The sequence below is a fragment of the Actinoplanes hulinensis genome (genome assembly GCF_019429605.1).
GTDB lineage: Bacteria > Actinomycetota > Actinomycetes > Mycobacteriales > Micromonosporaceae > Actinoplanes > Actinoplanes campanulatus.
Window position 1 is genome coordinate 267,909 of record NZ_JAHXZI010000004.1, and the last position, 57,671, is coordinate 325,579.

Annotated in this window: 50 protein-coding genes and 1 tRNA gene (2 of these 51 cut by a window edge); 12 read left to right on the plus strand and 39 right to left on the minus strand. The window is 70.2% G+C overall.

Annotated elements, in window-relative coordinates; genetic code table 11:
• The 3 genes in view from KZ829_RS09670 to KZ829_RS09680 are tightly spaced (at most 47 nt apart) and all read right to left on the minus strand, a layout consistent with a single transcriptional unit that may run on beyond the window.
• Nucleotides 1-24: the start of a hypothetical protein gene (locus KZ829_RS09670; RefSeq protein ID WP_220143499.1), read on the minus strand. It extends 444 nt beyond the left edge of the window; the window shows 24 of its 468 coding nt (coding positions 1-24); it begins with the start codon at nucleotides 22-24; its stop codon lies off the left edge, out of view.
• Complete coding sequence (locus tag KZ829_RS09675) at nucleotides 21-596, minus strand: RNA polymerase sigma factor (RefSeq protein ID WP_308285412.1); 576 nt, start codon at nucleotides 594-596, stop codon at nucleotides 21-23. The genes KZ829_RS09670 and KZ829_RS09675 overlap by 4 nt, the downstream gene beginning before the upstream one ends.
• Nucleotides 597-643: 47 nt before the next feature.
• The gene (locus KZ829_RS09680; protein ID WP_220143500.1) at nucleotides 644-1,117 is read right to left on the minus strand and encodes a hypothetical protein; all 474 of its coding nucleotides are present in this window, start codon (nucleotides 1,115-1,117) and stop codon (nucleotides 644-646) included.
• Between the two features lie 106 nt (nucleotides 1,118-1,223).
• On the opposite strand from KZ829_RS09680, the gene KZ829_RS09685 reads away from it, so the two are divergent.
• On the plus strand, nucleotides 1,224-1,829 hold the full coding sequence (locus tag KZ829_RS09685; protein WP_220143501.1) for a GNAT family N-acetyltransferase: 606 nt from the start codon (nucleotides 1,224-1,226) through the stop codon (nucleotides 1,827-1,829).
• 88 nt (nucleotides 1,830-1,917) lie between these two features.
• On the opposite strand, the gene KZ829_RS09690 is transcribed toward KZ829_RS09685, so the two are convergent.
• The 13 genes from KZ829_RS09690 to rsgA all read right to left on the minus strand — a co-directional run bounded on the left by KZ829_RS09690 (nucleotide 1,918) and on the right by rsgA (nucleotide 18,448).
• Nucleotides 1,918-2,259, minus strand: coding sequence for an RNA polymerase-binding protein RbpA (locus tag KZ829_RS09690; RefSeq protein WP_220143502.1), 342 nt, complete (start codon nucleotides 2,257-2,259; stop codon nucleotides 1,918-1,920).
• A gap of 141 nt (nucleotides 2,260-2,400) precedes the next feature.
• Complete coding sequence (secG, locus tag KZ829_RS09695; protein WP_220143503.1) at nucleotides 2,401-2,655, minus strand: preprotein translocase subunit SecG; 255 nt, start codon at nucleotides 2,653-2,655, stop codon at nucleotides 2,401-2,403.
• Between the two features lie 183 nt (nucleotides 2,656-2,838).
• Nucleotides 2,839-3,624, minus strand: coding sequence for a triose-phosphate isomerase (gene tpiA / locus KZ829_RS09700; RefSeq protein WP_183217564.1), 786 nt, complete (start codon nucleotides 3,622-3,624; stop codon nucleotides 2,839-2,841).
• The gene (locus tag KZ829_RS09705; RefSeq protein WP_220143504.1) at nucleotides 3,624-4,820 is read right to left on the minus strand and encodes a phosphoglycerate kinase; all 1,197 of its coding nucleotides are present in this window, start codon (nucleotides 4,818-4,820) and stop codon (nucleotides 3,624-3,626) included. The genes tpiA and KZ829_RS09705 overlap by 1 nt, the downstream gene beginning before the upstream one ends.
• Nucleotides 4,821-4,828: 8 nt before the next feature.
• Nucleotides 4,829-5,830, minus strand: a complete 1,002-nt coding sequence (gap, locus tag KZ829_RS09710) for a type I glyceraldehyde-3-phosphate dehydrogenase (RefSeq protein WP_220143505.1) — start codon at nucleotides 5,828-5,830, stop codon at nucleotides 4,829-4,831.
• A gap of 318 nt (nucleotides 5,831-6,148) precedes the next feature.
• Entirely contained in the window at nucleotides 6,149-7,129 is a 981-nt protein-coding gene (gene whiA, locus KZ829_RS09715; RefSeq protein ID WP_183217560.1) for a DNA-binding protein WhiA, read from the minus strand.
• A gap of 57 nt (nucleotides 7,130-7,186) precedes the next feature.
• Nucleotides 7,187-8,203, minus strand: coding sequence for a gluconeogenesis factor YvcK family protein (locus KZ829_RS09720; RefSeq protein ID WP_220143506.1), 1,017 nt, complete (start codon nucleotides 8,201-8,203; stop codon nucleotides 7,187-7,189).
• On the minus strand, nucleotides 8,200-9,102 hold the full coding sequence (gene rapZ, locus KZ829_RS09725) for an RNase adapter RapZ (RefSeq protein WP_183218345.1): 903 nt from the start codon (nucleotides 9,100-9,102) through the stop codon (nucleotides 8,200-8,202). The genes KZ829_RS09720 and rapZ overlap by 4 nt, the downstream gene beginning before the upstream one ends.
• A gap of 63 nt (nucleotides 9,103-9,165) precedes the next feature.
• Nucleotides 9,166-11,097 (minus strand): excinuclease ABC subunit UvrC, encoded by a 1,932-nt coding sequence (gene uvrC, locus KZ829_RS09730; RefSeq protein WP_220143507.1) that lies wholly within the window; start codon nucleotides 11,095-11,097, stop codon nucleotides 9,166-9,168.
• Between the two features lie 99 nt (nucleotides 11,098-11,196).
• On the minus strand, nucleotides 11,197-11,727 hold the full coding sequence (locus tag KZ829_RS09735; RefSeq protein ID WP_220143508.1) for a Rieske (2Fe-2S) protein: 531 nt from the start codon (nucleotides 11,725-11,727) through the stop codon (nucleotides 11,197-11,199).
• 224 nt (nucleotides 11,728-11,951) lie between these two features.
• A complete protein-coding gene (gene uvrA / locus KZ829_RS09740) occupies nucleotides 11,952-14,906 on the minus strand; it encodes an excinuclease ABC subunit UvrA (RefSeq protein ID WP_220143509.1) in 2,955 nt (984 codons plus the stop codon).
• Between the two features lie 97 nt (nucleotides 14,907-15,003).
• Nucleotides 15,004-16,806 (minus strand): glycosyltransferase family 87 protein, encoded by a 1,803-nt coding sequence (locus KZ829_RS09745; RefSeq protein ID WP_308285413.1) that lies wholly within the window; start codon nucleotides 16,804-16,806, stop codon nucleotides 15,004-15,006.
• Between the two features lie 592 nt (nucleotides 16,807-17,398).
• Complete coding sequence (gene rsgA, locus KZ829_RS09750) at nucleotides 17,399-18,448, minus strand: ribosome small subunit-dependent GTPase A (protein WP_220143510.1); 1,050 nt, start codon at nucleotides 18,446-18,448, stop codon at nucleotides 17,399-17,401.
• Nucleotides 18,449-18,657: 209 nt separating this feature from the next.
• Here rsgA and KZ829_RS09755 point away from each other — a divergent pair, with 209 nt between their 5' ends.
• Nucleotides 18,658-19,356 (plus strand): maleylpyruvate isomerase family mycothiol-dependent enzyme, encoded by a 699-nt coding sequence (locus KZ829_RS09755; protein WP_220143511.1) that lies wholly within the window; start codon nucleotides 18,658-18,660, stop codon nucleotides 19,354-19,356.
• A complete protein-coding gene (locus KZ829_RS09760; RefSeq protein WP_220143512.1) occupies nucleotides 19,353-19,997 on the plus strand; it encodes an MBL fold metallo-hydrolase in 645 nt (214 codons plus the stop codon). The genes KZ829_RS09755 and KZ829_RS09760 overlap by 4 nt, the downstream gene beginning before the upstream one ends.
• Nucleotides 19,998-20,018: 21 nt before the next feature.
• On the opposite strand, the gene KZ829_RS09765 is transcribed toward KZ829_RS09760, so the two are convergent.
• From KZ829_RS09765 to KZ829_RS09775, 3 genes are read right to left on the minus strand one after another with little or no spacing between them, the layout of a single operon-like run.
• Nucleotides 20,019-20,720: a hypothetical protein gene (locus KZ829_RS09765; RefSeq protein WP_220143513.1), complete on the minus strand. Its 702-nt coding sequence runs from the start codon at nucleotides 20,718-20,720 to the stop codon at nucleotides 20,019-20,021.
• 15 nt (nucleotides 20,721-20,735) lie between these two features.
• Nucleotides 20,736-21,245: a SigE family RNA polymerase sigma factor gene (locus KZ829_RS09770; protein WP_183217550.1), complete on the minus strand. Its 510-nt coding sequence runs from the start codon at nucleotides 21,243-21,245 to the stop codon at nucleotides 20,736-20,738.
• Nucleotides 21,242-26,032: a sensor histidine kinase gene (locus tag KZ829_RS09775; RefSeq protein ID WP_308285414.1), complete on the minus strand. Its 4,791-nt coding sequence runs from the start codon at nucleotides 26,030-26,032 to the stop codon at nucleotides 21,242-21,244. The genes KZ829_RS09770 and KZ829_RS09775 overlap by 4 nt, the downstream gene beginning before the upstream one ends.
• Before the next feature lie 141 nt (nucleotides 26,033-26,173).
• Between KZ829_RS09775 and KZ829_RS09780 the strand changes: the two genes are divergently transcribed.
• Nucleotides 26,174-26,776, plus strand: a complete 603-nt coding sequence (locus KZ829_RS09780; RefSeq protein ID WP_220143515.1) for a ClpP family protease — start codon at nucleotides 26,174-26,176, stop codon at nucleotides 26,774-26,776.
• Between the two features lie 30 nt (nucleotides 26,777-26,806).
• Here the strand turns inward: KZ829_RS09780 and KZ829_RS09785 are convergent, their stop codons facing one another.
• Nucleotides 26,807-27,232, minus strand: coding sequence for an uL11 family ribosomal protein (locus KZ829_RS09785; protein ID WP_183217545.1), 426 nt, complete (start codon nucleotides 27,230-27,232; stop codon nucleotides 26,807-26,809).
• A gap of 154 nt (nucleotides 27,233-27,386) precedes the next feature.
• Nucleotides 27,387-28,184: a lytic transglycosylase domain-containing protein gene (locus KZ829_RS09790; protein WP_220143516.1), complete on the minus strand. Its 798-nt coding sequence runs from the start codon at nucleotides 28,182-28,184 to the stop codon at nucleotides 27,387-27,389.
• Nucleotides 28,185-28,334: 150 nt separating this feature from the next.
• Between KZ829_RS09790 and typA the strand changes: the two genes are divergently transcribed.
• On the plus strand, nucleotides 28,335-30,197 hold the full coding sequence (gene typA / locus KZ829_RS09795) for a translational GTPase TypA (protein ID WP_220143517.1): 1,863 nt from the start codon (nucleotides 28,335-28,337) through the stop codon (nucleotides 30,195-30,197).
• A 109-nt stretch (nucleotides 30,198-30,306) separates the two neighbouring features.
• Here typA and KZ829_RS09800 read toward each other — a convergent pair whose 3' ends face one another.
• The gene (locus tag KZ829_RS09800) at nucleotides 30,307-31,308 is read right to left on the minus strand and encodes a TerC family protein (RefSeq protein ID WP_220143518.1); all 1,002 of its coding nucleotides are present in this window, start codon (nucleotides 31,306-31,308) and stop codon (nucleotides 30,307-30,309) included.
• A 532-nt stretch (nucleotides 31,309-31,840) separates the two neighbouring features.
• Between KZ829_RS09800 and KZ829_RS44845 the strand changes: the two genes are divergently transcribed.
• Nucleotides 31,841-32,050, plus strand: coding sequence for a hypothetical protein (locus KZ829_RS44845; RefSeq protein ID WP_372453849.1), 210 nt, complete (start codon nucleotides 31,841-31,843; stop codon nucleotides 32,048-32,050).
• A 194-nt stretch (nucleotides 32,051-32,244) separates the two neighbouring features.
• Here KZ829_RS44845 and KZ829_RS09810 read toward each other — a convergent pair whose 3' ends face one another.
• From KZ829_RS09810 to rpsA, 4 genes are all read right to left on the minus strand, one after another.
• Nucleotides 32,245-33,393, minus strand: a complete 1,149-nt coding sequence (locus KZ829_RS09810; protein WP_220143519.1) for a GNAT family N-acetyltransferase — start codon at nucleotides 33,391-33,393, stop codon at nucleotides 32,245-32,247.
• Nucleotides 33,394-33,465: 72 nt separating this feature from the next.
• A complete protein-coding gene (uvrB, locus tag KZ829_RS09815; protein WP_220143520.1) occupies nucleotides 33,466-35,583 on the minus strand; it encodes an excinuclease ABC subunit UvrB in 2,118 nt (705 codons plus the stop codon).
• 307 nt (nucleotides 35,584-35,890) lie between these two features.
• Nucleotides 35,891-37,048 (minus strand): dephospho-CoA kinase, encoded by a 1,158-nt coding sequence (gene coaE, locus KZ829_RS09820; protein WP_220143521.1) that lies wholly within the window; start codon nucleotides 37,046-37,048, stop codon nucleotides 35,891-35,893.
• Nucleotides 37,049-37,178: 130 nt separating this feature from the next.
• Nucleotides 37,179-38,678, minus strand: a complete 1,500-nt coding sequence (gene rpsA, locus KZ829_RS09825; RefSeq protein WP_183217533.1) for a 30S ribosomal protein S1 — start codon at nucleotides 38,676-38,678, stop codon at nucleotides 37,179-37,181.
• 325 nt (nucleotides 38,679-39,003) lie between these two features.
• Between rpsA and KZ829_RS09830 the strand changes: the two genes are divergently transcribed.
• From KZ829_RS09830 to KZ829_RS09840, 3 genes are all read left to right on the plus strand, one after another.
• Nucleotides 39,004-39,804, plus strand: a complete 801-nt coding sequence (locus KZ829_RS09830; protein ID WP_220143522.1) for a class I SAM-dependent methyltransferase — start codon at nucleotides 39,004-39,006, stop codon at nucleotides 39,802-39,804.
• A gap of 80 nt (nucleotides 39,805-39,884) precedes the next feature.
• A complete protein-coding gene (locus tag KZ829_RS09835; RefSeq protein ID WP_220143523.1) occupies nucleotides 39,885-40,103 on the plus strand; it encodes a hypervirulence associated TUDOR domain-containing protein in 219 nt (72 codons plus the stop codon).
• Nucleotides 40,096-40,425, plus strand: a complete 330-nt coding sequence (locus KZ829_RS09840) for a DUF3140 domain-containing protein (RefSeq protein ID WP_220143524.1) — start codon at nucleotides 40,096-40,098, stop codon at nucleotides 40,423-40,425. Before KZ829_RS09835 ends, KZ829_RS09840 begins: the two co-directional genes overlap by 8 nt.
• Nucleotides 40,426-40,521: 96 nt before the next feature.
• On the opposite strand, the gene KZ829_RS09845 is transcribed toward KZ829_RS09840, so the two are convergent.
• The 9 genes from KZ829_RS09845 to KZ829_RS09885 form a co-directional block, all read right to left on the minus strand.
• The gene (locus tag KZ829_RS09845; RefSeq protein WP_308285415.1) at nucleotides 40,522-40,908 is read right to left on the minus strand and encodes an ArsR/SmtB family transcription factor; all 387 of its coding nucleotides are present in this window, start codon (nucleotides 40,906-40,908) and stop codon (nucleotides 40,522-40,524) included.
• Nucleotides 40,909-41,100: 192 nt separating this feature from the next.
• The gene (gene polA, locus KZ829_RS09850; protein WP_220143525.1) at nucleotides 41,101-43,794 is read right to left on the minus strand and encodes a DNA polymerase I; all 2,694 of its coding nucleotides are present in this window, start codon (nucleotides 43,792-43,794) and stop codon (nucleotides 41,101-41,103) included.
• A 93-nt stretch (nucleotides 43,795-43,887) separates the two neighbouring features.
• Nucleotides 43,888-44,598 carry an ABC transporter ATP-binding protein gene (locus KZ829_RS09855; protein WP_183217521.1) on the minus strand — a complete coding sequence of 237 codons (711 nt, stop codon included), beginning with the start codon at nucleotides 44,596-44,598 and terminating at the stop codon, nucleotides 43,888-43,890.
• The gene (locus tag KZ829_RS09860) at nucleotides 44,588-45,481 is read right to left on the minus strand and encodes an ABC transporter ATP-binding protein (RefSeq protein ID WP_220143526.1); all 894 of its coding nucleotides are present in this window, start codon (nucleotides 45,479-45,481) and stop codon (nucleotides 44,588-44,590) included. Before KZ829_RS09860 ends, KZ829_RS09855 begins: the two co-directional genes overlap by 11 nt.
• Nucleotides 45,474-46,619, minus strand: a complete 1,146-nt coding sequence (locus KZ829_RS09865; protein WP_220143527.1) for a branched-chain amino acid ABC transporter permease — start codon at nucleotides 46,617-46,619, stop codon at nucleotides 45,474-45,476. The genes KZ829_RS09860 and KZ829_RS09865 overlap by 8 nt, the downstream gene beginning before the upstream one ends.
• Nucleotides 46,616-47,557, minus strand: coding sequence for a branched-chain amino acid ABC transporter permease (locus KZ829_RS09870; protein ID WP_220143528.1), 942 nt, complete (start codon nucleotides 47,555-47,557; stop codon nucleotides 46,616-46,618). Before KZ829_RS09870 ends, KZ829_RS09865 begins: the two co-directional genes overlap by 4 nt.
• A gap of 61 nt (nucleotides 47,558-47,618) precedes the next feature.
• Entirely contained in the window at nucleotides 47,619-48,776 is a 1,158-nt protein-coding gene (locus KZ829_RS09875; RefSeq protein ID WP_220143529.1) for a branched-chain amino acid ABC transporter substrate-binding protein, read from the minus strand.
• Between the two features lie 244 nt (nucleotides 48,777-49,020).
• The gene (locus tag KZ829_RS09880) at nucleotides 49,021-50,160 is read right to left on the minus strand and encodes a hypothetical protein (protein ID WP_220143530.1); all 1,140 of its coding nucleotides are present in this window, start codon (nucleotides 50,158-50,160) and stop codon (nucleotides 49,021-49,023) included.
• 5 nt (nucleotides 50,161-50,165) lie between these two features.
• Nucleotides 50,166-50,780 carry an ANTAR domain-containing response regulator gene (locus tag KZ829_RS09885; protein ID WP_220143531.1) on the minus strand — a complete coding sequence of 205 codons (615 nt, stop codon included), beginning with the start codon at nucleotides 50,778-50,780 and terminating at the stop codon, nucleotides 50,166-50,168.
• 131 nt (nucleotides 50,781-50,911) lie between these two features.
• On the opposite strand from KZ829_RS09885, the gene KZ829_RS09890 reads away from it, so the two are divergent.
• From KZ829_RS09890 to KZ829_RS09900, 3 genes are all read left to right on the plus strand, one after another.
• A tRNA-Leu gene (locus KZ829_RS09890) sits at nucleotides 50,912-50,987 on the plus strand.
• Between the two features lie 425 nt (nucleotides 50,988-51,412).
• Nucleotides 51,413-51,766 carry a hypothetical protein gene (locus KZ829_RS42830; protein WP_246635328.1) on the plus strand — a complete coding sequence of 118 codons (354 nt, stop codon included), beginning with the start codon at nucleotides 51,413-51,415 and terminating at the stop codon, nucleotides 51,764-51,766.
• Between the two features lie 115 nt (nucleotides 51,767-51,881).
• Nucleotides 51,882-52,724, plus strand: a complete 843-nt coding sequence (locus KZ829_RS09900) for an HdeD family acid-resistance protein (protein WP_220143532.1) — start codon at nucleotides 51,882-51,884, stop codon at nucleotides 52,722-52,724.
• Nucleotides 52,725-52,767: 43 nt separating this feature from the next.
• Here KZ829_RS09900 and KZ829_RS09905 read toward each other — a convergent pair whose 3' ends face one another.
• The 4 genes from KZ829_RS09905 to gltB all read right to left on the minus strand — a co-directional run.
• A complete protein-coding gene (locus KZ829_RS09905) occupies nucleotides 52,768-53,637 on the minus strand; it encodes an acyl-CoA thioesterase (protein WP_220143533.1) in 870 nt (289 codons plus the stop codon).
• Between the two features lie 2 nt (nucleotides 53,638-53,639).
• Nucleotides 53,640-55,076, minus strand: a complete 1,437-nt coding sequence (gene pyk / locus KZ829_RS09910; RefSeq protein WP_220143534.1) for a pyruvate kinase — start codon at nucleotides 55,074-55,076, stop codon at nucleotides 53,640-53,642.
• Nucleotides 55,077-55,534: 458 nt separating this feature from the next.
• The gene (locus KZ829_RS09915; protein ID WP_220143535.1) at nucleotides 55,535-57,019 is read right to left on the minus strand and encodes a glutamate synthase subunit beta; all 1,485 of its coding nucleotides are present in this window, start codon (nucleotides 57,017-57,019) and stop codon (nucleotides 55,535-55,537) included.
• A protein-coding gene (gene gltB, locus KZ829_RS09920; protein WP_220143536.1) for a glutamate synthase large subunit crosses the window boundary here: on the minus strand, nucleotides 57,012-57,671 show its end. The gene runs 3,924 nt beyond the window's last position; the window shows 660 of its 4,584 coding nt (coding positions 3,925-4,584); its start codon lies off the right edge, out of view; its stop codon occupies nucleotides 57,012-57,014. The genes KZ829_RS09915 and gltB overlap by 8 nt, the downstream gene beginning before the upstream one ends.

Consider the following 57,671-nt stretch of genomic DNA (forward strand, 5'->3'; position numbering starts at 1 on the left):
CCTGCGCTCCACCTCGTCGGTCACCGCTCCCCCAGTCGCTCGCGCAGGATCGACAGCGCCCGGTGCGCCGTCGACTTGACCGTGCCGCGGGAGACCCGCAACGTATCGGCGATCTCCCCCTCGGAGAGCTCCGACCAGTAGCGCAGCACCAGCACCTGCCGCTGCCGGGCGGTCAGGCCGCGCAGCGCCCGCATCATCTCGCGGTCGCTCTCCCCGAGCAGCGCCTCGTCCTCCGCGGCCGGGATCGCCTTCGGCGGCGGAGCGACGTAGGCGCGGGCGGTGCGGCGGCGGCGCAGCGCCGAGCGGGCCGCGTTCGTCACCCCGGTCACGAGGTACGCGTTCGGGTCCGTCACCCCGCGCAGATCCGGCCCGTGCCGCCGGTAGAGCGCTGTGAACACGTCCTGCACGACGTCCTCCGCCGTCGGCAGGTCGTCGACCATCAGCACCGCCAGCCGGACCAGGCTGAGCCGCCGGCTGTGGTACAGCTCGTTGATCGCCGGGGCCCCGCCCGGGTCGCCGCGGCCGGCCGCGCGCACCTCGGCGGACAGGCCCCGCAGCCAGGCGAACAGGGCGGGGAAGGGCAGAACGGAGAGCACAGGCGAACCTCGGGGTCAGGCGGCGGGAACGAACGGTACCCGCTGGTTCAGCGTGACCGCGACGGCGTGACGGCCGGCTTCTGCGGCGACCGGGTGGCAGCCGGCGTCTCCGGCGCCCGGGTGACGGACGGCTTTCCCGGCGTGACGGCCGGCTTCGGGGGCGCCTTGGTCACGGTGACCTTCGCGGACGGCGCCGGCGTCGGGTCCTTGTGGCCGGTGCCCGGCGCCGGGGACGCCGTCGGCTCCTGCCCGGTGACCGGCGCGGGGGACGCTGCCGGGTCGCCGGGCTCGGGCGTCGTCGCCGCGCCGCTGGGGCTCGGGGCGGGCTCCGTCGTCGCCTCGCCGCTGGGGCTCGGGACCGGCTCCGCCGTCGCCTCGGTGGCGGTCGGCGCGGTGACCGCCGGGGACGGCTTCGGGGTGGGCGCGGCGTCGTCGGCGAACGCGGCGGCCGACAGCCCGCCGATCCCCAGCACGGCCGCCGCGCCGAGGGTGAGGCTCAGGCCACGGGTCGAGATACGCATCGGGACTCTCCTGATCATCGGTGCCTTGTCGCAGGAGTAGACGCGTGGCCCAGCGAAAGGTTGGCGCTCCGACTGTGATCGCCGCCACAGTCCTAGACTCGCCGGGATGCAGCCGATGATCCGCGCCTACCGGCCCAGCGACCTCGACGCGATCTACGACATCTGTGTGCGCACCGCCGCGTCCGGTGGCGACGCACGCGGCAGGCACAGCTCCGACCGCCTGCTCGGCGACGTCTGGGCCGTCCCCTACGTGATCCGGGAGCCGGAGCACGCGCACGTGCTCGACGACGGGACCGGCGCGGCGGTCGGCTACATCCTGGGCACGGCGGACACCCCGGCGTTCGTCGAGTGGTACCGCTCGGAGTGGTTACCCGCCACCGTCGACAGGTTCGCGGCGGACGATCCGCGCGACACCGGCCTTCTCGCGGTGCACCGCGACCCGGACCGGATGCTACGGCCGGAGTTCGGACCCTATCCGGCGCATCTGCACATCGACCTGCTGCCGGAATGGCAGGGCCGCGGCCTGGGCCGTGGGCTGATGGGGGCCTTCCTGGACGGTCTGCGCGCGGCCGGGGTCGCGGGGGTGCATCTCGGCATGGCCGCGGAGAATCACGGCGCCTACGCCTTCTACCGCCGGCTGGGCTTCGAGGACCTGACGATCGCCGACGCCGGCGCCCGGTTCGTGGCCCGCGACACCAGCCCGCTGGCCTGAGCGGACACCCCGGCCCGGTAAGAAGAACCGGCCTGGCGTGAACGGTGAGGAGCGCACCGGCCGCCCCGCTCGGCCGGTGCGCTTTCGATCATTCGCCGCGCCGCTGGCGGACCTTGGCGAGCGCCTCGGCGAGAATCGCCGCGGCATCCTCCTCGGAGCGCCGTTCCTTCACATATGCCAGATGCGATTTGTACGGCTCGGTGCGCGCCCGCCCCGGCGGGTTGGAACTGTCGAGCCCGGCGGGCTGACCGCAGCGCGGACAGTCCCAGGTCTCGGGGATCGCGGCCTCGGCCGCGAACCAGATGATGCTGTCGTGTCCGGCCGAGCAGAAATAGGTCACCTGCCGGCGCGGAGCGGGTTCGGTGCGCTCGTCGGGTCGCATCGGGCTGGACCCGATACGGCTGCCGCGGATAGCGCTGCCACTGGACACGGACGTCACTCCTGTCTCGAGGGGCCTCGAAGGTCCGTCCGGCTCGAAGCGGAGATGAGGAGCAAACCGGACGGTGATGACAAAAAACCGCGCGGCCGGAGAAACCGGCCGCGCGGCAGATTCTACGACTACGAGCCGCCGTCAGGCAGCCAGCTCCAATTTGAGCCAGAAGCCCAGCCCGACGATGCAGGCGAACCAGATGATTCCCACCAGAACGGTGTACCGGTCCAGGTTCTTCTCGGCGACCGAGGAGCCCGCCAGACTGGAGCTGACGCCACCACCGAACATGCTGGACATACCGCCGCCCTTGCCCCGGTGGAGAAGGATCAGCAGAGTCAGCAAAAAGCTGGTGATGATCAGCAACACGATCAACGTGTAAGCGAACGCGATCGGCATCGTCGGGTTCATTCCTCTCGAAGGGCACAGCAGCGGTCCCACAATAGCGGGTGCCCGGCCGATTCATACGGCCGGGCACGCGCTATTTACAGCGAACCATTTTCAACCTGGCATCGGGCCGCCCGGCGCAAGGCCATCGACCGCTCACGGTGAGTCCGGCCTCGCCAGGTTGAAAAAAGTTCGTCAGCGTGCGACGTGCTCCGGGAAACGCACGATGGAGACGAACTCCTCGGCGTCCAGGCTCGCGCCGCCGACCAGCGCGCCGTCCACGTCCGGCTGCGCCATGATCTGGGCGATGTTCGCCGCCTTGACCGAGCCGCCGTACTGGATACGGACGACATCGGCCACCTCGGCGCCGAACTTCTCCACCAGCCGCGCCCGGATCGCGCCACAGACCTCCTGCGCGTCGTCCGGGGTCGCCGTCTTGCCGGTGCCGATCGCCCACACCGGCTCGTACGCGATCACGATCTGCTGGAGCTGCTCAGTCTTGAGCCCCTCCAGCCCCGCGTCGACCTGGGCGAGCACGTGCTCGACCTGGTTGCCGGCCTCACGGATGTCGAGTCCCTCGCCGACGCAGAAGATCGGAACGAGACCGGCCGCGAAGGCCGCCTTGTTCTTCGCGTTGATCAGCTCGTCGCTCTCGTTGTGGTACTCGCGGCGCTCGGAGTGCCCGATAACCGCGTACGAGCAGCCCAGCTTCGCGAGGAAGGCGCCGGCGATCTCACCGGTGTACGCCCCACCGGCGTGCGGCGACACGTCCTGCGCGCCGTACTTGATCTTCAGCTTGCCGTCCGCGATCACCGACTCGACGGTGCGCAGGTCGGTGAACGGCGGCAGGACGACCGTCTCGACGGCCTCCAACTGCTCGGCGGTCAGGCTCGCGGCCAGCTTCTGCACCAGGAGATTCGCCTCGAAGTGGTTGAGGTTCATCTTCCAGTTGCCGGCGATGATCGGCTTACGGGTCGTCATCACTTCTCCAGTGCGGCGACGCCCGGCAGCGTCTTGCCTTCGAGGTACTCCAGGGACGCGCCCCCGCCGGTGGAGATGTGGCCGAACGCGGACTCGTCCAGGCCGAGGGTGCGGACCGCCGCCGCCGAGTCACCGCCGCCGACGACCGAGAAGCCGTCGATCTTGGTGATCGCCTCCGCCACGCCACGGGTGCCCGCGGCGAACGGGGCGAGCTCGAAGACGCCCATCGGGCCGTTCCAGAACACGGTCTTCGCTCCCGCGACCGCCTCAGCGAACAGCGAGGTGGACTCGGGGCCGATGTCCAGGCCGAGCCGGTCCGCCGGGATCTCCGACACGGAGACCACATCGTGCGCCGCGTCAGCCGAGAACTCGGCGGCCGCGACGACGTCGACGGGCAGGACGATCCGGCCCTGCGCCTGCTCCAGCAGATCGGCGCACACGGAGATCATCTCGGCCTCGAGCAGCGACTTACCGACCTCGTGGCCCTGGGCCTTGAGGAAGGTGAAGCACATGCCGCCGCCGACCAGCAGCTTGTCGACCTTGGGCAGGAGCGCCTGGATGACGGCCAGCTTGTCGGAGACCTTGGAGCCGCCGAGCACGACCACGTAGGGCTGCTCGGGCGTCTCCGACACCTTGCGCAGGACCTCGACCTCCTTGAGGACGAGACCACCGGCGTAGTGCGGCAGGCGAGCCGGAACGTCGTACACCGAAGCGTGCTTGCGGTGCACGGCGCCGAAGGCGTCATCGACGTAGGAGTCCGCGAACGCCGCCAGCTCGTCGGCGAAAGCGCCCCGGACCGCGTCGTCCTTCGAGGTCTCACCCTCGTTGAACCGCAGATTCTCCAGCAGCAGCACCTGGCCGTCCTGGAGGGACTCCACCGCCTGCTTCGCCTCCGGGCCGACGGTGTCGTCAGCGAAGACCACCGACGAACCGAGCAGCTCGGCGAGCCGCGTCGCGACCGGCCGCAGGGTGAACTTGGGGTCCGGCGCGCCCTTCGGGCGGCCCAGGTGGGACGCCACGATCACGCGAGCGCCCGCGTCACGCAGGGCGATCAGCGTCGGCAGCACCGCGCGGGCGCGTCCGTCGTCGCTGATTACACCCGGGTTGGCTTTGTCGAACGGGACGTTCAGGTCGGCGCGCACGAACACGCGCCGACCCGAGACACCCTCGCCGAGCAGGTCGTCGAGAGTCTTCATGATGAGAATCAGGCTCCGACGAGCTTGACCAGGTCGACGAGGCGGTTCGAGTAGCCCCACTCGTTGTCGTACCAGCCGACGACCTTGACCTGGTTGCCGCCGATGACCTTGGTGAGGCCGGCGTCGAAGATGCAGGAACCCGGGTCGGTGACGATGTCGGCCGACACGATCGCGTCCTCGGTGTAGACCAGGATGCCCTTGAGCGGGCCCTCGGCGGCGGCCTTGATCGCGGCGTTGACCTCCTCGACCGTGGTGTCACGGGCGGCGGTGAAGGTCAGGTCGGTGGCCGAGCCGGTGGGGATCGGCACCCGGAGCGCGAAGCCGTCCAGCTTGCCCTTCAGCTCCGGCAGCACCAGGCTGACGGCCTTGGCGGCACCGGTCGAGGTGGGGACGATGTTCAGCGCGGCGGCGCGGGCGCGACGGAGGTCGCTGTGCGGGCCGTCCTGCAGGTTCTGGTCCTGGGTGTACGCGTGGATCGTGGTCATCAGACCCTTTTCGATCCCGATCGTGTCGTTCAGGACCTTCGCCATCGGGGCGAGGCAGTTGGTGGTGCAGGAGGCGTTCGAGATGATGGTGTGCTTCGCACCGTCGTAGAGGCCGTCGTTGACGCCCATCACGATGGTGATGTCCTCGTTCTTGGCCGGAGCCGAGATGATGACCTTCTTGGCACCCTTGTCGATGTGCGCCTTGGCCTTGGTGGCGTCGGTGAAGAAGCCGGTCGACTCGATCACGACGTCGGCACCGAGGTCGCCCCAGGGCAGGTTGTTCGGGTCGCGCTCGGCGAACGCCTTGATGGTCTTGCCACCGACGGTGATCTCGTCCGCCGACGCCTTGACCTCCTGGCCCAGGCGGCCCAGGATGCTGTCGTACTTCAGCAGGTGAGCCAGCGTGGCGTTGTCGGTCAGGTCGTTCACGCCGACGATCTCGATGTCGGCGCCGGAGGCGAGAACCGCCCGGAAGAAGTTACGACCGATACGGCCGAAGCCGTTGATGCCAACCCGGATGGTCACAGGTGGTCTCCTCGTTTCGGTCCGCCGGATTCTGCGACCGGCGGAGGGGTCTGCATGCCGACCGTATGAGCGGCCGACATAGGCGTCCGGCCGCCACACCCAGACTTTCGATGACGGGGGCTCGGCCGAACTGCCGGCAGCGTCGCCGTCATCCGCGACACTATCCGAGTCCGCACGCCCCCGAAGCGGCGGGGCGCGACCTGAACGTTACCTAAACGGATCACCGCGACGTTGCCTAACGACGTCATCAGCCTCGCCCCTCCGGCCATACCCGATAAGGACCGAAGGTCCCTCGATGGGCGTGATCGGCATCACCTGTCAGCAGGCCATCATCTCTGGTGTGACAGCGGCCTCAGTGTCCGGAATACCGAGATCCCGGGCGCGCTTGTCGGCCAGCGCCAGCAGCCGCCGGATCCGGCCGGCGATCGCGTCCTTGGTCAGCGGGGGATCGGCCAGGGCGCCCAGCTCCTCCAGGGAGGCCTGACGGTGCTCCAGGCGCAGCCGGCCCGCCGAGGTGAGGTGGTTCGGCGCGTCGTCGGCGAGGATCTCCAGCGCCCGGGTGACCCGGGCCGCGGCCGCGACCGCCGCGCGGGCCGAGCGGCGCAGGTTCGCGTCGTCGAAGTTGGCCAGCCGGTTCGCGGTGGCGCGCACCTCACGGCGGACCCGGCGCTCCTCCCAGGCCAGCACGCTGGAGTGGGCGCCGACCCGGGTGAGCAGCGCGGCGATCGCGTCGCCGTCCTTGATCACGACCCGGTCGACACCGCGCACCTCACGGTCCTTGGCGGTGATGCCGATCCGGCGGGCCGCGCCACGCAGCGCGAGCGCCGCCTCCGGCCCCGGGCAGGTGATCTCCAGGGCGCTGGAGCGGCCCGGCTCGGTGAGCGAGCCGTGCGCCATGAACGCGCCCCGCCAGGCCGCCACCGAGCAGCACACGTTGCCGCTGACCACGTGCTGCGGCAGGCCCCGCACCGGGCGGCCGCGCACGTCGAGCAGGCCGGTCTGGCGGGCCAGCACCTCGCCGTCCTTGACGATCCGCACGATGTAGTGGCTGCCCTTGCGCAGGCCGCCGGACGCCAGGACATGCACCTCGCTGGGGTAGCCGTACACGTCGGCGATCTCCCGCCGCAGCCGCCGGGCCACCGCGCCGGTGTCCAGCTCCGCCTCCACGACCACCCGGCCGGAGACGATGTGCAAACCTCCGGCGAAGCGCAGCAAAGCCGCCATCTCCGCCCGGCGGCAGCAGGGCTTGGGCACGTCGACCCGGCTCAGCTCGTCCTTGACCGCTGCCGTCATCGCCATCGTGTTGTCACCTCATGCGCCGGATCTTGAACAGTGTGTGCCCCACTACGTCAGTTATCAACGAGTGGCGCCCAATACTGGCACCAGGGCGGCGCCCAATGCCTCAGGATCATGCCGTGGGCTTCCGTCGGCAACGGCCACCGGCACCAGAACCAGCTCGGCACCGAGCTCCTGAGCGGCCGCGCGGACCGGTTCCGGTTCCCCGGCCCACTTGACGTCGGCCAGCACGGTGTCCACCCGGAGCGAGGGAAGGTACCAGTGCAGGGCGGCCAGGTGATCGGCGGTGGAGAGCCCGATCGTCTCCTTGTCCGGGCTGAGGTTCAGCGTGACCAGCCGGCGGGCCGGGCTCGCCACGATCGCCTCGGCGAGCCGTGGCACCAGCAGGTGCGGCAGGACGCTCGTATACCAGCTACCGGGGCCGAAGATCAGCCAGTCGGCCTCCCGGACCGCGGTGATCGCCTCGGGGCAGGCCGGCGGATCCGCCGGGTCCAGCCGCACCGCCTCCACCCGGCCCTCGGCCACGGCCACCGAGTGCTGCCCGCGGACCGTCTCGCGGGAGCCGTCGGCGTGCACCACATCGGCCTCTATCCCGACCGCGTGCAGCGCCATCGGGAGCACCCGGCCCTGCGCGCCGACCATCTCGGCGGCGTGGTCCAGTGCGGCGACCGGGTCGCCGAGCATCTCGATCAGACCGAGCAGCAGCAGGTTGCCCACCGTGTGCCCGGCCAGGGTGTCCTTGCTGCGGTCGGCGCGCCGCTCGAGCCGCGGGCCGCGGCCGACCACGGACTCCCGCGCCGCGGTCGTCATCGCCGCGAAGCGGTGCTGCATCAGGGTCGCGGTGAGCCGGTGCGCGGGATGGTCGGCGGCCAGCGCGGCGAGCGCCTGGCGCAGGTCGCCCGGGGGCAGCAGCGCGTCCCGTTCGACGCGCAGGCGGCCACTGGAGCCGCCGTCGTCGCCGACCGTCACGATCGCGGTGATCTCCAGATCCAGGTCCCGGGCGCTGTGCCGCAGTGCGCGCAGCGAGGCGCTCAGCCCATGTCCGCCGCCGAAGGCGACCACCCGGATCGCCGTCACTCGCGCCCCAGGTCACGATGCGACGTGTGGGCGGACAGTCGCATCGCGCTGAGCCGGGAGGTGAGCTCCTCGGCGATCGCGACGCTGCGGTGCTTGCCCCCGGTGCACCCGATGGCGACGGTCAGATAGCGCTTGCCCTCGCGCTCGAAGCCCGGGGCGGTGGCGGCGATCAGCCCGGCGTACGTCGCGACGAAGTCGGTCGCGCCCTCCTGACCCAGGACGTAGCCGCTCACCCCCTCCTCCAGGCCGGTGTGCTCACGCAGCTCGGGCACCCAGAACGGGTTGGGCAGGAACCGCGCGTCCAGCACGTAGTCGGCGTCCGGCGGCAGGCCGTACTTGAAGCCGAAGGAGAGCACGGTGATCCGCAGCTTGCGCGAGTCCTCACCGCCGAACAGCTCCTCGACCCGGCGGCGGAGCTGGTTCACGTTCAGGTGACTGGTGTCGATGATCACATCGGACTGCTCGCGGGCCTCCTCGAGCAGTTTGCGCTCGGCCGCGATGCCGTCGGCCAGCCGCCCGTCGCCCTGTAGCGGGTGCGAGCGCCGCACCGACTCGAAGCGCCGGATCAGCACCTCGTCGTCGGCGTCCACGAACACGACGCGGGGCGAGAAGCCCCGCTCCTTGAGCGCGCGGACCGCGCCGGTCAGGTCGGTGGAGAAGGCGCGGCTGCGCACGTCCAGCACCATGGCGGTACGCCGGGCCGCTCCCCCGGCGGCGAAGGCCAGCTCGGCCATCTCCAGCATCAGGGCCTGCGGCAGGTTGTCGACCACGTAGAAACCGACGTTCTCCAAGGCTCGCGCCACCGTGCTGCGCCCACCGCCGGAGAGCCCGGTCACCACCACCAGGTCTGTCCCGGCCTCGTCGGGCTCCAGCACCTCGTCGGATCCGAGGTCCGGCATCGCTTCGGTCACGCACGCCTCCTGTGTCGATATCGCGGACACAACATGGTAGGCCGGGGAACGTTACCGCTCTCCAGTCTTCCCCGAGTCGGGTGAACGCAGGGCCGCCAGAACCGATTCCGCCGTCCGCAGGCCGATGCCGGGCACCTCTGCGATCTCCTCCGGGGTGGCCTCGGCGATGCGCTTCATCGACCCGAAGTGCCGCAGCAGCGCCTTGCGCCGCACCTCGCCCAGCCCGGCCACCTCGTCCAGCGCGGACGCCGTCATCCGCTTGGAGCGGCGCTGCCGGTGGAAGGTGATCGCGAAGCGGTGCGCCTCGTCACGGACCCGCTGCAACAGGTAGAGCGCCTCCGAGGTCCGCGGGAGGATCACCGGGAAGTCGTCGGCCGGCAGCCACACCTCCTCCAGCCGCTTGGCCAGCCCGCACAGCGCCACGTCGGTGACGCCCATCTCGGCGAGCACCGCGGCGACCGCGTTGACCTGCGGCTGGCCACCGTCCACCACGATCAGCTGAGGTGGGTAGGCGAATCTGCGCGGCTTGCCGGTCAGCGGGTCGATGCCGGGAAGGTCGGCGTCGTCGGGCTGTTCGAGAGCCTTGAACCGGGCGAACCGCCGCCGCATCACCTCGCTCATCGCCGAGAGGTCGTCGGTGCCGCTGCCGTCCGGGTTGCCGCGCACGATGAAGCGGCGGTACTCGCTCTTGCGCTCCAGCCCGTCCTCGAAGACCACCATCGAGGCGACCACGTCGGTGCCCTGGATCTGCGACACGTCGAAGCACTCGATGCGCAGCGGCACCCCCTCCATCCCGAGGGCCTCGGAGATCTCCTCGAGCGCCCGGCTGCGGGTGGTCAGGTCGCCGGCACGGCGCAGCTTGTGCCGTTGCAGCACCTCGGCGGCGTTGCGGGCGACGGTCTCCATGAGCGTCTTCTTGTCGCCGCGCTGGGGCACGCGCAGGCTGACCCGGCTGCCCCGGTGCGCGGACAGCCAGTCGGCGAGCGCGTCGGCGTCGTCGGGCAGGTCGGGCACCAGCAGCTCACGGGGGACGTCGGTCTCGCCGTGCTCCTCGCCGTACATCTGTGTGCAGAAGTGGTGCACCAGGTCGCCGGTGGACAGCTCCTCGACCTTCTCCACCACCCAGCCGCGCTGGCCCCGCACCCGGCCCCCGCGCACGTGGAAGACCTGCACGGCGGCCTCCAGCGGGTCGTCGGCGAAGGCCACGATGTCGGCGTCGGTGCCGTCGCCGAGCACCACGGTCTGCTTCTCCAGGGCCCGGCGCAGCGCCACCAGGTCGTCGCGCAGCCGGGCCGCGCGCTCGAACTCCAGATCCTCGGAGGCGCGCAGCATCTCCCGCTCGACCCGCTTCAGGAACTGGTCGGTCCGCCCGGCCATGAAGTCGCAGAACTCGTCGACGATGCCGCGGTGCTCCTCGGCGGTGACCCGGCTCACGCACGGCGCCGAGCACTTGCCGATGTCGCCGAGCAGGCACGGCCGGCCGATCTGGTGGGCCCGCTTGAACACCCCGGCCGAGCAGGTCCGTGCCGGGAAGACCCGTAGCAGCAGGTCGAGCGTCTCGCGGATGGCCCAGGCGTGCGAATAGGGGCCGAAGTAGCGGACGCCCTTGCGCTTGACGCCGCGCATCACCTGGAGGCGCGGGAACTCCTCGTCGAGGGTGACGGCGAGGAACGGGTACGACTTGTCGTCCCGGTACTTCACGTTGAACCGCGGGTCGAACTCCTTGATCCAGGAGAACTCCAGCTGGAGGGCCTCGACCTCGGTGCCGACGGTCACCCAGTCCACGCCGGCGGCGGTGGTGACCATCTGCTGGGTCCGCGGGTGCAGTGTCCACACGTCGGCGAAATACGAATTCAGCCGGCTGCGCAGGCTCTTCGCCTTGCCGACGTAGATCACCCGGCCGGCCGGATCGCGGAAGCGGTAGACACCGGGAGCGTCCGGGATGGTACCCGGCGCCGGGCGGTACGTGGACGGGTCCGACACAACTCCAACACTAGTGCCAGGGACTGACAGAATTGCCCGACCGGACGTCCGGTGCCGCCGCCACGGCGCCGGACCTCCGGCCTTGAGAACGAGGCGGGATCAGGCCGCGGTCACCACGTTGTCGCCGTCCACGTCGATCGCCACCGCGGCCAGCGGCTGACCGGCCGGGCCCGAGGTCGGGGCGCCGTCCTCGATCGAGAAGAGGCTGTTGTGGCACTTGCAGATGATCGAGCCGTCCTTGATCACGGAGACCTTGCAGCCCTGGTGGGTGCACACGTTGCTGAACGCCTTGTAGTTGCCCTCGGTGGGCTGTGTGACGACCACCTCGTCCAGGATGACGCCGCTGCCGACCGCCACCTTCGACGTCGCCACCAGCACGTTGCCGCTGCCGCCACCGGTGTTGCCGCCGGCGTCACCGCTGTCGCCGGCGTCGGCACTTCCGGCCGGGACCGGGTTGTCACCGAAGTCCGTGCCGTTCGGGTTGGTCCCGCTGGTGCCGGTGCCGCAGGCCGAGAGGACCGCGGTCGCGCCGACCGCGCCGGCACCCATCAGGACGACGCGCCGGGACGAGGCGGTGCCCGGTCGGTCCTGCTGGATCTCGGCGTCGGTCCTCGGCTGCACGTCAGTCATTTGTCGCCCTCCACTACCTGTTCTCTGCCGCCAATGTCACGCGGAGTCGCCCCGGGGTACGGATCAGATGCCGTGATCAGTTCAACGGTCCCGAGTGAGATTTTCCCGCTTTCTCCACGTTCGCCCGACCGGTTTGTCAGGTGCCGACAAACAGCGCCGCACCCGGGAGACCTTAGGAGACCAACCGGGTGCGGTAGCTGAGAGTCGTCTAAGAAGTTTCTAAATCAGGCGGTGGCCTTCGCCCGGGACCGGGTGGCGCGCGCCCGCGGGGCGGCGGTGGACCCGTTCGCCTTCGCAGCCCGGCCGACGGCGGCCGCCGAGCCCCGCCCCTCGCCGGTGAGCCCGAGCATGTGCCGCAGGAACTGCCCGGTGTGGCTCTCCGGCACCTCGGCCAGCTCCTCCGGGGTGCCGGCGGCCAGCAGCAGGCCGCCCTTGTGGCCGCCCTCCGGGCCCATGTCGATCAGCCAGTCCGCCGTCTTGATGACGTCCAGGTTGTGCTCGATGGTGATCACCGTGTTGCCCTTGTCGACCAGGCCGTTGAGCACGATCAGGAGCTTGCGGATGTCCTCGAAGTGCAGGCCGGTGGTCGGCTCGTCCAGCACGTAGACGGTCCGGCCGGTGGAGCGTTTCTGGAGCTCGGAGGCGAGCTTGACGCGCTGGGCCTCACCGCCGGACAGGGTGGTGGCGGGCTGGCCCAGGCGCACGTAGCCGAGGCCGACGTCGACCAGGGTCCGCAGGTGCCGGTGGATCGCCGGGAGCGCCGAGAAGAACTCCGCGGCCTCCTCGATCGGCATGTTCAGCACCTCGGAGACGGTCTTTCCCTTGTAGTGCACCTCCAGGGTCTCCCGGTTGTACCGGGCGCCCTTGCAGACCTCACAGGGGACGTACACGTCCGGCAGGAAGTTCATCTCGATCTTGATGGTGCCGTCGCCGGAGCAGTTCTCGCAGCGGCCGCCCTTCACGTTGAAGGAGAACCGGCCCGGACCGTACCCCCGCACCTTGGCCTCGGTGGTCTCCGCGAACAGCTTGCGGACGTGATCGAACACACCGGTGTAGGTGGCCGGGTTCGACCGGGGCGTCCGCCCGATCGGCGACTGGTCCACCCCGACGACCTTGTCGACGTGCTCCAGGCCGGTGACCCGGGTGTGCCGCCCGGGCACCTGCCGGGCCTTGTTGATCTGGTTCGCCATGACGGTGTGCAGGATGTCGTTGACCAGCGTCGACTTGCCCGAGCCGCTGACCCCGGTGACCGCGATGAACTGGCCCAGCGGGAACGGCACGGTCAGGTTGCGCAGGTTGTGCTCGCGGGCGCCGTGCACCACGACCTCGCGCCCGGGCGTCTGCGGCCGCCGGGTGGCCGGCAGCGGGATCGACTTCCGGCCGGACAGGTACGCCCCCGTCGGCGACTTCTCATTGGCCAGCAGGCCCTCGACGGTGCCGCTGTGCACGATCTGCCCGCCGTGCTCGCCGGCGCCGGGCCCGATGTCGACGATCCAGTCCGCGGTCCGGATGGTGTCCTCGTCGTGCTCCACCACGATCAGCGTGTTGCCCAGGTTGCGCAGCCGCACCAGGGTCTCGATGAGGCGGTGGTTGTCCCGCTGGTGCAGGCCGATGGACGGCTCGTCCAGCACGTACAGCACGCCGACCAGGCCGGAGCCGATCTGGGTGGCGAGCCGGATGCGCTGCGCCTCGCCGCCGGAGAGGGTCCCCGCGCCGCGGTCCAGCGACAGGTAGTCCAGGCCCACGTCGACCAGGAACCGCAGCCGGGCGTTGATCTCCTTGAGCACCCGCTCGGCGATCATCTTCTGCCGGTCGTCGAGCTCCAGGCCGGACAGCAGGTCGGCGCACTCGCCCACGGACAGGTTGCACACCTCGGCGATGCTCTTGCCGGCCACCGTCACGGCCAGCACCTCGGGCTTGAGCCGGGCCCCGCCGCAGACCGAGCAGGGGACGTCGCGCATGTACCCCTCGTACTTCTCGCGCGACCAGTCGCTCTCGGTGTCGTTGTGCCGCCGCTCGATCCACTGCACCACGCCCTCGAAGCCGGTGTAGTAGGAGCGCTCACGGCCGTACTTGTTCCTGTACCGCACGTGGACCTGGTCGTCGGCGCCGTACAACACGATCTTCTGCACCCGGCTGGGCAGCGCCCGCCAGGGCGTGTCGAGGCTGAAGCTCTCGGCGCCGGCCAGGGCCTCCAGCAGGCGCAGGAAATACTCCTGGGTGGTGCCGCCGGCCCACGGCTGGACGGCGCCCTCGCCGAGGCTCTTCTCCACGTCCGGGATGATCAGCTCGGGGTCGACCTCCTTCTTCGTCCCGAGGCCGGAGCACTCGGGACAGGCGCCGTACGGCGCGTTGAAGGAGAAGACCCGTGGCTCCAGGTCCTCGATGGCGAGCGGATGGTCGTTGGGGCAGGCCAGATGCTCGGAGAAGCGGCGTTCCCGCTCCGGGTCGTCCTCCGGCAGGTCGACGAAGTCGAGCACCACGATGCCGCCGGCCAGCCCGAGCGCGGCCTCGACCGAGTCGGTGAGGCGCTGCTTGCTGGACGCCTTCACGCTGAGCCGGTCGATCACCACCTCGATGGTGTGCTTCTCCTGCTTCTTCAGCTTCGGCGGCTCGGTGAGCGGATGCACCACGCCGTCGACCCGGGCCCGCGCGTAGCCCTTGGACTGGAGTTCGGCGAAGAGGTCGACGTACTCCCCCTTGCGGCCGCGGACCACCGGGGCCAGCACCATGAACCGGGTCCCCTCGGCCATCGCCAGGACCCGGTCGACGATCTGCTGCGGGGTCTGCCTGCTGATCCGCTCCTTGCAGACCGGACAGTGCGGGATGCCGGTCCGCGCGAAGAGCAGGCGCAGGTAGTCGTAGACCTCGGTGATCGTGCCCACGGTCGAGCGCGGGTTGCGCGAGGTCGACTTCTGGTCGATCGAGACGGCCGGGGACAGACCCTCGATGAAGTCGACGTCCGGCTTGTCCATCTGGCCGAGGAACTGCCGCGCGTACGACGACAGGGACTCCACATAGCGCCGCTGGCCCTCGGCGAAGATCGTGTCGAAGGCGAGGCTCGACTTGCCCGAACCGGAGAGGCCGGTAAAGACGATCATGGCGTCGCGGGGCAGGTCGAGGTTGACGTCACGCAGGTTGTGTTCGCGGGCGCCACGGATTGTCAGTCGGTCGGCCACGGCCAGCCTTTCCGCATTCAGGGTCGAACCCGTACAGGTGTATGAGTCGAGCAGACACTCTAACCACGGGGTACGACAATTTCCCGCAGACGCCCGCTCACTCTTCCGAGTTAACTCTCCAGACCTCGACGCCGCCCACCAACTCCGGCTCGCCGAGGACGTCGACCAGAACCGACCGCAGAAGCGGGCCATTCCGGCTGTCCGGAACCAGCACCACCACGGCGGCGCGCCAGTAACCGAGGTCACCCCGGATCCGCAGGCGGTCGGCGTCGGTCAGGACCGGCAGGTAGCCGTACTCCCGGACGCTCCAGAGCAGCTCCGAGGTGTACCGGTGCGGGGCGAACCAGGAGCCGGTGTCGTCGAACGGCGCGTTGGCCGGGCCCATGAAGTAGCCGCGCGGCGTCGGGTAGTCGAGATTGTTGAGGGCCGCCCAGCGCTGTCCGGTCCGCCCGGTCGTCACGTCCGGCAGCGGGACGGTGACCAGCGTCTTCCCCTCCGGCACGTACTGCCGCCAGATCCCCTCGGTGAGGAACGCCGGCATCGGGTCGCCCTGTACCACCGGCAGCGGTTTCGGGAACAGCGGCACCAGGGCGAGGGTCATGCCGATCCAGAACCGGCGGCGGCGCTCCGGCGGGTACGACCCGATCCGGTCCGCCGCGAAGGCCAGCAGGATGCCGGCGACCGTGGCCGGCACCATGGCGAACCGGGTCACACTCACCAGGTCGATCACCGGCACGTGGCTGACCAGCGCGAACGGCAGCGGGATCCGGGTGTTGAAGCCCAGCACCCGCAACTGCGGGCCGAGCGACATGACCAGCAGCGCGAGCCCGGCGATCGCGGTGGCCCGCAGCGCCACCGACCGCCACAGCATCACCATCGCCACGATGATCATCACGAGGCCGAACAGGCCGAAGAACGTGTTGTCCTCGGTCGCGCTCACGCTCAGCCGCCGGGTCACCACGCCCAGGCCGGCCAGCGACTGCCGGGCGTAGGCGCCCAGCGAGGCCAGGTCGGTGACGTAGGCGGTCGGCTCGAACGGCTGCCCGTGATAGTTGCCACGGGCGAAGAACTGGTACCAGAGCGGGTAGCCGGCCAGCACGCCGGAGGTCAGCGCGGCCACCCCGAGCCCGGCCGTGAAACGTCGCCACACCAGCCGGGCCTCGTCCCGCGCCATCAGCGCCCAGGAGCCCGCGAAGATCCCCAGAGTGAGCGCCGCGAAGAGTAGCGCCTCCTCGTTGATGAAGATCTGCAACACGATCAGCAGACCGAGAATGATCCCGCCCCGCCACACCCGGCCGGGCTCCCGCAGGCGCAGCACCTGCCACACGATGAACGGCAGCACGTAGTTGCTGACGAAGTTCACGTGCCCGTTCGCGTGCGAGACCATGGCCGGGGCGAAGCCGCACCAGACGCCACCGGTCCAGGCCGCGAGCCGGCTGCGCACCAGATGCCGGCTGAGCACCCAGTACCAGGCGAAGGCCGTCCCGCCGAGACCGAGAGTGATCAGCAGGGCAACGGTCACCCCGCCGCCGAGGAAGTGCGTGACCGGCGCCAGCGGCAACGCCAGCGCCAGGATGGACGTGTTCGCCATCATGTTCACACCGACCGGCACGTTGAACCGGTCCTCGTAGAACAGCGGCGCCCCGTCGAAGATCACCCGCTCGGCGTGAGCCAGCATGAACAGGAAGATCCCGTGGTCGTCGTCGTTGCCGGCGAGCACCCGCCCGTTCGGGTCGATCCACAACTGGATCACCACGAGCACGGCCAGCGCCAGGAACCCCAGCGCGATCCACAGATCGACGAGCCGCCAGCGGGCGTCCCGTTCATCGCCCGGGCTCGCCGCCGGCTCCTCCACGACCGCCGCCGCCCGCTCTCCGGTCATCCCATCCGCCGCACGCACCGGCCGAATTGTGCCAGAGCCCCGACCGCCCCTCCCAACGCCGCCACTCCGGCTGTGACGTGCGCTTACTCTCAAAAGACAAGATCGGAACAGCGCTTTTGTACGCGCTGGACCGTCATCACAGAATCGTTCCAGTTCCGCCCTACCCGCGAGCACAGTGCCCACTCACGCCTGTGCCGCCCCGCCGGGCGGAGATCGGTGGCCGGGCAGGCCCGGCTGACCGCCACCATCCGCAGGTGCCGCCGCTCACCCCAGGCGTCCCCCACTCGCCACCCCGCGCCCGCCCCTCACGTGGATGGCCGCGCACACGGTCACGGTCGCCCAGGGAGCGCGGGCGCACACGATCGCGATGCCGTGACCGCCCGCCCACGCCATGGCCACAGCCGGCGCACACGGAGGGCCATTCGTGTGCGCCGGCCGTTCCGCAACGGCCCGGACCACCGCCCGGTTCGGGGGCGCAGCGCCCCGGAGGCCATGCGGGACAGCCCGGCGGCGGGCGACGGCCTGGAGTGGGCAGCGAGATCACCGGTAGGGCAGAGCTCCGCAGACCCGTACCGGAAATGGGGTTGATCTTCTGGAAGCTCGACCGGGGTCAGAGGCGACGGGAGCTCGGGGGTGTGGGGGTGCGGCGCTGGCGGGCCAGGCGCACCGAGCGGCGCCCGCTCTCCACCTCGACCTCGCGGCGGAGTTTGCGCCAGCTGGCCAGGCGGCGCGGTGGCAGGGAGCCGTCGGCGAGGGCGGCCTGGACGGCGCAGCCCGGCTCCCGCTCGTGGTGGCAGTCGTCGAAGCGGCAGCGCCCGGCCAGGCCGGTCACGTCGGCGAAGGCGCGGTCGAGGCCGCCGCCGGTGTCGAGGAGGCCGACGCCCCGGATGCCGGGCGTGTCGATGACCGCGCCGCCGCCGGGCACGGTGATCAGGTTGCGGTAGGCGGTGGTGTGGCGGCCCTTGCCGTCCGCGTCGCGGATCTCCTGGACCGGCATGACGGTGGCTCCGGCCAGCGCGTTCGCCAGGGTCGACTTGCCGGCGCCGGACCGGCCGAGGAGGGCGAGCGTGCGGCCCGGGCCGACGTGCTCGCGCAGCCGGTCGAGGCCCTCGCCGCGCTGGACGCTGACCGGCAGCACCGGCACGCCGGGCGCGAGGGCGCCGAGCTGACGGGCTATCGCGCCGGGGTCGGCGCTGGTGTCGCTCTTGGTGAGCACCAGCAGCGGATCGGCCCCGGACTCCCAGGCCAGGGCGAGCAGGCGTTCGACGCGGGCGTCGTCGGGCTCCGGATGGATCGGCTCGACGACCGCGATGGTGTCCATGTTCGCCGCGAGGACCTGGCCGGACGCGTCCTTGTCGGCGGTACGGCGGATCAGCGTGGTCCGGCGGGGCAGCACCAGCTCCAGGGTGGTCCGCCGGTCGGGCCATCGGCGCAGCACCACCCAGTCGCCGGAACAGGGCAGGGTGGCGGGGTCGCGGGCGGCGTCGAGCAGGACGCCCCCGCCGAGGGTGGCCCGGGTCACCCCGGTGGCGGTCAGCACCGTGCACACGCCACGGTCGGCCCGCAGGACCCGCCCGGGTTCGGAGTCGGGCCGGTCGAAACGCCGGAAGGTGGATACGAAGTGGTCGTCCCAGCCGAGCTGGGACAGGGGGTACGACATGGAAACCCTTTACGGTCTTGGGGGACGGCGGCGCCTGGGGATCAGGCGAAGGCCCCCGGGTGAAGGGACGCGGCACGGGTGAAACGCACGGTCCTCACCTCCTCCGCTGGGTTCGATCGATCAGCGCGTCTGCCACGACGGTACGGCCCTGGTCAGCGCGGCGAAAGCGAATTCCGTGGCGGCGGGCGCCGCACCGGTAAGGTCGGGCTGTGACCATGGATCCGCTGGTGTTGATGACGGACGTGGAGGACGCCACCGCGGCGCTGCTGCGTGCCTCGGGTTCGCTGGCCGACGGCGAGATGGGCGCGCCGTCGCTGCTCGCGGGCTGGACGGTCGGGCACGTGCTGACCCATCTGGCGCGCAACGCGGACGCCCTGACCAACCTGTTGACCTGGGCCCGGACCGGGGTGGAGACACCGGCGTACGCGTCGCCGGAGGACCGGACGGCGGGCATCGAGGCGGGCGCGGCCCGTCCGGTGGCCGAGCAGCTGGCGGATCTGAGGGCCGCGCATGAGCGGTTCGCCGACGCCGCGGCCGCGATGCCGGCGGCTGCCTGGACGACCCGGCTGCCGCTGGCGAAGAGCGCCGCCGCGGTTCCCTGGCTGCGGTTGTGCGAGGTGGAGGTGCACCGGGTCGACCTGGGCCGCGGCTACACCCCGGCCGACTGGCCGGACGCGTTCGCGCTGCGCCTGCTGCGGGCGATCGTCACCGATCCGCCGGCCGGCTCGCCGGACATGGTGCTGCGCCCGTTCGGCCTGGAGCACCCGTTGGTGATCGGCTCCGGTGCGGGCCCGGTCGTCGGCGGCCCGACCAGGGCGCTGGCCGCCTGGCTGATCGGCCGGGCGGACGGCGCCGATCTGACGGTCTCGCCGGACGGCGAGCTACCCGAGCCCGCGAGGTGGAGATGAGTTCCGAGTACACCGGCGACGTGGTGACCGGCGGCGAGCCGGCGGTCCGTGACCTGGGCGACGGCCTGACCCTGACCAAGGTGTCGGTCGGCCCGATGGACAACAACGCCTACCTGCTGCGGGCGGCGACCGGCGAGCAGCTGCTGATCGACGCGGCCAACGACGCCGGGACGCTGCTGGCCCTGATCGGCCCGGCCGGGCTGCGCGCCGTGGTGACCACCCACCGGCACGCCGACCACTGGCAGGCGCTGGGCGAGGTGGTGAAGGCCACCGGCGCCGAGTCGCTGGCGCACGCCGACGACGCCTCCGAGATCCCGGTGGTTACCCGGACACTGCTCGACGGCGACACCGTCGAGGTGGGCGGGCACACGCTCGAGGTGATCCACGTGGTGGGGCACACGCCCGGTTCGATCGTGCTGTCCTACCGGGGCGAGCATCTCTTCACCGGCGACAGCCTGTTCCCCGGAGGTCACGGGCGGACGGCGAGCCCGGAGAACCACCACCAGATCATGGACCATCTGGAGACCCGGGTGTTCGGCCGGTTCGGCGACGGCGCCTGGTTCTACCCGGGCCACGGCAACGACTCGACACTCGGCGCGGAACGCCCGGACCTCCAGGAGTGGCGGGCGCGCGGCTGGTGACGCGCGCCCGGCCCGTGTCACCTATCCGTGGGTGACCTTGGCGCTGTCGTCGACGTGGATGCCGGCGGCGAACTCGACGACCTGCTGCTCACCCCAGCCCAGACCGTCCCACACCTGGACGATCATCCAGCGGTTCTCGCCCAGCTCGACGAACAGGGCGTGACCGGTGGTCTGGTCGAGCATCTTGGTGAGCACGGCCTCCTTGCCGTTGATGGTCAGCTTCTTTCCGTCGGCGATGTCCTCGCCGGGCCCGAACTCCTGGAGCTGGGCCATGATCTTGCCCTCGAAGCTGTGCGGGTCGTTGTCGGGAGCGCCCGGCGGCGCGTTGGACGGCACCACGTCCGGAATGCCCTTCGGGGCGATGGTGATGCCGTATTCGTCAGCTCCCTGGAGCACCCAGCCCTCGGGGACCTTGTCCAGGGTGAAGCCCTTCGGCTGCTCGCCCTGGTAGGCGACCAGCGCGGTGGGCCCGGTCGCCGGGGAACTGGTGGACGGCCGGTCGCCGGCGGCCTCCGGGGCGGACGGGCCGGAGGCGAGGCCGGTGCCGGCGACGATCACGGCGGCCAGCGCGGCGGCCATGAAGACGGACCCGCCGGCGGCCTGCACGGTACGGCGGCGGCGCAGCGCGGTCCGGCCGCGGGCCAGGTCGGCGGCGACCTGCTCCGAGGTCGGCTCGGCGTCCGGGCCGGCGATCCGCGCCAGCCCGTCGTGGAGGTTCATCATGTCAATATCTCCTGATCAGAGCAGTGCCAAGGAGGGATTGGGGCCGAGCACGGCCCGGAGCCGGTCGAGTGCCCGGGCGGTCTGGCTCTTCACCGTCCCCTCGGAGCACCCGAGGGCATCGGCGGTGTCGGCGACGTCGAGGTCGTAGAAGTAGCGGAACACCAGCGCCGCCCGCATCCGCGGTGGCAGCTCCCGCAGGGCCGCGCGCAGCCCGTCGGAGACGTCACCACCGGCATGCTCGGCGGCCGCCCGGTCCGGGACCTCGGCCATCGGCCGCTCACTGCGCCGCCACCACCGCCGCCGCTCGTCGGTCAGCGCGTTGACCAGCGCCCTCCGGACGTAACCGTCCGGGTTGTCGGCACGCTGGAACGCCGGCCAGGCGACGTACAGCTTCGTCAGCGTGGACTGGACGAGGTCCTCGGCCAGGTGGGCGTCGCCAGCCGTGAGCAGAGTCGCCGTACGCACCAGCGCGGCCCTCCGGCTGACCACGAACTGGTGGAATTGCTCATCACGCTCGTTCTTCACACGAGCCCCTCCTTCGCTCTCACGCCTCCCTGACGACTCCCACCTCCCTCAGGTTGCATGAGGGTCACCTCGAAGCTCGATCCTCCACCGGCGCCGGCCCGGTAGTGGACGTCCCCATGGTTGGCACGGGCCAACTCCCGGACGATGTAGAGCCCCAGACCGGTGCCCGGCACCTTCCCCGCGGTCGGCTCGGCACGGGCGAACCGGTCGAAGAGCCGGTCCCGGAACTCCGGCGGCACGCCCGGCCCCTCGTCGCGGATCTCGATCGTCACGGCCGCGGTGTCCGCCCGGGCCACGACGGCGGTGGCGCCACCGCCGTACTTGGCGGCGTTGCTGACCAGGTTGGTCAGGATCTGGTCGAGGTGGCTCGGCTGCACCACGGCGACCAGGTCCGGCGGGCACGTCACCGGGACGTGGCCGGCGCCGGCGACGGCCAGGGCCGCCTCGACGTGCTCGGCCACCCGGACCGGGACGGGCGCCGCGACGAGCCGGCCGGCGTCGAGGCTGACCAGGTCGAGAACCTCCTGGACGATGGCGGCGAGCCGCCGGGTGGTCCGGTGCACCCGGATGAGGGAGTGGTGGACGGGATCCGGCAGCTCGTCCTCGTCGAGGATCAGGTCGAGGCCGCCGAGGATCGCCGCGAGCGGGTTGTTGATCTCGTGGCCGAGCATGCCGATCAGGTCGGCCTTGAGCTGGTTCGCGGCCTCCAGATCGGAGGTCCGGACCCGTACGGTGTCCTCCAGCGAGTCGTAGAGCAGCGCGTTGTCCAGCGAGACCGCCAGCTGCCCGGCGATCAGCTCCACCGTCTCCAGGCGGTCGGTGGCGAACACGCCGCCCTGCCGGTGGTTCTCCAGCACCAGGACGGCGACGTCGACGGTCCGGCTCGGGATGGGCATCACCAGCAGGGAGCAGTGCTCCAGCCCGGCGACGTACGGGTCCCGCGCGAACCGGTCGTCCTGGGTCGCGTCCGCCACCAGCAGCGGGCGGCGGGTCCGGGTCACGTACCGGACCGCGGTCGCCGGCGCCGGCCGCGGATCCCGCGTCCCGGGGTGACGAAGCACCAGGTGCACCCGGGTGGCCCCGGTCATGGCGCTGAGCACGTCCCCGACCTGCGCCTCCAGGTCGGCCAGCGTGATGGCCGAGCTCAGCGCGCGGGAGGCCCGCAGGATCGCCATGAGGTCGATCCGGTCGGCGCCGGTCCCGTGGCCGGATTCGCTCACCCGTTCCGCGCGCAGGAACGGGTGCTCGGCCTCCAGCCGTCGCAGCGGCCCCTCCGCACCCCACTGACGGTAGGTGTCGCGCGCCTCGGTCAGCAGCTGCCGCCCGGCGTGGGTGAGCCCTCGGTCGAGGTGGAACCGGGCCGCCCGCTGGGCGAGCACGGCCCGGTGCCATGGCCGGCCGGCCACCTCGTGCAGGCCGGCGTCGAACTCGCGGGCCGCGCCGTCGGGATCGCCGAGCGCCCAGCACCGTTCGGCGTCGACCAGGCGCAGCAGCGGCCGGAAGTTGCGGGGCTCGTCGGCGGCCCGCCGGGCGATCCAGTCGCGGACCGTGCCGAGCTCGGCGGCCGCGCCGGTGTCGCCGGACCGGACCCGGGCGGCCAGGGCGATCCCGCGCACCACCCGGGCCAGCGCCCATACGTAGAGCCCGCGGATCGCCTCGCAGTGCTCCATCGCCCCGGCGGCGTGCCGGTCCAGTGCCTCGTCGTCCTGGCACATCAGCGCGGCGAGGGCCCGGTTGACGTGGTGGATGGCCAGCGCCACCGGGAAGGTGGGGCATCGGTCCGGTTCGGCGCCCGGCTCCCGGCCACGCAGCACCCGCACCAGCTCCCGGTATTCGGTCAGCGACAGCGCCGCGATCCGGTTGCCGGTGCGCCCGGCGAACGCCAGCGACGCGTCGATCTCCTCGGCGACCGTCTCCAGCGAGTCGGCGGTCTCCAGCAGCACGGCCGCCAGGCGGGCCGACAGCATGCCGGCGACCTGGACGTCCCCGGCGGTCAGCAGTTCCTCGCGGGCGTCCTGGCCGGCCTCGGCGATGTCCTCCAGCGGTTCGAACCAGTGCGCGGCCACGAAGAGGTGCATGTACCGGGCGATCGCGGTCTCCGCCTGATAGCCGTGCCCCCGTCCGGCCTCGACGACGTACCGGCTCAGCCGGTGACCGGTGCGGTAGTCGTCGAACAGGTGGATCGTCGCGCAGATCACCGCGCCGAGCGAGCCGACCACCGGCGCGCACATCCCCGCACGCCGCCACAGTCCCAGGACCTGGAGCAGCACCCACGTATGCGGCAGCGGGCCCAGCACGTACGCCGGCACGAGCAACCGGTTGAGGAGCCGGCCCGCCGCGAGAACCCGGGGATCGGCGGTCTCCGCGGCACGGCTGAGGTCGAAGGCGCAGTCCCGCAGGACGGCCGCCTCCCGGTGGACCACGGGACCGGGGTCGTCCGGGGAGTCGATGCCGAACCGGCGCAGCAGGTCCACGCCGAGGTCGTACGACTCCCGGATGTGTCCTCGCTGGCTCAGGCTGTTGACCTGGTTCGCGGTGGCGGCGGCGAGCGCGAGCAGGTCCGGGGACCGGGCGGTCAGCTCCCGGTACACCTCGTCGGCCTCGTCGAGCCGGCCCAGGCAGTAGAGCGCGGTGTGCCGGGCCACGATGACGGCGTCCCGCTCCCCTGCCGCCGGGTCCATGAGCCGCTCGGCGGCGTCGAGCAACTCGACGGCGACCTGGTAGTTGGTCATCTGGCTGGTCCGCCGGGCGGCCGCGTGCAGCAGGCCGGCGGCGGCCCGCCGCTCGTCCGGCGCGTCCACCAGATCCACCACCGGCAGGTACTGCTCGGCCGCCTCCTGCCGGTACCGCTCGTGCCGGGACAGTTCGCGGGCCATGCTCAGCTGGAGGCGGTCGCGGTCGCCGGGCGTCAGGCAGTCCCGGGCGGCCTGCCGCACCAGGTCGTGCCGGAACCGGACGGTGCCGTCGGCGAGCAGGATCAGGCCGTCGGTGACCGGCGGGGCCAGGCGCCCGGCCAGGTCCGCCTCGGAGATCCCGGTCGCGGTGGCCAGGAAGCCGGTGCCGACGTCACCGCCGAGGCAGGCGAGCGCCGCCAGGATCCGGCGCGTCCCACCTGCCTGCTGATCCATCCGGGCCGCCAGCAGCTGCGGGACCCGGTGGCAGCGGACGAAGTCACGGATCGCGTCCGGCTCCCACCGCCAGCCGTCCGCGACCGGGCTCAGCAGGCCCTCGGCGCGAAGGGCGTTGAGCACCTCGACCGTCGCGAACGGATTGCCGGCGGCGCCCGCCTCGATCAGCCCGGCCGGCACGGACGCGGCCTCCGGGGGTATCCGGAGCACGGTGCCGATGAGCCGGGCGGTCCCCTCACGGTCCAGTCCGCCGACCCGGATCACCGGCTCCGTCGCACCGTCGCGCTGCCAGCGGTCGAGCAGCGCCGCGAGCGGCGGCTCCTCGTCCCGGTAGGTGATGGCCAACAGCAGCCCGGGGATCGGCCCGGCGCTCACGATCGCGTCCAGGACCCGGTGCGTCCCGGTGGTCGCCCACTGGAGATCGTCGAGGACGATCACGATCCGGTGCCGGGCGGCGAGCGCCCGGAGCAGGGCGACGGCGGTGGCCGCGATCCGGCCCTGGGCGGTCGAGGGGTCGGACGCGGACGGCCCGCCCGGTACGCCGAGCAGGTCGGCCATCCCCGGGATCACGTTGGCCGCGACCACGGCGTTGGGGCCGAGCTCCGCGACGATCCGCGCACGGTCCGCCGCCACCTCGGGTTCGGGTTCGGCGAGGACGAGACGGATCAGGCTGCGCAGCGCCCGGGTGATGCCGCCGCTGCTCGTACCGGTCCGGAACTGCTCGAACGCCGCGGCGGCGAACCAGCCGCCGCGTGCCGTGACCGCCGGCCGCAGGCTGCGGGCGAGGGCGCTCTTGCCGATCCCGGACGGCCCGGTGATCAGCACGGGCCGTCCGCCCTCGATGAGTGCCCGGTCCAGCGCCGAGGTCAGCGCGTACACCTCCCGGTCCCGGCCGATGAGGGCGGCCGGCGGCACGAAGCGGGCCGGGAAGTCCCGCTCGCCCAGCGGCCAGCCACCGTCGGGGTCGTCCCGGCAGCGGGTCAGATCGTGGAGCAGTCCCTCGGCGCTCTGGTAGCGGTTCGCCGGGTCCTTCTCCAGCAGGCGCATGATGATCTCGCGGAGGCGCGGTGGCAGCCCGGCGGGCACGGGCGGCGGCTCGACCAGGGTCTCGCGGATCAGCTCCAGGGCGTCGTCGCCGGTGAACGGCGGCTCGCCCACGGCCAGCGTGTAGAGGGTGGCGCCCAGGCCGTACAGATCGGCGCGGGGACCGACCGCCGGACCGATCCGCCCGGTCTGCTCCGGGGCCAGGAAGCCGAGCGTTCCGACCGGGCCGCCCGCCTCGTCCGCCTCCGCCGCCCCGGCCAGCGCCAGGTCGTAGTCGATGAGCAGCGCAGGCCCGTCGGGCGGCAGGACGACGTTGGCCGGCGTGACGTCGCGATGGACCACCCCGGCGCGGTGCAGGGCGGCGAGCGTCGCCGCCAGGCTTCGACCGATCCTCAGAAGCTCGGGTACGGGCACCGGCCTCGGGACCGGGGAGGCCGCGTCGTCCTCCAGCACGAGCAACTGGCGGGACTGGTGGCCGGCGAGCCGGGGCACTCCGGGAACGCCGGCGAGCCGGGTCAGCACGGCCCGTTCCCGCTCGACGCGCCGGGCGGCACCGGGTCCGGTGGCCCGTTTGTGGATCAGGGTGGAGCCGTCGCGAGTGCCCCGGCGGAGCACTTGGGTCCGTTCGCTGTGATATAAGACGACATCACCCACCACCTTGTTGTCTCATTGCCGGGACATCGGTGGTGGCTCTTCCCCGAAGAACCACGGCTCCCTGGATACGCTGGGCATACCCCGCGACGACCGGAGGTGCCGATGCCCCTGTTCCCGCAGCCGAATCAGCCGCCCGAGTGGCCGCCGCAGCAGCCCGGCTTCCCCGGCTGGCTCGAGGAGCGGCTCTTCGAACAGCGGATCGTGATGCTTCGCGGCCAGCTCACCGGCGACACGGCGACCGGGATCGCGGCCGCCCTGCTGACCCTCGACTCGGCCGCGCCGGAGGCGATCCAACTGCACGTGGCCGCCCCGGGTGGGGAGCTGAGCGCGGCACTCGCGGTGATCGACGTGATCGACTCACTGTCCGCTCCGGTGCACGTCCTGGTCACCTCGGAGGCGGGCGGGGCGGTGCTGGCGATCCTCGCGGCGGCGGATCAGCGGGCGGCGTACCGGCACGCCCGGTTCAAACTCGCCGAGCCGCGGGCCGCCGGGGTCACCGGCACGGCCGACGAGGTGGCCGCCGCGGCCGGGCAGCACCTGCGTGAGCTGGAGGAGGTGGTGGTCCGGCTGGCCGGGATCACCGGGAAGCCGCGCAGCCGGATCGAGGACGACCTGGCCGCCGGCCGGAGCCTGAGCGCCGCCGAGGCCCTCGAGTACGGCCTGATCGACGAGGTGATCGCGCCCAAGAAGAACGGGCCCCGGTGATCACACCGGGGCCCGTTCTCAACAGCTACTTCAGGAAGCGACCTTCACACCCATGGAACGGGCGGTGCCGGACACGATCTTGATCGCGGCGTCGAGGTCGTTCGCGTTGAGGTCGACCAGCTTGCGCTCGGCGATCTCCTTGACCTGCTGGGCACTGAGCGTGCCGACGGTCGTGGTGAGCGGGTTGGCGGCGCCGGACTGAATGCCCAGGGTCTTCCGGATGAGGAAGCTGGTCGGCGGCGTCTTGTAGGCCAGCGTGTGGCTGCGGTCCTCGTAGACCGACACGATGACCGGGATGATCTCGCCCCGGTTCTTCGCGGTGGCCTCGTCGTACTCGACCTTGACGGCACGCATGTTGGCGCCGGTCGGGCCGAGCATCTTACCGAGGTCGACCATCGCGGCGTTACCCGCCTCAAGCGCGAGGGTTACCTCATGAGTCTTCTTCTTGGGCGGCATTGAGTAGGGCTCCTTTGGGTGAGCTGCACGGGCCGAAACAAACGCAGCTCGCCAGCATCAACGACACACGACAACCCCGAGACAGTACTTGAACGCCGTGGTTGGCACCAAATTGAGGTCTCGGGGAACGTCCCCCAGTGTATCCCGCCTGGCCTCAGTACTTGCCGCAGGGGCAGTCGGCCATGAGCGAGCGCACCGAGTCGACGTAAGCCGGATTGGGCAGCGTCTTGCTCTTCGCCGCCGCGTCCACCGTGCCGTAACCCGCGTTGTAGCCCGAGATGACCACGTTCAGCAGACACCAGCTGGAGTGGCTCTTGCACTTCGAGGGGCTCAGGTCGTAGCTCTCCTTGAAGTAGTTGTCCCCGAAGTACCGGGTCAGCCAGGCCAGGTAGTTCGCCCCGGCGTACGCGTTGTCCTGGTAGTTCCCGGTCGCGTCGTAGTCCAGGCCGAACCGCTGGTTCATGTGGTCCAGGGTGTCCGGCATCACCTGCATGAGACCGAAACCACCGTCACAGTTCTTGATCGCGCTCTGCCAGCCGCTCTCCTGCCAGGACACCGCCTTGACCAGGGTGAAGTTGAGCTTCAGCTGGGGCGCCTCGTTCCGCCAGTAGATCCGCCCCGACGCCTTCTTCAGAGCCGCCTTGGCCTTGGCCTTGGAGATGTTCTTGCCCTCGTAGTCGAAGCAGGGCGGAACCTGACTCCAGTCCTGCTCGACCGGGCTCGCACTGGCCGTCGGCGACTTGGTGGCCTTCTTCGTCGGCTTCGGCTTCGTCGTGGTCTCCACCGGCGCGGCCGTCGTCTCCTCGATCACCGGCTCGGTTGTGGTGGGCGCCACAGACACCGGCGGAGCGCCCACCGGATCTTTCTCGTTCTCGCTGGCACCGGCCAGTCCACAGCCCGCCGTCACGATCAGTGCCGTGACCGCGGCAACCAGGTTGATGCGCTTCTTCATCGATGTCGACCTTCCCCCGTGATACATCGATGAAGGACGTTAACAGTGATCAGATGATCTCGGGAGACTGAAAAACGGACAGAAGACCACAAGATTCGGGTCTTGACCCCGTGTCACTATCGGCAACCTGAGCCGGGAACAATGGACCTCATGCAGACCCGCACCGACCTACGCAACGTCGCCATCATCGCCCACGTCGACCATGGCAAAACCACCCTGGTCGACGCCATGCTGCGCCAGGGCAGCCAGTCCCACGCGCGTGGCGAGATGGCCGACCGCGTCATGGACTCCATGGACCTGGAGCGGGAAAAGGGCATCACCATTCTCGCCAAGAACACGGCGATCAGCTACCAGCCCGCCGAGGGCGAAGCCGTCACCATCAACATCATCGACACCCCCGGCCACGCCGACTTCGGCGGTGAGGTCGAGCGCGGCCTGACCATGGTCGACGGCGTCGCCCTGCTGGTGGACGCCTCCGAGGGCCCGCTGCCGCAGACCCGCTTCGTGCTGCGCAAGGCCCTGGCCGCCAAGCTGCCGATCATCCTGATCATCAACAAGGTGGACCGGCCGGACGCGCGGATCAAGGAGGTCGTCGACGAGACGTACGAGCTGTTCCTCGACCTCGACGCCGACGAGCACCAGATCGAGTTCCCGATCGTCTACGCGTGCGCCCGCGACGGCATCGCCTCGCTGACCCAGCCCAAGGACGGCACCGTCCCCGAGGACAGCGACTCCCTCGACGTGCTGTTCAGCACCATCCTCGACACCATCCCGGCGCCGAAGTTCCACGAGGACGCCCCGCTGCAGGCGCACGTCGTCAACCTCGACGCCTCGCCGTTCCTCGGCCGTCTCGCGCTCTGCCGCGTCCACGAGGGCACCATCCGCAAGGGCCAGACCGTCGCCTGGTGCAAGACCGACGGCACCATCAGCAACGTGCGCATCTCCGAGCTGCTCGTCACCGAGGGCCTGGAGCGCAAGCCCGCCGAGAGCGCCGGCCCCGGCGACATCATCGCCCTCGCCGGCATCCCCGAGATCATGATCGGTGAGACCCTCGCCGACGCGGAGAACCCGATCCCGCTCCCCCAGATCACCGTCGACGAGCCGGCCATCTCGATGGTCATCGGCACCAACACGTCGCCGATGGTCGGCAAGGTCAAGGGCGCCAAGGTCACCGCCCGCATGGTCAAGGACCGCCTCGACAAGGAGCTCATCGGCAACGTGTCGCTGCGCGTCCTGCCGACCGACCGCCCCGACGCGTGGGAGGTCCAGGGCCGTGGCGAGCTGGCCCTCGCCATCCTGGTCGAGCAGATGCGCCGGGAGAACTACGAGCTCACCGTGGGCAAGCCGCAGGTCGTCACCAAGACCATCAACGGCAAGGTCCACGAGCCGGTCGAGCGCCTCACCATCGACGCCCCCGACGAGTACATGGGCGCCATCACCCAGCTGCTCTCCACCCGTAAGGGCCGCATGGAGGAGCTGATCAACCACGGCACCGGCTGGCTCCGCATGGAGTGGCTCGTCCCGGCCCGTGGCCTGATCGGCTTCCGGACCGAGTTCCTCACCGAGACCCGCGGCACCGGCATCATGCACCACCTGTTCGAGGCCTACGAGCCGTGGTTCGGCGAGCTGCGCACCCGCCAGAACGGGTCGCTCGTCGCCGACCGGTCCGGCGCCGTCACCGCCTTCGCGATGATCAACATCCAGGAGCGCGGGCAGCTCTTCGTCGAGCCCGCCACCGAGGTGTACGAAGGCATGATCGTCGGCGAGAACTCCCGTGACGACGACATGGACGTCAACATCACCAAGGAGAAGAAACTCACCAACATGCGTGCGGCCAGCGCGGACAACACCGAGAAGGTGATCCCGCCGCGCAAGCTGTCCCTGGAGCAGTCCCTGGAGTTCTGCCGCGAGGACGAGTGCGTCGAGGTCACCCCGGCCGCGGTCCGCATCCGCAAGGTCGTCCTCGACCAGACGGCCCGCGGTCGCGCCGCGGCCCGCCGCAAGCACCAGTAGTAACCCGCTTCACCGAAGCCGCCCTCCTGCGAAGGAGGGCGGCTTCTCCGTTCCCCGGACAACGCAAGAACGCGGGGTCCTCGATCGAGGACCCCGCGTTCTTGATGGATCAGCGTTCGGCGGTGATCAGATCCCGTTTCCGGTCGCGGGAGGATTTGATCAGGCTGGCGACCGTGGCGATGGCCAGGGTGCCGAGGATGACCAGTAGCGAGAGCCAGATCGGGATCTCCGGAGCCCAGTGGAAGGGCTGGCCGCCGTGCAGGAACGGCAGGTTGTTCGTGTGCAGGGCCTCGAGGACCAGCTTCACGCCGATGAAGGCGAGCACCACGGCGAGACCGATGTTGAGGTAGACGAGGCGCTCGAGCAGACCGCCGAGCAGGAAGAACAGCTGGCGCAGACCCATCAGCGCGAACACGTTCGCGGTGAAGACGAGGTACGGCTCCTTCGTGATGCCGAAGATCGCCGGGATCGAGTCGAGCGCGAAGATCAGGTCGGTGGTGCCGATCGCGATCATCACGATGAGCATCGGGGTGAACAGCCGCTTGCCGGCCTCGGTGACGATGCTGAACCGGCCGTCGCCGAAGGACGAGGAGAGCGGCAGCGCCCGCTTCGCCCAGCGGATCAGGATGTTCTCCTTGAAGTCGTCCTCGTCGTTCTCCCCGCTCTTGACCAGCGTGATCGCGGTGTAGACGAGGAAGGCGCCGAAGATGTAGAAGACCCAGGAGAACTGCGAGATCAGGGCGGCGCCGGCGGCGATGAACGCGCCACGCATGACGAGCGCCAGCACGATGCCGATCAGCAGCACCTTCTGTTGCAGGTGCCGCGGGACCGCGAAGCGGGCCATGATGATCACAAAGACGAACAGGTTGTCGACACTCAGCGAATACTCGGTGAGCCAGCCGGTGTAGAACTCACCGGCCGCCTGCCCGCCCGCGGCCAGCCAGACCCCGATGCCGAAGACCAAGGCGAGGCCGACGTAGAACGCGACCCAGCCCCCCGCTTCCTTCATGCTGGGCTCGTGTGGCCGGCGGCCGATGATGAGCAGATCGACGGCTAGCACTGCGATGAGGGCGACCAGGGTGGCGACCCAGACCCAGGCGGAAACGTTCAACGAGGACCTCCGGCAGACACGGGTCGTCGCTGCGCCCACCCGAGACCCGAGCGAGAGCAGCGACGTGCGACTGTCGGAGGTCTCTTCCGCCACGAACCAATTACGGTCCGTGACCACCGGCCCCGGGTCCGCCCCGAGAGGCGTTCCGTGTTGACGAGACCGGAGCGGGGGAATACTCCCCTCCCACAGCAGCCATTGTTGCGCATCCGAGGCGCGATCGGCACACCGGGAGGACAGGGAGTGGTACAGCTCGCGGCCAAACCACTCATCCAGGCTGTTCTGGCGTCCGCTGACCCCGCCGCTGACCGCCCCCTCAGACTACGCCCTGACCTGCGGGAATCCTCTCGGTCCAGCGGCTACGGCAGCCTGATAGGCCGACGATCCGGTGCGTATGGGTCGCTCGCCGACATGGTTCTCGAAGTCACACTGATCGACGTTCTTCGCGGTCGTCAGGACGACTTCGTCGACGCCCACCAGCTCGGCCGGCCACTGATCGCCGGCACGCCCGGGCGCCGTTCGGTGCGCCTCCAGCGTGGCACCGAGTCCCCCGGCACGCTTCCTGCTGCTGGTGGAGTGGGACAGCCTCAAGGCCCCGGAGACCGGCTTCCGTCGCAGCGACCGGTTCGCCCGGTGGCGCGCCCTGATCGCCGGCCCGCTGGCCCAGCCGCCGCTGGCCGAGTACTTCACCGACATCGCCTCCGGCGCCCGCCGCGACCCGGATCACGACTTCTTCACCGGCTGACGCAACCACGCCGCCGGTCACTCCCCGTGCCGCGCCACGCCCTCCTCCCGCAGATCAAACCCCTCCCCGGTACGCCGAAGGCACTGCAGAAGCCGCGGCGCCGTACCCGGGCTTCACGGCTCCACTGCTCCACTCACAGGCGCTGCGGCTCCGTTCCCGGGCTTCACCGAGACCGATGCCTCCCGGGGCTCCGCTCAATCGAGCCAGGTCCGGTATCGGGCCCGGCGCCCGTGCTCCCGGAACCCGAGCCGGCGATAGAGCCCGCCGGCCGGGTTGTCCACGTTGACGCAGAGCCACGCCTCGCCCGCCCCCGCGCCGGTCATCCGCCGCAGCGACTCCTGGACCAGGGCGCCGCCGAGGCCCGCGCCCCGGGCCGCCGGCAGGACACCGACCTGCACGATCCAGCCGTCCGCCGCCGTCACGAAGCCGGCGTCACCGATACCGGGCAGAACGGCCAGCAGAGACCAGGCGGGCCGGAAGTCGTCGTCCTCCGTGTTATCCGCGATCCACTCCGCGGCCGGCGGATCCGGGAAGCCGGACCGCTCACGGAACGCCGCCGCGTACACAGCGTGGAATCGCCCGGCCGTCCCGGGCGACCACTCGACCAGCTCGGTGCCGTCCGGCCACCTGATCACCGCGGGCTCCGCCGAGCCGGACCCGACCGCTTCCGCCCCGAGCCCGGCCGCCTCCGCCCCGGACCCGACCGCCTCCGCCCCGGACCCGACCGCCTCCGCCCCGAGCCCGATCCGCATCACGTCCTCGGCGAAGTACCGCCGCAGCCCGCGGGCCGCGAACAGCTCCTCGGCCCCGGCCGTCAGCCCCTCACTCTCCACCGTGACGTCATGTCCGCCCCCGCCACCCTCGAGCGGCCCACCGCCTTCCGGCCCCGGGAAACCACCCCCGCCGCTCAGGGCCGCGGGTGCAGCGCCCGGGTCAACGGGTGAGAGGGCGCCATCGGCGCCCGAGTGGGGCCGTGAGCCGAGGGTCTCCGCCCATGCCGCGGCCAGTGCGGTGTCCAGCAGGTGGCCGCCGATGCCGCGACTGCGGAACGCCGGGTCCACGAGCCCGGTGATCACCGGGCCGTCCGTGGCGGGCCGGACCGCGGCCGCCCCGATCAGAGCGCCGTCGTCCGCGCGGACGACGAACCGCATCGTCCCCGGAGCGAACCAGCGCCCGCGCAGGAACCACGGCTCCACCACCAGGGGCAGCCCGCCGTCGGCCGCCCAGCAGCGCTCGACGAGCCCGGCGATCTCGGCCTCCGGCGTCTCGCCCTCCGCCACCGCCCGGAATCGCCCGGCCTGAGCGGGCAGCGTCACACCGGGCACTTCGGGAACAGCCGTCATGGGCAGCAGCCTAGGCCGGTCCGGTGGATCACGCTGCCTCGCTTCGAGCGGGGCCGACCAGCCGGATCGGGGCTATTTCACCCCCGCCGCGTCCATGCCGCGCAGTTCCTTCTTCAGGTCGTGGATCTCGTCGCGGATCCGGGCGGCCAGCTCGAACTGCAACTCCCGGGCCGCCCCCAGCATCTGCTCGTTGAGGTCCTGGATGAGCTGGGCCAACTCGGCCCGGGCCATGCCGGCTCGCGTCGGAACGGCCGCCGCCCGGCCTTTCGACCGGGTCTCCGGGACGGGCGCCTTGCCCCGGGACATCTGCCGGCCCGCGCCCCCGACCATCGGCCCGCCGACAGCCTCGTCGGTGTCCTCGGCCTCACGGTAGATGTCGTCCAGGATGTCGTGGATCTTCTTCCGCAGCGCCTGCGGCTTGATCCCGTTGGCCTCGTTGTGGGCGATCTGCTTGGCCCGGCGCCGCTCGGTCTCCTCGATGGCGTTCCGCATCGACGGCGTGATCTTGTCGGCATACATGTGGACCTCGCCGGAGACGTTCCGTGCGGCCCGGCCGATGGTCTGGATCAGGGACCGGCCGCTGCGCAGGAAGCCCTCCTTGTCGGCGTCGAGGATGGCGACCAGCGACACCTCGGGCAGGTCGAGGCCCTCACGGAGCAGGTTGATGCCGACCAGCACGTCGTAGTCACCCTTGCGCAGCTCCTTGAGCAGCTCGACGCGGCGCAGCGTGTCCACCTCGGAGTGCAGGTAGCGGACGCGGATCCCGTTCTCCAGGAGGTAGTCGGTGAGGTCCTCGGCCATCTTCTTGGTGAGGGTGGTGACCAGGACCCGTTCGTCCTTCTCGGTCCGCAGTTTGATCTCGTGCATCAGGTCGTCGATCTGGCCCTTGGTGGGTTTCACCACGACGTGCGGGTCCACCAGGCCGGTGGGGCGGATCACCTGCTCGACGAACTCGCCCTGGGCCTGCTCCATCTCCCAGTTACCGGGGGTGGCGGAGAGGAACACCATCTGGCCGACACGCTCGAGGAACTCGTCGAACCGCAGGGGCCGGTTGTCGGCGGCGCTGGGCAGGCGGAAGCCGTGCTCGATGAGGATCCGTTTCCGCGAGGCGTCGCCCTCGTACATCCCGCCGATCTGCGGGATCGTCACGTGCGACTCGTCGATGACGGTGACGAAGTCGTCGGGGAAGTAGTCCAGCAGGGTGTAGGCGGGTTCCCCGAACGTCCGCCCGTCCATGTGCATCGAGTAGTTCTCGATGCCGTTGCAGAACCCGACCTGCCGCATCATCTCGAGGTCGTAGGTGGTCCGCATCCGCAGCCGCTGAGCCTCGAGCAGCTTGCCCTGCCGCTCGAACTCGGCGAGCCGCTCCTCCAACTCGGCCTCGATGTCGCGGGTCGCCCGCTCCATCCGCTCCGGGCCGGCACCGTAATGCGTGGCCGGGAAGATGATCAGCTCGTCGACCTCGCGGATCACGTCGCCGGTGAGCGGGTGCAGGTAGTAGAGCTTCTCCACCTCGTCGCCGAACAGCTCGATCCGGACCGCGAGCTCCTCGTAGGCCGGGATGATCTCCAGGGTGTCGCCCCGGACCCGGAACGTGCCACGCTGGAAGGCCATGTCGTTGCGGGTGTACTGAATGTCGACCAGCTTGCGCAGCAGCTTGTCGCGGTCGACCTCCTCACCGACCTTGACCCGGGCGGCCATGTTGACATATTCCTGCGGGGTGCCGAGACCGTAGATGGCGCTGACCGTCGCGACCACGATCGTGTCGCGCCGGGTCAGCAGCGACCGGGTGGCGGAGTGACGCAGCCGCTCCACCTCCTCGTTGATCGAGGAGTCCTTCTCGATGTAAGTGTCGGTCTGGGCGATGTACGCCTCGGGCTGGTAGTAGTCGTAGTAGCTGACGAAATACTCCACCGCGTTGTTCGGCAGCAGCTCGCGGAACTCCTTGGCGAGCTGGGCGCAGAGCGTCTTGTTGGGCGCCAGCACCAGGGCCGGTCGCTGGAGCCGCTCGATGAGCCAGGCCGTGGTCGCGCTCTTACCGGTGCCGGTGGCGCCGAGCAGGACGGTGTGCCGGTCGCCGCGCCGGACCCGCCGCTCCAGGTCGTCGATCGCGGCCGGCTGGTCACCAGCGGGCTGGTAGTCGCTGACGACCTCGAACCGGCCGTCGAGTCGTGGGATGTCTAGCGCCATGCCCATCACCGTACGTCGGGGGTGTGACAAGTTCTCGAAGCGGCGTGCTGAGGGTGCACATTCCGCCCCGCCGCGCGGCATTGTCCGGATTTCCGGCGCTGCCTACGCTGGGCCGGTAGGCCGCTCGCGGCGGCCGCCGGCAGCGCGCGGGTCCCCACACGGCCCGTCGCGCCGCACCGTGGTAGATGCGCCCCGGACGCCCTGGCGAGCGCACCCGCGGTGGGTCGTTCACCGCACGACCCGGCCGCCGCGAGGGCCCCTTCGCGCCGAGGGTCTCCGTCGGTGCCGGGCTCAGTCGGTGCCGGGCTCAGTCGGTGCCGGGCTGCCAGCCGGTCGCCTCGGCCCAGTCGTCGGCCGCCCTGGCCTCCTGCTCCAGCCGGTCCCGGCTCCCCCGCACGTGCGACTGCTTCGCCGCGGCGTAGGCGTCGCGCGCCTCCGGGACGGCCCGCAGGTGGTCGCGCGTCAGCAGGGCGAACCGCCAGCCGGGTGACCCGGTGACGCGGACGTGCAGGTCGACCCGGTAGCCCGGGTCGGCACAGCCGTGCATCCGCTTCGGCCAGGTGCGGCCGGTGATGCCGTAGGCGTGGTCGGACCAGTCGCCGGTCCGCTCCGGGAAGCCCAGGTCGGCGAGCGTGCCGGCGAGCGCGCCGGCCTCGTCGAGGGTGCGCACGCCGATCATCAGATCGATGACGTCCTGGGCGGCCAGCCCGGGCACCGCGGTCGATCCGACGTGGTGGATCCGGGCATCGTCACCGAGCCCGTGCCGGAGCCGGGCGACGAGCCGGGCGGCGGCGCGCGGCCACTCCGGGTCCGACGGCAGCACGCGCGGCCCGGGGCTCCTCGGGGCGGAGCGCCGCAGCCGCAGGTTGCGCTCGAACTCGACCAGCCGCTCACGCCACACCATGTCCACCCGGGCGTTCAGCCGGTCCAGGTCGGCGTCGTTCTCCAGGACCACGTCGGCGACGGCCCGGCGGTGGTCGTCGTCGGTCTGCGCGTCGATGCGGGCGGCGGCTTCCGCCACGGTCATGCCACGCAGGCCGGTGAGACGCTCGAGACGCACGTCACGGTCCGCGGTGACGACGATCACCAGATGGTACGTGGGAGCCAGCCCCACCTCCGCCAGCAACGGCACGTCGTTGACCACCACGGCGCCGGCCCCGGCCGCACGGGTCATCTCGACGGTCCGCTGCCGCACCCGGGGGTGGATGATCCGCTCCAGCCGGCGGCGGGCCTCCTCGTCCCCGAACACCTCGGCACCCAGGGCCGGGCGGTCCAGCTCACCGTCGGGGGTGAGCACACCCGGCCCGAACGCGGCGACGATCTCGGCCAGCCCCTCGGTGCCGGGCTGGACCACCTCCCGGGAGAGCAGGTCGGCGTCGATGATCACCGCACCCCGCTCGGCGAGCCGGCGGGCGACCGCGCTCTTGCCGGCACCGATACCACCCGTGAGCCCGACTCTCAGCATGGGATCAAGTATCGACGATGGACCCGGCCGCCGCGCCGGGGAGGTGGACCGCGTTCGCGAACGGCGAAAGGCCGCCCCCACCGGAGTCGGGACGGCCTTTCTGGGTACTACTGGCTGACTCGCGTCAGTTTCAGCTCTTGCCGCCGGCCAGCTTCTCGCGCAGAGCGGCGAGAGCCTCGTCGGTGGCCAGGGTGCCCGCGGGCTCCTCGGCGGAACGCGCCGGGGCCGACGAGCTCGTCGAGGACGACGACGTGGTCACGCCACCGGCCGGAGCCGGGTTGAGCGCGGCCTCGGCGTCGGCGTCGCGGGACGCCTGCACCTGCTTGGTGTGGGCCTCCCAGCGCTCGCGGGCGTCGGCGTACTGCTTCTCCCACGTCTCGCGCTGCTTGTCGAAGCCCTCGAGCCACTCGCCCGTCTCCGGGTCGAAGCCCTCCGGGTAGATGTAGTTGCCCTCGTTGTCGTACGTGGCAGCCATGCCGTAGAGGGTCGGGTCGAAGTGCTCCTCGCCCTCGACGAAGCCCTCGTTGGCCTGCTTGAGCGACAGCGAGATCCGGCGGCGCTCCAGGTCGATGTCGATGACCTTCACCAGGACGTCCGACCCGACCTGCACGACCTGCTCGGGCAGCTCGACGTGGCGCTCGGCCAGCTCGGAGATGTGCACCAGGCCCTCGATGCCGTCGTCGACGCGAACGAAGGCGCCGAACGGAACGAGCTTGGTGACCTTACCCGGGACGATCTGGTTGATCGCGTGGGTGCGGGCGAACTGACGCCACGGGTCCTCCTGGGTCGCCTTCAGCGACAGGGAGACGCGCTCGCGGTCCAGGTCGACGTCGAGAACCTCGACCTCGACCTCCTGGCCGACCTCGACGACCTCGGACGGGTGGTCGATGTGCTTCCAGGAGAGCTCGGAGACGTGCACCAGACCGTCCACGCCACCCAGGTCCACGAAGGCGCCGAAGTTGACGATGGAGGACACGACGCCCTTGCGGACCTGGCCCTTCTGCAGCTTGTTGAGGAACTCGGTGCGAACCTCGGACTGCGTCTGCTCGAGCCAGGCGCGGCGGGACAGAACCACGTTGTTGCGGTTCTTGTCCAGCTCGATGATCTTCGCCTCGAGCTCACGGCCGACGTACGGCTGGAGGTCGCGGACACGGCGCATCTCGACCAGGGAGGCCGGGAGGAAGCCACGGAGGCCGATGTCGAGGATGAGACCACCCTTGACGACCTCGATGACGGAGCCGCGGACGACGCCGTCGTCTTCCTTGATCTTCTCGATGGTGCCCCACGCGCGCTCGTACTGCGCACGCTTCTTCGAGAGGATCAGACGACCCTCCTTGTCCTCCTTGGTGAGGACGAGGGCTTCGATGTGGTCACCAACCGACACCACTTCCGCGGGGTCCACGTCGTGCTTGATCGACAACTCGCGCGAGGGGATGACACCCTCGGTCTTGTAGCCGATGTCGAGCAGGACCTCGTCCCGATCGACCTTGACGACGGTGCCTTCGACAATGTCGCCGTCGTTGAAGTACTTGATGGTCTCGTCGATGGCCGCGAGGAATGCTTCCTCGGATCCGAGATCGTCGACGGTGACCCGGTTGGCGCTCGAGGTGGCCTCGATGCTGCTCGTCATGTGGACAGTTGCTCCGAACGGAATGGATTGGTGGTGTCTCCCGCGCTCCACGGAACTGTCGCCGGAAGCGGCACGAACGAGCGAGACGACCCAACCGTTGAAGCAGTCTGATCACTACAGTCGATCATGCCGAGACCGGGCGACCACGGAGCCTGCTCCCTGCCGAGGCACACGATCCGCGAGCGCATCGACTAGCTTACCGTGCGCATTACCACAGGTTGCAAGCCCTCCTGAGGAGCGCGGCACATTGTGGGGCCGGAACCCGTCATCATGCCCTTTATGGGCCGAATCGGTACGGCAGACACGCCTGCCGTACCGTTGCCGGGTGAAGTCTCACCACTCGAACGAGAACCCCATCGAAGCCGAGGCGCGCCGCGGCAACCGGGCCTGGTGGGACCTCGACGCCGATGACTACCAGGAGGAACACGGCGCCTTCCTCGGCGACGTGGACTTCGTCTGGTGCCCCGAGCGGCTGCGCGAGGCCGACGCACGGCTGCTCGGCGACGTACCGGGCAAAAGGATCCTGGAACTCGGCGCCGGCGCCGCGGCAGCCAGCCGGTGGCTGCGTCGCGAGGGCGCCCGCCCGGTCGCCATGGATCTCTCCGGGGGCATGCTGCGGCACGCGCGCGAGGCCGCGGACCGCAGCGGGGTAGGCGTGCCACTCGTCCAGGCCGACGCGATGGCGCTGCCGTTCGCCGCGGACTCGTTCGACATCGTGTGCACGGCGTTCGGGGCGATCCCGTTCGTGGCCGACTCGGGCGCGGCGATGCGTGAGGTGGCACGGGTGCTGCGGCCGGGCGGCAGCTGGGTGTTCTCGGTCACCCACCCCATGCGGTGGATCTTCTGGGATGAGCCGGGCGAGGACGGGCTGGTCGCCCGGAACTCGTATTTCGACCGCTCCCCCTACGTCGAGCGCGACGACGACGGGACGATCACCTACCTGGAGCAGCACCGCACGCTGGGCGACCGGGTGCGCGAGCTGGTGGCGGCCGGGTTCGTGCTGCGCGACCTGATCGAGCCGGAGTGGCCGGCGGGTCACGAGCAGGAGTGGGGCCAGTGGAGCCCGCTGCGCGGCCGGCTGTTCCCGGGAACCGCGATCTTCGTCTGCGACCTGCCGAAACCCTGACCCCGGCCGGCCGGGCGAACATTGCGACGGGACGCCGCACGCTCTCGTTTTCGTGGGTGGGCCCGGGGTATCCGGCAGACATGGGGAAAGCGAAGAAGGGCCCTGAAAAGGGTGAGCCGGTGATCTGGCGCAGCCATGGGGAGGATGTCCACGGCACCGTTCAGCAGAAGATCACCAAACGGACCGAGACCGCCGGGCGGACCGTGGCGGCGTCGGCGGAGGAGCCGCAGTACAGGGTGCGCAGCGACAGGACCGGGCGTGAGGCGGTGCACAAGCCGGGGGCGTTGCGCCATGGCTGACACCGACGTGTACGCCGACTTCCGTGACGCGGTGAACATGACCGCCGGCGAGCTGAGGGAATGGCTCGGAACCGAGGAGTCGAAAACGGTCGGCCAGAGTTCGTCGCCGGGCACCGAGCCGGTCGGGCACCACTCCGGCCGCAAGATCGTCGGAATCCTCGGCAAGAAGAAGACCGAACTGACCGAGGCCGACGAGCAGCACATGCGCAAGGTCGTCGGCTACGTCCATCGGCACACGGCCCAGCGCCCCGACGGTGACGTGGCCGACAGCCGGTGGCGGCACTCGCTGATGAACTGGGGTCACGACCCGCTCAAGAAGTGACCGCTGGCCCGATCCGGCGATCGCACGAGGCCCCGGCCGCGCTGGTGATCGATCGCCCGTCGAAAGCTCACGATGGCGCGGGCCGGTGACCGCCGGTCAAGGGCAGACGGTCGCGTGGCGGGCATCCAGCACACCGGCCAGGCGGGTGAGTGCGGCGGGGACGGGCCGGTAGTAGACCCAGGTCCCGCGGCGGGAGCAGTCGACCAGGCCGGCCTCCCGGAGGATCCGCAGATGGTGCGAGATGGTGGGGCCGGTCAGTGGGAACGCGGCGCTGAGGTCACAGACGCAGATCTCCCCGTCCGCAGCCGAGGCGATCATCGACATGAGGCGCAGCCGGACCGGGTCGCCCAGCGCCTTGAACGGCCCGGCGAGGTGCCCGGCCTGATCCTCGTCCAGCGCGCCACCCCCGAGCGCCGGGCCGATCGGTGCGAGGTCAGCGCCGAGGCCGGCGCCGGCCTCCATCGGCATCGATCGGATCGGCATCGGACCAGGGTGCCAGAACGGGGCAAACCAGCGGCCCGGATGCCACCCGGACGGGTACTCCGGTCACCCACCCGGGCATCACCGCTCACCAGTCCGTGAACACCGCCCGGCCGGATCCGGGCGGTTGGGCCGGCCCGGCGGGAGGCCGGCCCGGCGGGAGGCCGGCCCGGCGGGAGGCCGGCCCGGGGTGGGTCAGTGGTCGGCGCCGTTCCAGTCGCGGCCCACGCCGATGGAGACCTCCAGGGGCACGGACAGGGGGTAGGCGGCGCCCATCTCGCGGCGGACCAGTTCCTCGAGGGGTTCGCGTTCGCCGGGGGCGATCTCGAAGACCAGTTCGTCGTGGACCTGCAGGAGCATGCGGGAGGCCAGGCCGCTGTCCTTGAGGGCCTCGTCGACGTGCAACATCGCGATCTTGATGATGTCGGCGGCGGAGCCCTGGATGGGGGCGTTGAGGGCCATGCGTTCGGCCATCTCGCGGCGCTGGCGGTTGTCGCTGCTCAGGTCGGGCAGGTAGCGCCGGCGGCCGAGGATGGTGGCGGTGTAGCCGTCCTTCCCGGCGCGCTGGACGACGGCCTGCAGATAGTCGCGGACGCCGCCGAACCGTTCGAAATACTCCGTCATCAGGGTGCGCGCCTCCTCGGTGGAGATGCTCAGCTGATTGGAGAGGCCGAAGGCGCTCAACCCGTACGCCAGGCCGTAGTTCATGGCTTTGATCTTGCGCCGCTGGTCGGGGCTGACCTCGTCGAGGCCGACGTGGAAGACCGACGACGCGGTGGCGGCGTGGAAGTCGGCGCCGGAGTTGAACGCGGCGATCAGCGCGTCGTCGCCGGACAGGTGCGCCATGATCCGCATTTCGATCTGGCTGTAGTCGGCGGTCATCAGCTGGTCGAAGCCGGGGCCGACGACGAAGGCGCGGCGGATGCGCCGGCCCTCCTCGGTGCGGATCGGGATGTTCTGCAGGTTGGGGTCGGTCGACGAGAGCCGGCCGGTGGCGGCGACGGTCTGGTTGAAGGTGGTGTGGATGCGGCCGTCGTCGGAGACCGACTTGAGCAGGCCGTCGACGGTCGACTTGAGTTTGGCGACGTCGCGGTGGCGCAGCAGGTGGGCCAGCAGGGGGTCGCCGGTCTGCTCGAACAGGTTGGTGAGCGCGTCGGCGTCGGTCGTGTATCCCGACTTGATCTTCTTCGTCTTCGGCAGGTTCCGTTCGACGAAGAGGATCTCCTGGAGCTGCTTGGGTGAGCCGAGGTTGAACTCGCGCCCGACGACCTCGTGGGCGGCCTGCTGGGCGGCCTTCACCTCGGCGGCGAAGTGGGACTCCAGCTCGGACAGGTAGTCGGTGTCGGCGGCGATGCCGCGCCGCTCCATCTCGGCGAGGACGACCGACAGGGGCTGCTCGACGTCGGCGAGCAGCCGGACCGACTCGCCGCCGTCGCGGGACAGCTCGGCGGTGAGGACCCCGGCCAGGTCGAGGGTGGCCCGGGCGCGCAGCATCACGGCCTGCTCGGCGGAGTTGTCGTCGGCGGTCTCGAAGGAGAGGGCGAGCTGGCCGTCCTGTGGCTCTTCGACGCGCAGCTCCCGCTTGAGGTAGCGCAGGGCGAGGTCGTTCAGGTCGTACGCCCGCTGGTCGGGTTTGGCCAGGTAGGCGGCGAGGGCGGTGTCGGTGGTGACGCCGGCGAACTGCCAGCCGTGGGCGTGGAAGGCGAGCAGCGCCGGTTTCGCGTCGTGGATCACCTTGGGCCGGGACGGCTCGGCCAGCCAGGCGGCGACGGCGCGTTCGTCGTCCTCGTCGAGGGTGGCCGGGTCGAACCAGGCGGCGGGCCCGCCCGCGGTGGCGACGGCCACGCCGGTGAGCCGGCCGGCGCCGCGGCCGAACGTGCCGGTGACGGCGACGCCGACCGGGGCGGTGCCGGCGTGCTCACGCAGCCACGCGGCGACGCCACCGGAGCGCAGCACGGACGCGTCGAGGTCGAAGCCGGCCTCGGCCTCCGGCTCGACGGCCTCCAGGTACGAATACAGCCGCTCGCGCAGCACCCGGAACTCCAGGGCGTCGAAGACCTGGTGCACCGCCTCGCGGTCCCAGCCCTCCCAGCGCACGTCGGCCGGGGCCAGCGGCAGCTCCAGGTCGCAGACCAGGGCGTTGAGCTCGTAGTTGCGCAGCACGTCGGCGAGGTGGGCGCGCAGGCTGTCGCCGACCTTCCCCTTGATCTTGTCGACGTTCGCCACGATGCCGTCGAGCCCGCCGTACTCCTTGATCCACTTGGCGGCGGTCTTGTCGCCGACGCCGGGCACGCCGGGCAGGTTGTCGCTGGCCTCACCGACCAGGGCGGCCTTGTCGCGGTACCGCGAGGGGGGTACGAAGTACTTCGTCTCGATGGCCTCCGGCGTCATCCGCCACACGTCGGAGACACCGCGAACCGGGTACAGGATGGTGACGTGGTCGCCGGCGAGCTGGAAGGCGTCCCGGTCACCGGTGGAGATGACCACCTCCATGCCGGCGGCGCGGCCCTGGGTGGCCAGGGTGCCGATGACGTCGTCGGCCTCGTAGCCGGGCTTCTCCACGACCGGGATGCGCAGCGCCTCCAGCACCTCCTTGATCAGGCTGACCTGACCCAGGAACGGCTTCGGCGTCTCGGAGCGGCCGGCCTTGTACTCCGCATACTTCTCGGTGCGGAAGGAGACGCGGGAGACGTCGAAGGCGACCACGATGTGGGTCGGCTTCTCGTCGCGCAGCATGTTGATGAGCATCGACGTGAAGCCGAACACGGCGTTGGTCGGCTGACCGGTGTGGGTGCTGAAATTCTCCACGGGCAGCGCGAAGAAGGCCCGGTAGGCCAGCGAGTGGCCGTCGAGCAGCAGCAGTCGGGGGGTCTGGGCGTCGTCGCTCACGTCCCAGGACTCTAGTCGCCGGGTCTGACAAGTTTCCGGGCGCACCGCGGGGCGGCCACCCGGTGAGGGTGACCGCCCCGCGGCTCGGCTGTGTCAGGCGACGCCGAGGTACGCCTCCTTGACCGCCGGGTCGTGCAGGAGGTCCTGGCCGGTGCCCTCCTTGACGATCCGGCCGGTCTCCAGCACGTACCCGCGGTGGGCACGGGCCAGCGCCTGCTGCGCGTTCTGCTCCACCAGCAGCACCGTGGTGCCCTGCTGGTTGATCTCCACGATGATGTCGAAGATCTGCTGGATGATCATCGGGGCGAGGCCCATCGACGGCTCGTCCAGCAGCAGCAGCTTCGGCCGGGCCATCAGCGCCCGCCCGACCGCGAGCATCTGCTGCTCACCGCCGGACATCGTGCCGCTGATCTGCTTCTGCCGCTCCTCCAGGCGGGGGAACAGCTCGAACACCCGCTTCAGGTCGGCGGCGACACCGGCCCGGTCCTTGCGGGTGTAGGCGCCCATGTCCAGGTTCTCCAGCACCGTCATGCCGGGGAACACGCCACGGCCCTCGGGCGACTGGCAGATGCCGAGCGGCACCCGCAGGTCGGCACGCATCGTGGTGATGTCCTTGCCGGCGAACCGGATCTTGCCGGACGCCAGCGGGTTCAGCCCCGAGATGGCCCGCATCGTGGTCGTCTTGCCGGCGCCGTTGGCGCCGATCAGGGCCACGATCTCGCCCTCCTCGACGTGGATGCTCAGGCCGTGCAGCGCCTCGATCCGCCCGTACCGCAGAGTGATGTCATCGAGCTCAAGAAGCATCTGCGGTCTCCCCCAGGTACGCGGCGATCACCTTCGGGTTCTCCCGGACCTCGGCCGGCGTGCCCTCGGCGATCTTCTTGCCGAACTCCAGCACCACGATCCGGTCGGTCACACCCATCACCAGGCGCATGTCGTGCTCGATCAGCAGCACCGTGTAGCCCAGATCCCGGATCCGCCTGATCAGGTTCATCAGGTCTTCCTTCTCCGCCGGGTTGAAGCCGGCGGCCGGCTCGTCCAGGCAGAGCAGCTTCGGCTCCGTGGCCAGAGCCCGGGCGATCTCCAGGCGCCGCTGGTCACCGTACGGCAGGTTCCGCGCCAGGTCGTTGGCCCGGCCGGTGATCCCGACGAACTTCAGCAGGTCCAGCGCCTTGCGCTCGCCGGCCCGCTCCTCCAGCGTGTGCCGCGAGATGCCGAAGATCTTCGCCGACGTACGGCGGATCTCCTGCCACGCCCGCACGATGCCGTTGGAGGAGGTGACCTGAGGCAGCTCCTCCTCCTTCGGGCGCACCCGGTACAGCCGGAACAGCGCACCCGGAACACTGGTGAGGTGCTGCGAGTCGGCGCCCACCATGACGTTCTCGAGCGCCGTCATCTCCGGGAACAGCCGGATGTTCTGGAACGTCCGGGCGATGCCCATCCGGTTGATCGCGTGGGGTCGCCGGCCGGTGATCGTCTGGCCGTCGAACGCGACCTTGCCCTCGGTCGGCTTGTAGACGCCCGTCATCACGTTGAAGCAGGTCGTCTTGCCGGCGCCGTTCGGGCCGATCAGGCCGAGGATCTCACCCTTGTTGATGCTGAAGCTCACGTCGTTGAGCGCCACCACACCGCCGAATCGCAGCGTCACGTGGTCGACGTCGAGCAGCACCTCGGTGTTCTCAGACACCTACGGCCACCTCCTCCTGACGGTCCTTCAACTCGCGCGCCCGCCGCCGGCTCGGGATCAGACCCTGCGGCCGCAGCAGCATCACGATCACCAGCGCCAGGCCGAAGACCAGGAACCGCCACTCCGAGAACTCCCGGAACCGCTCCGGCAGGTACGCCAGCAGCACGGCGCCCAGCGCCACACCTGCCATGTTGCCCGAACCACCGACCACGACCATCGCCACGAACAGAATCGACAGCTGCGCGTTGAACTGGTTCGGCTCGATGAACCCGTTCCGGCTGGCGTACAGCAGCCCCGACAGGGCGCCCAGGGCGGCGCCGATGGCGAACGCCCACAGCTTGAACTTGAACGGGTACACACCCATCACGGCGGCCGCGTCCTCGTCCTCGCGGACGGCCAGCCACGCCCGGCCCACCCGGCTGTTCTCCAGCCGCCGCACCAGGAACACGATCAGCAGCACGGTGGTCAGCGCCAGCCAGTACCACGGCTTCGCGTCGATCAGACCGAAGATGTTGTTGTCCGCCGACGGCTTGCCCTGCGGACCGGGGATCGCGGCCACACCGGCCGGCCCACCGGACCACTCGACGTTACGGACCACGATCCGGATGATCTCGCCGAAGCCCAGCGTCACGATCGCCAGATAGTCACCGCGCAGCCGCAGCGTCGGACCGCCCAGCAGCACACCCGAGATCATCGCCAGGCACAGCGCGATCGGGATGCAGACCGCCCAGGCGACCGCCCACTCCTCGGAGAGGCCGAACTGGGCCTGCAACGACTTCACGATCGGCGACTGCGTCGACCCGAACAAGGCCACGCTGTACGCGCCGACCGCGAAGAAGCCGACATACCCCAGGTCGAGCAGGCCGGCCAGACCGATCACCACGTTCAGACCGATCGCGATCAGTACGTACACCGCACAGGTGAACAGCACACCCGCCCAGTTGTTGCCGTTCGCGATGTAGTCGGTCCGCAGCCACGTCAGACCCGGGATGCCCAGGTAGGGCAGGTAGTACAGGAAGATCACGAACGCGACGAACGCCAGCGACCGCTGCCACTTCGGCAGAGCCGCCCACCGGTCGCCGAACTTCGCCCGCGCGCCACCGATGCCGTACTTGTTGGACTTCGTTTCGGTCGTCATGCGCGGGCCCTCCCCAACGACTCGCCGAGCAGGCCGGTCGGACGGAACAGCAGCACCACCACGAGCACCGTGAACGCCGCCACGTCCTCCCAGTTCGACTGGGTCAGCGTGGCCGCGTACACCTCGACGACACCCAGCAGCAGACCACCGAGCAGTGCGCCGCGCAGGTTACCGATACCACCGAGAACCGCCGCCGTGAACGCCTTCAGACCCAGCAGGAAGCCCACGTTGAACCGGGTGTTGCCGTACCGGACGTTGTAGAGCAGCGCGGCGGCCCCCGCCAGAAGACCACCGAGCAGGAAGATCAGCAGGATCACCCGGTCCTTGTTGACGCCCATCAGCGCCGCCGTGTCCGGGTTCTGCGCCACCGCACGCACGCCACGCCCGTACCGGGTGCGGTTGATGAACACGTCCAGGAGAATCATCATCACCAGCGCCGACACGATCGTCAGCAACTGCGTGTTCGTGATCTCGGTGTTCCCGATCGTGAACAGGACCTCCCGCTCCACGATCGTCGGCATGCCCTTGATCAGCCGGCCCTGCCACAGGCCGAACGCCTCGGACAGCACCAGCGACAGGCCGATCGCCGTGATCAGGAAGATCAGCGGCGGCGCGTTCATCCGCCGCAACCGCCGATAGGCGATCAACTCCACGCCCACCGCGGTGGCGCCCGACGCGACCGCACCGGCCACCAGGCCGGCAAGCAGGAACAAGATCATCATTCCGACACTCGGGTTGCTTGTGGCCCCGAGCGCGGTCCAGGTTCCCAGGACCGCGAAAGTACCCACCATGAAGACTTCCGAGTGGGCGAAGTTGATCAGCTTCAAGACGCCGTAGACCAGGGTGTAGCCCAGCGCGACAAGAGCGTAGATAGCGCCCTTGGACAAGCCGTCCACCGTGTGCTGGCCCAGGTGCCCGAAGAGTTCATCGAAGTTCACATAAACCCCTTTGCACCAGACGCGGCCGGAGGCAAAGCCTCCGGCCGCATCAGAGCTGGACTCAGCTGAGCTTGATCTCCGACAGCGGCTCGATCGCGCCGCCGGCCTTGATCTCGTACGACCAGATGACGACCTTGGACTTGTCCACGTCGCCGGTCTCGTCGAACTTCAGGTACTTCGAAACGCCCTGCTTGTCGTACGCGTCCACCCACGCGAGCAGGTCGGCACGGGTCTTCTTGCCCGCCGAGTAGCCCTCGAGCAGGATCTTCGCGCCGTCGTAGCCCTCAGCACCGTACGAACCCGGAGCCTGGCCGTACTCCTTCTGGAAGTCGGCCGAGAAGGTGCCACCCGCCTCAGCGGCCGGCAGACACGGGCAGGTCACGATCGCGCCGACGGCGGCCTCACCGGCACCCGCCGGGAAACCGGGGTCGTACAGACCGTCGAAGCCCAGGAACTTCGCCGTCACGCCGGCCGCACGGGCCTGCTTGAGCAGCGGAGCCGCCTCATTGGTGTAACCGCCGTACGCGATCAGGTCCGCGCCCGACGACTTGATCTTCGAAATGGTCGCGTCGAAGTTCTGCTGGTCCGTCTGCACCTTGTCGGAGTTGACGGCCAGAGCACCCAGACCGGCCTTCACCTCGCCGATGATGCCCACACCGTAGGTCTGGCCATCGTCGATCAGGAAGACCTTCTGCGACTTCAGAGTGTTCTTGATGTAGGTGACCGCGGCGGCCGCCTGGGTCGAGTCGTTGCCCACCACCCGGTGGAACGACTTGTTCCCCGTCTTGGTCAGCTCCGCGGCGGTCGCCGACGGGCTCACCATCACGAGACCGGCGGCCTCGTAGATCGGCATGGTCGCCTTCGACTCACCGGAGAAGTGACCACCGATCACCGAGGTGAACGACTGGTCCTGCGCCACCTGGTTCGCGATCGGCGTCGCCTGGTCGGCGTTGCCCTGCGTGTCGAACTCCTGCAGGGTCACCTGGCAGTCGGGGTTGGCCGCGTTGTGCTGCTTCACGGCCATCTTCGCGCCGTTCAGCGACGGCAGCACCAGGCCCGCGTTCGGACCGGTGAATGCACCGAAGATTGCAATCTTGCCGCAGGACGACCCGGACGCGTCAGTCGTTCCGGTTCCGCCGGAGTCCTGACAACCTGCCGCGGCCAGCATCGCGGTGGCGAGGCCGACCGCACCCAGGGCCCGTACATAGTTACGCCTCAAGGCTTATGACCTTTCATCCCGGTGCAGGGAAGCGTCACCGAGCCGAGCCGACAACGCGCTTTCGCGTCACCGCCCCCGACACCCGAAACCGCTGGACCCTGCGCACTGCTCGTGATGGCGCAGCGTAGCGGGCTGAGAATTCCTTAAGAAGACGTAGCGGCCCTGCATGCCAAACCGTTACAGAGAGCTGCTCAAAAGTCCGACCGATCAGGGCCGGTACCGGCCATCTCAACCACGAACACCGTTACGCTCCGATGTCCGCAGTGTAAACACGGCCAGTAACGCCGTCATCAGCCACCAACACCAAACGGCCACCACCCGCCGTAACCGACAAAGCCACCTCCGGCCGCGCACCCACCACCACCGGCGGCTCCACCCGGCCCCACGAGACACCACCGTCGGACGACACCCACAGGGCGTACCCCACCCCGTCACCCGCCGAGACGACCAATCGGGAACCCGCCACCACCACCGAGTGAACCCCCGACCAGGCACTCGCCCGCCACGAACCGAACGAACCCACCGGCCGCCACCGGCCCGGCTCCAGCCGCCACACCCCGAACACCGAACCCCGGAACCCCACCGCCAGCGGCACGCCATCGACCAGCACCACTCTATGCAACTCCTCGTATTCCGAAGAATCACCCTCAGCGATCAGGCGCTCCCACGACACCCCATCCACCGACCGCCAACCACACACATCCCGATCGATCCGGCCCGCCGGCAGACAACCACCCACCACCAACCAGCCCGAACCCGCCGCCAACCCGTCGAACGCCCACGTCTCCCCCGAGGAGTCCGACGCCAACCCGGCGACACGCTCACGCAACTCGAACCGCGACGCGTCACCCGACCACCACACCGCCGCGCCCGACATCCGATTCCCCGAAATCAGGAACCCACCGTCACCCGCGTCCAACCGCGACACATTCATCGCCTGCGGACCGCCGTACAACTCGAACGGCGCCGGCAACTCCCGCAAAACCCCGTCCGCCGCCCGCAACCACGACGCCGTACGCGGATTCGCATGCGCGCCCCCACGCTTCCAGCCCACCGCCGCCAGACGGCCCTCCCGGCACGCCCCCATCACCAGCACACTGCGCTCGCCGTAATAACTCCGCGGCGCCACCGGAACCACCGACCACGACCGGCCGTCGACACTCGACCACACCGCCGGACGCGTCTCCCCCGCCGCATCCCGCACCGCACCCACCACGAACCAGCCGTCCCCGCACCACACCGCCTCCCGCACCACCGGCACATCCCCGGAAGACGGAAGAGCCGCCTCCTGCCAGCCGAACGGCACAGGAGACGGCTCCGGAACACCACCCGCGGAACAGCCCACCAGTAGAAGCGACACCACCCCCGCCAGCAGCCTGCCCACACGTCTCATCTCGGCGGATCAGCCTCCGCCTGCTGCTCGGCCAGAATCCGGTCAGCAACCTCACGCATCGTCATCCGATGATCCATCGCCGTCCGCTGAATCCACTTGAACGCCTGCGGCTCGGTCATCGCGTACTTCGTCATCAGCTCGCCCTTGGCCCGCTCCACCGACTTCCGCGTCTCCAGACGCTCCGTCAGCCCCGCGACCTCCGACTCCAGCACCGAGATCTCCGAATACCGCGACAACGCGATCTCGATCGCCGGCACCAGATCCGACTTCTGGAACGGCTTCACCAGGTACGCCATCGCACCCGCCGCCCGCGCCCGCTCCACCAGATCACGCTGACTGAACGCCGTCAGAATCACCACCGGCGCGATCCGCCCACCGGCGATCCGCTCCGCCGCCGCCAGACCGTCCATGATCGGCATCTTGATGTCGAGGATCACCAGATCCGGCTTCAGGTCCTCGGCCAGGCGCACGGCCGTCTCACCGTCGCCCGCCTCACCGACCACGTCATAGCCCTCCTCGACGAGCATCTCGGCGAGGTCCAGACGGATGAGGGCCTCGTCCTCGGCGATGAGCACCCGCTTGCGCTCGGCACCAGCCTGCGTGTCGGCCACGGAAACCCCTACCCCCAGAACGTCGATGTCGCGACACCCGGGTATCTGGGTGTCGCCGCCCTAAGCCTAGTGGGTAGGCTGTCGAGTGCTCGGGTTGGCGTGACCAAACTTGCGCCCGCCCGATGATGCTCGTCCGCGTAGCCCAACGGCAGAGGCCATGCTCTCAAACAGCATCAAGTGTGGGTTCGAATCCCACCGCGGACACCAGAAGAACCGAGCCCTCCGCAAAGAAGGCACGGAATGCATTCTCCTCGTCTGCGAATCACCGCACTCGAGATGCATCCCGCCGGAATCCCGTTTTCGGAGATATATCGAAAACTGGAACTGTCCCGCAATACGGTTGCTTCCTGGCTCTACAGCAAACGCGAGCGAAAATTAGGGATCGATCGCCGTTGCTGGCGATGTGACGTTCCGCCGCGAAGACCCGGCGACGTCGCGTCGTATTGCCACCTCCTGGGCCAGTACCTGGGAGACGGTCACCTCCTGACGACACAGCGCGTCCCGCTGCTGACGGTCACGTGTGACAGCCGATACCTCGGACTGATTCATGAAGTGACCCACGCCATGACGGTTTGCGGTGTACGCACCGTCGGCTATCAGGAGAAGCCGGGGCGCATCAGCGTTCGCGCACATTGGATGCACTGGCCCTGCCTTCTCCCGCGACACGTCCGGGAGTCGAACACCAGCGGGAGATCGCCCTCACCGATTGGCAGCGGGAATTCGTCGGCGAACATCCGGGTCGCCTCGTCCGCGGGCTTTTCCATTCCGATGGCAGCCGGTTCATCAACCGCGTAATCACCCGGGGAAGGCCGTACAGCTACCCGCGTTACAACTTCGTTAATGAATCCGGGGACATCATGCGGATCCGCCAGGAGGCGCTCGACCGGCTCGGGATCGACTGGCGGATGGCACGGCGCGACACTCTCTCGGTGGCCCGGCGAGGCGCTGTGGCCCGGCTGGACGAGTTCGTCGGGCCCAAGTGGTGACGTCGCTTACGGCGTACCATCAGATGGTTTTGATCTTGGTCTGAATCTCGCGAACGCCGGGTCGTGGCATGCCCCGGATGCTGTCATGGCAGAGACAGCTTCAGCGGGAGGCCTCATGTTGTCGTCCGGTTCTTCGCCTTTGACCGTCAAGCGCGGGAACACGTGGCGTTTGCTGATGGTCGCGGGCGCGGTGTGGTTGGCGATCGGCTGGACGATGTTGCGGCTGGAGCCGGCGAACGTGGCGGCGGTGGCGGGTCCGGTGGTGCTGTTCGGTGCGCTGTGTGAGGCGGTCCGGGCGCTGGCGGGGACGCGGACGTGGTGGTTGAACGCGGGTCTGGCGGCGGTGTTCACGGTGACGGCCGGCTTGTTGCTGACGCTTCCGTTCTGGTCGTTCGCGACGGCGTCGGCGCTGGTGGGCTGGTATCTGATGGTTCGCGGCGTGACGGATGTCGCGGTGGGGGTCATGGCCCGGGGTACTGATCGGGTGTGGAGCCTGCTGGTGTTGGTGGGTGTGCTGGAGACGGGGCTGGGGTTCTTCGCGGCGAGTCCGTTCTCGCGGACGGCGCGTCTGGTGATGGTGGTGCTGGGTGCGCTGGGTGTGTTGCGTGCGGTGGCGGAGCTGGTGACGGCGTTGCGGTTGCGCGAGGTGGCCGGGCCGCGGCGGGATGTGCTGAGGTTTCCGGCTGAGAGTTCCGCCGGGTTGCGGGGTTATGCGGCGGGTGTGTCGGATGTGGAGGATGCTCCGCGGTGGCGGGCGCGGCATCGGGCGCGGCCGAGTGCTTCGACGGTGGCGGCGGGGGTGGCCGGTGGGCGGTCGGGTGAGGGTTTCCCGGATCGTGCGGTGCGGACGACCGCTGATCTTGATGCGTTCCTGACGGAGGCCGGGGTCACGGGCTCGCGGGCCGGTGCGGTGCCGGATGCGCCGGAGGGTGTGGAGGCGGCGCCGGAGGCGCGGTAGGGCTTGGCCTCGCCGGGGTGGACCGGTCGCGAGACAGCCGGCTTCATCCGCCGATGCGGCGGAGGAGGCCTTCCTGGACGGCGCTGGCGATGTGCTGTCCGTCGCGGGTGAACATGCGGCCGTTGGCGAGGCCGCGTGCGCCGCTGGCGTTGGGGCTGGTGCTGTCGTAGAGGAACCATTCGTCGGCGCGGAAGGGCCGGTGGAACCAGAGGGCGTGGTCGAGGCTGGCGCCGATGACGCCACCGGGGCCCCAGACCTCGCCGTGGGTGGACAGCACGGCGTCGAGCAGGCTCATGTCGCTGGCGTAGGTGAGGGCGCAGGCGTGGATGAGCGGGTCGTCGGGGAGTTTGCCGTCGAGGCGCATCCAGACGCGTTGCTGGGGTTGGATGCCGCGGTCGCCGGGTGGGACCCAGCCGGGGACGCCGACGTAGCGGACGTCGACGGAGCGTGGTGAGTTCTTGAACATGGCCATCCGCTCGGGGTATTTCTCGGCCCAGTGCAGGATGGTGGGGACGTCTTCGGGTGGGGGGACGTCGTCGGGTGCCGGGGTGTGGTGGTCGAGGCCTTCTTCGGGGATCTGGAAGGAGGCGGACATGAAGAAGATGGTTTTGCCGTGTTGCTTGGCGGTCGAGCGGCGGACGGAGAAGCTGCGGCCGTCCCGGATGTTCTCGACGTGGAAGGTGATGGGTTCGGTGGGGTCGCCGGCGCGGACGAAGTAGCCGTGGAGGCTGTGCACGTGCCGGGTGGGGTCGACGGTGCGGCCGGCGGCGACCAGCGCCTGTCCGGCGACTTGGCCGCCGAACACGCGCTGGGCTCCGGTTTGCGGGCTTTCGCCCTGGAAGGTGGCCGCGTCGACCCGCTTGAGGTCGAGGAGCTCGAGGAGCTGGTCGACGGCGGCCTGTCCCTGGAGCAAGGTCACACCTTGGCGGCGTCGACGAGCGAGCCGATCTGGTGGACACGGAGGGTGTTGGTGGAGCCGGGTGCGTTGGGCGGGGAGCCGGCCACGACGACGACGTAGTCGCCGGGCTTGGCCAGGCCCATGCTGAGCATCTTGGCGTCGACCTGCCGGAACATGTCGTCGGTGTGCTCGACGAAGTCGGTGAGGAAGGTTTCGACGCCCCAGCTGAGCGCGAGGGTGTTGCGAACCTCGGAGACCGGCGTGAAGGCGTAGAGCGGCAGGTCGCAGTGCAGGCGGGCGAGGCGCTTGACGGTGTCGCCGGTCTGGGAGAAGGCGACGAGGGCCTTGGCGCCGATGTTGCGGGCGATCTGGCTGGCGGCGACGGTGAGGGCGCCGCCGTGGGTGCGCGGGTCGTGCTGGAGGCGGGGGACGCCCATGCCGCCGGCTTCGGTGGTGGTGACGATCTTCGCCATGGTGCTGACGGTGAGGACCGGGTACTTGCCGACCGAGGTCTCGCCGGAGAGCATCACGGCGTCGGTGCCGTCGAGGACGGCGTTGGCGACGTCGGAGGCCTCGGCCCGGGTGGGCCGCGAGTTCTCGATCATGGAGTCGAGCATCTGGGTGGCGACGATGACCGGCTTGGCGTTCTCGCGGCAGAGCTGGACGGCGCGCTTCTGGACCAGGGGGACCTGGTCGAGGGGGAGCTCGACGCCGAGGTCGCCGCGGGCGACCATGACGCCGTCGAAGGCGAGGACGATGGCTTCGAGGTGGTCGACGGCCTCGGGCTTCTCGACCTTGGCGATGACGGGGACGCGGCGGCCCTCCTCGTCCATGATCTTGTGGACGAGGTCGATGTCCTCGGGCGCGCGGACGAAGGAGAGTGCGATGAGGTCGACGCCGAGGCCGAGGGCGAAGCGGAGGTCCTCTTCGTCCTTGTCGCTGAGGGCGGGGACGCTGACGGCGACGTTGGGGAGGCTGACGCCCTTGTTGTTGCTGACCGGGCCGCCCTCGGTGACGAGGCAGTGGATGTCCTCGCCGTCGACGCCGGTGACCTCGATGGCGACCTTGCCGTCGTCGATGAGGAGGCGGTCGCCGACCTTGACCTCGTGCGGGAGCTTCTTGTAGGTGCAGCTGACGCGCTCTTTGGTGCCGAGGATCTCGTCGCTGGTGATGACGACGCGGTCGCCGGTCTCCCAGCGGTGCGGGCCGTCGGCGAACTTGCCGAGGCGGATCTTGGGGCCCTGGAGGTCGGCGAGGATGGCGACCGGGCGATCGGCCTGCTCGGCGGCGGCGCGGACCAGCTCGTACATCTCCCGGTGGTTCTCCCGGGTGTCGTGGCTGAAGTTCATCCGGGCCACGTTCATGCCCGCTTCCACCAGGCCGAGCATGCGCTCGGGTGACTTGGTGGCGGGGCCCATCGTGCAGACGATCTTTGCGCGGCGTGTCACGGCCATCAGGCTAATCCTTCTTTCGGGGCGGCCCGGCGGCCGACCCGCGTCATCGGCATGAACTGCGGGTGTCGACGGCGAGGTCAACCCGCTGTGAGCGGGTGCGCTGCGTCGTCCGCGGGCTTCAGCGACCGCCGGTTCAGCCTAGCGGTCGGCTTCGGGTGGTCGTCGGCACATGCCACAACCCCTTTGGAGGGTACGCCGCGCGCGTACCGTGGGCTGGGAAGACGACCTTGACGGCAGTCATGCACGTCGATGCGAACCGGGGTTTCGGCGCCGGTTCGGGGCACCCCGGCAGCTGAAAATTATCCTCAGATCGACGTGCGCCATTGCCTCGGCGGCCGGGCGGGCATTAACGGCCGTTTGGCGGCGACCGCCGGGCGTGGCATTAACGGGCGTTTTGGCCGAGGGCGGCGAAAAGGCCCGCCACCGGTGTGGGTGACGGGCCTTTCGACGGTTCGTGATCAGACGGACAACGGCTGCGAATCGGAGCGGACCGGGGCGGGCAGCTCCCCGGCGGCGCCGAGATAGGAGTGGATGGCCGCGGCGGCGGCGCGTCCCTCGGCGATCGCCCAGACGATGAGCGAGGCGCCCTTGTGCATGTCGCCGGCGACGAAGACGCCCTCGGCGGTGGTCTGCCAGCCCTGGTCGGCGTCGAGGACGTTGCGCCGGTTGCGGCTGATGCCGAACTGGCTGAGCAGCGGCTGGTCCTCGGTGCCCTCGAAGCCGATGGCGAGCAGGACGAGGTCGGCGCGCAGTTCGCGTTCGCTGCCGGGGGCGACGACGACGGTGCGGACGCCGTCGACGCGCTGGACGCTGACGTCGGCGATGCGCACGGCGACGAGGTTGCCGTCCCCGTCGCCGACGAACTCCTGCACGGCGACGCCGAAGACCCGGTCGCCGCCCTCCTCGTGGGCGGCGTAGTTGCGCAGGATCAGCGGCCAGGTGGGCCACGGGTCCTTGACGCCGGCACGCAGGTCGGGCGGCAGAGGGTACTGGTCGAGCTGGGTGATCGACGCGGCGCCCTGGCGGTGGGCGACGCCGAGGCAGTCCGCGCCGGTGTCGCCGCCGCCGATGATGATGACGTGCTTGCCGTGCGCGTCGATCGGCGTGGAGTCCTGGAGCCCGGCGACGATCCGGTTGGCCGGGACGAGGTGTTCCATGGCCAGGTGGACGCCGTTGAGCCGGCGGCCGGGGGTCTCCGGGGTGTCGCGGCCGGCCAGGGCGCCGGCGGCGAGGAGCACGGCGTCGTATCGTTCGCGCAGGTCGTCGGCGGTGATGTCGGTGCCGACGTCGACGCCGGGCTGGAACTCGACGCCCTCGGCGGACATCTGGGCGAGCCGCGCGTCGATGACGTGCTTCTCGATCTTGAAGTCCGGGATGCCGTAGCGGAGCAGGCCGCCGATGCGGTCGTCGCGCTCGTAGACGGTGACCGCGTGGCCGGCCCGGGCCAGCTGCTGGGCGGCGGCCAGTCCGGCCGGGCCGGAGCCGACGACCGCGACCGACTTGCCCGATGCCACCGGCGCCGGCTGCGGCTTGACGAAGCCGAGGTCGAACGCGTGGTTGGCGATCTCCACCTCGACCTGCTTGATGGTCACCGGCCCGCCACTGGCACTGCCGCCGATTCCCAATACACAGGCCGCCTCGCACGGCGCGGGGCAGAGCCGCCCGGTGAACTCGGGGAAGTTGTTGGTGGCGTGCAGCGAGTCGGCCGCGGCCTCCCACTGCTGGGTACGGACGAGGTCGTTCCAGTCCGGGATGCGGTTGCCCAGCGGGCAGCCGTCGTGGCAGAACGGGATGCCGCAGTCCATGCAGCGGGTGGCCTGGTCGCGGATCAGTTCCTCGCCCGCGGGCGGGTAGACCTCTTTGTAGTCCAGGATCCGCACCGGCACCGGGCGGCGCTTCGGGAGCTGCCGCTGGTAGCGGAGGAAACCGTTAGGGTCAGGCACTGGTAACCCCCATGACCGCCTCGTCAACGTTGCGACCGGCGGCTTCGGCGGTCTTGATCAGTTCCATGACGCGCTTGTAGTCGCGCGGGACCACGGCGGTGAACCGCTCGACGGCGTTCGCCCAGTCCTTGAGCAGGCGGCCGGCGACGGCCGAGTCGGTCTCGGCGTGGTGCTTCTCGACGAGCGAGCGCAGCAGGTCGCGTTCGTCGTCGGTGAGCGGTGCGAGGTCGACGAGCTCCGGGTTGACCTGGTTCTGGTCGAGGTCGAGCAGGAACGCCTTGCCGCCGCTCATGCCGGCCGCGAAGTTGCGCCCGGTGGGGCCGAGCACCACCACGATGCCGCCGGTCATGTACTCGCAGCCGTGGTCGCCGACACCCTCGACGACCGCGTGGCCGCCGGAGTTGCGGACCGCGAACCGTTCGCCGACGCGGCCGCGCAGGAACAGTTCGCCGCTGGTGGCGCCGTACAGCAGGGTGTTGCCGGCGATGGTGTTCTCCTCCGCCGTGAACGGCGCCTCCTCGGCGGGGCGCACGACGACGCGGCCGCCGGAGAGGCCCTTGGCGACGTAGTCGTTGCTGTCGCCGATGAGCCGCAGGGTGACGCCGCGCGGCAGGAAGGCGCCGAACGAGTTGCCGCCGGTGCCGCGCAGGGT

Bases quoted from the DNA above. Each gene is read 5' to 3' on its own strand.
- KZ829_RS09680 (WP_220143500.1), bottom strand. From the start codon at position 1,117: ATGCGTATCTCGACCCGTGGCCTGAGCCTCACCCTCGGCGCGGCGGCC.
- KZ829_RS09685 (WP_220143501.1), top strand. From the start codon at position 1,224: ATGCAGCCGATGATCCGCGCCTACCGGCCCAGCGACCTCGACGCGATC.
- secG (WP_220143503.1), bottom strand. From the start codon at position 2,655: ATGCCGATCGCGTTCGCTTACACGTTGATCGTGTTGCTGATCATCACC.
- tpiA (WP_183217564.1), bottom strand. From the start codon at position 3,624: ATGACGACCCGTAAGCCGATCATCGCCGGCAACTGGAAGATGAACCTC.
- KZ829_RS09705 (WP_220143504.1), bottom strand. From the start codon at position 4,820: ATGAAGACTCTCGACGACCTGCTCGGCGAGGGTGTCTCGGGTCGGCGC.
- whiA (WP_183217560.1), bottom strand. From the start codon at position 7,129: ATGGCGATGACGGCAGCGGTCAAGGACGAGCTGAGCCGGGTCGACGTG.
- rapZ (WP_183218345.1), bottom strand. From the start codon at position 9,102: ATGCCGGACCTCGGATCCGACGAGGTGCTGGAGCCCGACGAGGCCGGG.
- KZ829_RS09735 (WP_220143508.1), bottom strand. From the start codon at position 11,727: ATGACTGACGTGCAGCCGAGGACCGACGCCGAGATCCAGCAGGACCGA.
- rsgA (WP_220143510.1), bottom strand. From the start codon at position 18,448: ATGTCGTACCCCCTGTCCCAGCTCGGCTGGGACGACCACTTCGTATCC.
- KZ829_RS09760 (WP_220143512.1), top strand. From the start codon at position 19,353: ATGAGTTCCGAGTACACCGGCGACGTGGTGACCGGCGGCGAGCCGGCG.
- KZ829_RS09765 (WP_220143513.1), bottom strand. From the start codon at position 20,720: ATGATGAACCTCCACGACGGGCTGGCGCGGATCGCCGGCCCGGACGCC.
- KZ829_RS09780 (WP_220143515.1), top strand. From the start codon at position 26,174: ATGCCCCTGTTCCCGCAGCCGAATCAGCCGCCCGAGTGGCCGCCGCAG.
- KZ829_RS09785 (WP_183217545.1), bottom strand. From the start codon at position 27,232: ATGCCGCCCAAGAAGAAGACTCATGAGGTAACCCTCGCGCTTGAGGCG.
- KZ829_RS09790 (WP_220143516.1), bottom strand. From the start codon at position 28,184: ATGAAGAAGCGCATCAACCTGGTTGCCGCGGTCACGGCACTGATCGTG.
- typA (WP_220143517.1), top strand. From the start codon at position 28,335: ATGCAGACCCGCACCGACCTACGCAACGTCGCCATCATCGCCCACGTC.
- KZ829_RS09810 (WP_220143519.1), bottom strand. From the start codon at position 33,393: ATGACGGCTGTTCCCGAAGTGCCCGGTGTGACGCTGCCCGCTCAGGCC.
- uvrB (WP_220143520.1), bottom strand. From the start codon at position 35,583: ATGGCGCTAGACATCCCACGACTCGACGGCCGGTTCGAGGTCGTCAGC.
- coaE (WP_220143521.1), bottom strand. From the start codon at position 37,048: ATGCTGAGAGTCGGGCTCACGGGTGGTATCGGTGCCGGCAAGAGCGCG.
- rpsA (WP_183217533.1), bottom strand. From the start codon at position 38,678: ATGACGAGCAGCATCGAGGCCACCTCGAGCGCCAACCGGGTCACCGTC.
- KZ829_RS09835 (WP_220143523.1), top strand. From the start codon at position 39,885: ATGGGGAAAGCGAAGAAGGGCCCTGAAAAGGGTGAGCCGGTGATCTGG.
- KZ829_RS09840 (WP_220143524.1), top strand. From the start codon at position 40,096: ATGGCTGACACCGACGTGTACGCCGACTTCCGTGACGCGGTGAACATG.
- KZ829_RS09845 (WP_308285415.1), bottom strand. From the start codon at position 40,908: ATGCCGATCCGATCGATGCCGATGGAGGCCGGCGCCGGCCTCGGCGCT.
- KZ829_RS09855 (WP_183217521.1), bottom strand. From the start codon at position 44,598: ATGCTTCTTGAGCTCGATGACATCACTCTGCGGTACGGGCGGATCGAG.
- KZ829_RS09865 (WP_220143527.1), bottom strand. From the start codon at position 46,619: ATGACGACCGAAACGAAGTCCAACAAGTACGGCATCGGTGGCGCGCGG.
- KZ829_RS09900 (WP_220143532.1), top strand. From the start codon at position 51,882: ATGTTGTCGTCCGGTTCTTCGCCTTTGACCGTCAAGCGCGGGAACACG.
- pyk (WP_220143534.1), bottom strand. From the start codon at position 55,076: ATGGCCGTGACACGCCGCGCAAAGATCGTCTGCACGATGGGCCCCGCC.